This window comes from Streptomyces blastmyceticus, assembly GCF_039521185.1.
GTDB lineage: Bacteria > Actinomycetota > Actinomycetes > Streptomycetales > Streptomycetaceae > Streptomyces > Streptomyces blastmyceticus.
This window is the reverse complement of sequence record NZ_BAAABW010000024.1, coordinates 301,516-347,604: the sequence shown is the minus strand read 5'-3', so window position 1 is coordinate 347,604 and position 46,089 is coordinate 301,516. Positions and strand designations below refer to the sequence as shown.

Annotated in this window: 42 protein-coding genes, 1 pseudogene and 1 riboswitch; of the genes and pseudogenes, 9 read left to right on the top strand and 34 right to left on the bottom strand. The window is 71.3% G+C overall.

Annotation, left to right across the window (positions count from 1 at the left end):
- Nucleotides 1-37: 37 nt before the first annotated feature.
- Complete coding sequence (locus ABD269_RS22260) at nucleotides 38-1,489, bottom strand: gamma-aminobutyraldehyde dehydrogenase (protein ID WP_344120280.1); 1,452 nt, start codon at nucleotides 1,487-1,489, stop codon at nucleotides 38-40.
- 179 nt (nucleotides 1,490-1,668) lie between these two features.
- Here ABD269_RS22260 and ABD269_RS22255 point away from each other — a divergent pair, with 179 nt between their 5' ends.
- The 5 genes from ABD269_RS22255 to ABD269_RS22235 all read left to right on the top strand — a co-directional run bounded on the left by ABD269_RS22255 (nucleotide 1,669) and on the right by ABD269_RS22235 (nucleotide 7,011).
- Nucleotides 1,669-2,157 carry an Lrp/AsnC family transcriptional regulator gene (locus ABD269_RS22255; RefSeq protein ID WP_116215956.1) on the top strand — a complete coding sequence of 163 codons (489 nt, stop codon included), beginning with the start codon at nucleotides 1,669-1,671 and terminating at the stop codon, nucleotides 2,155-2,157.
- The gene (locus ABD269_RS22250) at nucleotides 2,142-3,521 is read left to right on the top strand and encodes an aspartate aminotransferase family protein (protein ID WP_344120277.1); all 1,380 of its coding nucleotides are present in this window, start codon (nucleotides 2,142-2,144) and stop codon (nucleotides 3,519-3,521) included. The genes ABD269_RS22255 and ABD269_RS22250 overlap by 16 nt, the downstream gene beginning before the upstream one ends.
- A gap of 330 nt (nucleotides 3,522-3,851) precedes the next feature.
- Complete coding sequence (locus ABD269_RS22245) at nucleotides 3,852-4,589, top strand: ABC transporter ATP-binding protein (protein ID WP_116214137.1); 738 nt, start codon at nucleotides 3,852-3,854, stop codon at nucleotides 4,587-4,589.
- On the top strand, nucleotides 4,571-5,797 hold the full coding sequence (locus ABD269_RS22240) for a hypothetical protein (protein ID WP_301892004.1): 1,227 nt from the start codon (nucleotides 4,571-4,573) through the stop codon (nucleotides 5,795-5,797). The genes ABD269_RS22245 and ABD269_RS22240 overlap by 19 nt, the downstream gene beginning before the upstream one ends.
- Nucleotides 5,798-6,087: 290 nt before the next feature.
- The gene (locus ABD269_RS22235) at nucleotides 6,088-7,011 is read left to right on the top strand and encodes a DMT family protein (RefSeq protein WP_301892005.1); all 924 of its coding nucleotides are present in this window, start codon (nucleotides 6,088-6,090) and stop codon (nucleotides 7,009-7,011) included.
- Nucleotides 7,012-7,085: 74 nt separating this feature from the next.
- Here ABD269_RS22235 and ABD269_RS22230 read toward each other — a convergent pair whose 3' ends face one another.
- The 9 genes from ABD269_RS22230 to rpsB all read right to left on the bottom strand — a co-directional run bounded on the left by ABD269_RS22230 (nucleotide 7,086) and on the right by rpsB (nucleotide 16,837).
- Entirely contained in the window at nucleotides 7,086-8,114 is a 1,029-nt protein-coding gene (locus ABD269_RS22230) for an ABC transporter ATP-binding protein (RefSeq protein WP_344120273.1), read from the bottom strand.
- Nucleotides 8,115-9,728 (bottom strand): ABC transporter permease, encoded by a 1,614-nt coding sequence (locus ABD269_RS22225; protein WP_344120310.1) that lies wholly within the window; start codon nucleotides 9,726-9,728, stop codon nucleotides 8,115-8,117.
- Between the two features lie 89 nt (nucleotides 9,729-9,817).
- Complete coding sequence (locus ABD269_RS22220; RefSeq protein WP_344120271.1) at nucleotides 9,818-10,903, bottom strand: thiamine ABC transporter substrate-binding protein; 1,086 nt, start codon at nucleotides 10,901-10,903, stop codon at nucleotides 9,818-9,820.
- Nucleotides 10,898-11,002: riboswitch (TPP riboswitch) on the bottom strand. It overlaps the preceding gene by 6 nt.
- 57 nt (nucleotides 11,003-11,059) lie before the next feature.
- Entirely contained in the window at nucleotides 11,060-12,166 is a 1,107-nt protein-coding gene (rlmN, locus tag ABD269_RS22215; protein ID WP_301892008.1) for a dual-specificity RNA methyltransferase RlmN, read from the bottom strand.
- 88 nt (nucleotides 12,167-12,254) lie between these two features.
- Nucleotides 12,255-13,376, bottom strand: a complete 1,122-nt coding sequence (locus ABD269_RS22210; protein WP_301892009.1) for a phosphatidate cytidylyltransferase — start codon at nucleotides 13,374-13,376, stop codon at nucleotides 12,255-12,257.
- Nucleotides 13,376-13,933 (bottom strand): ribosome recycling factor, encoded by a 558-nt coding sequence (gene frr / locus ABD269_RS22205; protein ID WP_116214130.1) that lies wholly within the window; start codon nucleotides 13,931-13,933, stop codon nucleotides 13,376-13,378. The genes ABD269_RS22210 and frr overlap by 1 nt, the downstream gene beginning before the upstream one ends.
- A 170-nt stretch (nucleotides 13,934-14,103) precedes the next feature.
- A complete protein-coding gene (gene pyrH / locus ABD269_RS22200; RefSeq protein ID WP_301892010.1) occupies nucleotides 14,104-14,883 on the bottom strand; it encodes a UMP kinase in 780 nt (259 codons plus the stop codon).
- A gap of 163 nt (nucleotides 14,884-15,046) precedes the next feature.
- The gene (tsf, locus tag ABD269_RS22195) at nucleotides 15,047-15,883 is read right to left on the bottom strand and encodes a translation elongation factor Ts (RefSeq protein ID WP_301892011.1); all 837 of its coding nucleotides are present in this window, start codon (nucleotides 15,881-15,883) and stop codon (nucleotides 15,047-15,049) included.
- Nucleotides 15,884-15,979: 96 nt separating this feature from the next.
- Nucleotides 15,980-16,837, bottom strand: coding sequence for a 30S ribosomal protein S2 (gene rpsB, locus ABD269_RS22190; protein WP_116214127.1), 858 nt, complete (start codon nucleotides 16,835-16,837; stop codon nucleotides 15,980-15,982).
- Nucleotides 16,838-17,151: 314 nt separating this feature from the next.
- Between rpsB and ABD269_RS22185 the strand changes: the two are divergent.
- A pseudogene (locus ABD269_RS22185) lies at nucleotides 17,152-17,688 on the top strand (peptidoglycan DD-metalloendopeptidase family protein); the annotation flags it as partial.
- A gap of 150 nt (nucleotides 17,689-17,838) precedes the next feature.
- Here the strand turns inward: ABD269_RS22185 and ABD269_RS22180 are convergent.
- The 18 genes from ABD269_RS22180 to proS all read right to left on the bottom strand — a co-directional run bounded on the left by ABD269_RS22180 (nucleotide 17,839) and on the right by proS (nucleotide 32,904).
- Nucleotides 17,839-18,396, bottom strand: coding sequence for a TetR/AcrR family transcriptional regulator (locus ABD269_RS22180; protein ID WP_301894295.1), 558 nt, complete (start codon nucleotides 18,394-18,396; stop codon nucleotides 17,839-17,841).
- A 156-nt stretch (nucleotides 18,397-18,552) separates the two neighbouring features.
- Entirely contained in the window at nucleotides 18,553-19,389 is an 837-nt protein-coding gene (gene whiG / locus ABD269_RS22175) for an RNA polymerase sigma factor WhiG (RefSeq protein ID WP_301892012.1), read from the bottom strand.
- A 270-nt stretch (nucleotides 19,390-19,659) separates the two neighbouring features.
- Entirely contained in the window at nucleotides 19,660-20,994 is a 1,335-nt protein-coding gene (gene dprA, locus ABD269_RS22170) for a DNA-processing protein DprA (RefSeq protein ID WP_344120265.1), read from the bottom strand.
- On the bottom strand, nucleotides 20,994-22,613 hold the full coding sequence (locus ABD269_RS22165; RefSeq protein ID WP_344120263.1) for a YifB family Mg chelatase-like AAA ATPase: 1,620 nt from the start codon (nucleotides 22,611-22,613) through the stop codon (nucleotides 20,994-20,996). The genes dprA and ABD269_RS22165 overlap by 1 nt, the downstream gene beginning before the upstream one ends.
- The gene (locus tag ABD269_RS22160) at nucleotides 22,613-23,095 is read right to left on the bottom strand and encodes a YraN family protein (protein WP_425572954.1); all 483 of its coding nucleotides are present in this window, start codon (nucleotides 23,093-23,095) and stop codon (nucleotides 22,613-22,615) included. The genes ABD269_RS22165 and ABD269_RS22160 overlap by 1 nt, the downstream gene beginning before the upstream one ends.
- A 121-nt stretch (nucleotides 23,096-23,216) precedes the next feature.
- Nucleotides 23,217-23,525, bottom strand: coding sequence for a DUF2469 domain-containing protein (locus tag ABD269_RS22155; protein WP_009714730.1), 309 nt, complete (start codon nucleotides 23,523-23,525; stop codon nucleotides 23,217-23,219).
- A gap of 39 nt (nucleotides 23,526-23,564) precedes the next feature.
- Nucleotides 23,565-24,077 carry an NUDIX hydrolase gene (locus ABD269_RS22150; RefSeq protein WP_301894297.1) on the bottom strand — a complete coding sequence of 171 codons (513 nt, stop codon included), beginning with the start codon at nucleotides 24,075-24,077 and terminating at the stop codon, nucleotides 23,565-23,567.
- Between the two features lie 34 nt (nucleotides 24,078-24,111).
- Nucleotides 24,112-24,897, bottom strand: coding sequence for a signal peptidase I (gene lepB / locus ABD269_RS22145; protein WP_344120261.1), 786 nt, complete (start codon nucleotides 24,895-24,897; stop codon nucleotides 24,112-24,114).
- A gap of 82 nt (nucleotides 24,898-24,979) precedes the next feature.
- Nucleotides 24,980-25,987, bottom strand: a complete 1,008-nt coding sequence (gene lepB / locus ABD269_RS22140; RefSeq protein ID WP_344120306.1) for a signal peptidase I — start codon at nucleotides 25,985-25,987, stop codon at nucleotides 24,980-24,982.
- Entirely contained in the window at nucleotides 25,926-26,981 is a 1,056-nt protein-coding gene (gene lepB / locus ABD269_RS22135; RefSeq protein WP_344120304.1) for a signal peptidase I, read from the bottom strand. The genes lepB (ABD269_RS22140) and lepB (ABD269_RS22135) overlap by 62 nt, the downstream gene beginning before the upstream one ends.
- A complete protein-coding gene (lepB, locus tag ABD269_RS22130; protein WP_344120259.1) occupies nucleotides 26,974-27,816 on the bottom strand; it encodes a signal peptidase I in 843 nt (280 codons plus the stop codon). Before lepB (ABD269_RS22130) ends, lepB (ABD269_RS22135) begins: the two co-directional genes overlap by 8 nt.
- A 45-nt stretch (nucleotides 27,817-27,861) precedes the next feature.
- Nucleotides 27,862-28,209: a 50S ribosomal protein L19 gene (gene rplS / locus ABD269_RS22125; RefSeq protein WP_116214119.1), complete on the bottom strand. Its 348-nt coding sequence runs from the start codon at nucleotides 28,207-28,209 to the stop codon at nucleotides 27,862-27,864.
- A gap of 130 nt (nucleotides 28,210-28,339) precedes the next feature.
- The gene (gene trmD / locus ABD269_RS22120; protein WP_344120302.1) at nucleotides 28,340-29,149 is read right to left on the bottom strand and encodes a tRNA (guanosine(37)-N1)-methyltransferase TrmD; all 810 of its coding nucleotides are present in this window, start codon (nucleotides 29,147-29,149) and stop codon (nucleotides 28,340-28,342) included.
- Entirely contained in the window at nucleotides 29,149-29,718 is a 570-nt protein-coding gene (gene rimM, locus ABD269_RS22115; RefSeq protein ID WP_344120256.1) for a ribosome maturation factor RimM, read from the bottom strand. The genes trmD and rimM overlap by 1 nt, the downstream gene beginning before the upstream one ends.
- 104 nt (nucleotides 29,719-29,822) lie before the next feature.
- Nucleotides 29,823-30,062, bottom strand: coding sequence for an RNA-binding protein (locus ABD269_RS22110; protein ID WP_020868149.1), 240 nt, complete (start codon nucleotides 30,060-30,062; stop codon nucleotides 29,823-29,825).
- A 2-nt stretch (nucleotides 30,063-30,064) separates the two neighbouring features.
- Nucleotides 30,065-30,505, bottom strand: a complete 441-nt coding sequence (gene rpsP / locus ABD269_RS22105) for a 30S ribosomal protein S16 (protein ID WP_301892024.1) — start codon at nucleotides 30,503-30,505, stop codon at nucleotides 30,065-30,067.
- 156 nt (nucleotides 30,506-30,661) lie between these two features.
- Entirely contained in the window at nucleotides 30,662-31,252 is a 591-nt protein-coding gene (locus tag ABD269_RS22100) for a hypothetical protein (protein WP_116214115.1), read from the bottom strand.
- A 236-nt stretch (nucleotides 31,253-31,488) separates the two neighbouring features.
- Complete coding sequence (proS, locus tag ABD269_RS22095) at nucleotides 31,489-32,904, bottom strand: proline--tRNA ligase (RefSeq protein ID WP_301892027.1); 1,416 nt, start codon at nucleotides 32,902-32,904, stop codon at nucleotides 31,489-31,491.
- A gap of 294 nt (nucleotides 32,905-33,198) precedes the next feature.
- Between proS and ABD269_RS22090 the strand changes: the two genes are divergently transcribed.
- Nucleotides 33,199-34,029 carry a class I SAM-dependent methyltransferase gene (locus ABD269_RS22090; RefSeq protein ID WP_301892029.1) on the top strand — a complete coding sequence of 277 codons (831 nt, stop codon included), beginning with the start codon at nucleotides 33,199-33,201 and terminating at the stop codon, nucleotides 34,027-34,029.
- A gap of 72 nt (nucleotides 34,030-34,101) precedes the next feature.
- On the opposite strand, the gene ffh is transcribed toward ABD269_RS22090, so the two are convergent.
- The 5 genes from ffh to nsdA all read right to left on the bottom strand — a co-directional run bounded on the left by ffh (nucleotide 34,102) and on the right by nsdA (nucleotide 41,746).
- Nucleotides 34,102-35,649, bottom strand: coding sequence for a signal recognition particle protein (gene ffh / locus ABD269_RS22085; RefSeq protein WP_344120252.1), 1,548 nt, complete (start codon nucleotides 35,647-35,649; stop codon nucleotides 34,102-34,104).
- A 171-nt stretch (nucleotides 35,650-35,820) separates the two neighbouring features.
- Nucleotides 35,821-38,235, bottom strand: a complete 2,415-nt coding sequence (locus ABD269_RS22080; RefSeq protein ID WP_344120250.1) for a [protein-PII] uridylyltransferase — start codon at nucleotides 38,233-38,235, stop codon at nucleotides 35,821-35,823.
- A 37-nt stretch (nucleotides 38,236-38,272) separates the two neighbouring features.
- Nucleotides 38,273-38,620 (bottom strand): P-II family nitrogen regulator, encoded by a 348-nt coding sequence (locus tag ABD269_RS22075; protein ID WP_116214110.1) that lies wholly within the window; start codon nucleotides 38,618-38,620, stop codon nucleotides 38,273-38,275.
- A complete protein-coding gene (locus tag ABD269_RS22070; RefSeq protein ID WP_301892032.1) occupies nucleotides 38,617-39,930 on the bottom strand; it encodes an ammonium transporter in 1,314 nt (437 codons plus the stop codon). Before ABD269_RS22070 ends, ABD269_RS22075 begins: the two co-directional genes overlap by 4 nt.
- 328 nt (nucleotides 39,931-40,258) lie before the next feature.
- Nucleotides 40,259-41,746: a transcriptional repressor NsdA gene (gene nsdA, locus ABD269_RS22065; protein ID WP_301892033.1), complete on the bottom strand. Its 1,488-nt coding sequence runs from the start codon at nucleotides 41,744-41,746 to the stop codon at nucleotides 40,259-40,261.
- A gap of 452 nt (nucleotides 41,747-42,198) precedes the next feature.
- On the opposite strand from nsdA, the gene ABD269_RS22060 reads away from it, so the two are divergent.
- Entirely contained in the window at nucleotides 42,199-42,870 is a 672-nt protein-coding gene (locus ABD269_RS22060; protein ID WP_116214108.1) for a bifunctional DNA primase/polymerase, read from the top strand.
- Nucleotides 42,871-42,965: 95 nt separating this feature from the next.
- Here the strand turns inward: ABD269_RS22060 and ftsY are convergent, their stop codons facing one another.
- Entirely contained in the window at nucleotides 42,966-44,201 is a 1,236-nt protein-coding gene (ftsY, locus tag ABD269_RS22055) for a signal recognition particle-docking protein FtsY (RefSeq protein WP_301892035.1), read from the bottom strand.
- A 218-nt stretch (nucleotides 44,202-44,419) separates the two neighbouring features.
- Between ftsY and ABD269_RS22050 the strand changes: the two genes are divergently transcribed.
- Complete coding sequence (locus tag ABD269_RS22050) at nucleotides 44,420-45,886, top strand: purine-cytosine permease family protein (protein WP_301892036.1); 1,467 nt, start codon at nucleotides 44,420-44,422, stop codon at nucleotides 45,884-45,886.
- Nucleotides 45,887-46,089 lie beyond the last annotated feature (203 nt).

The following is a 46,089-nucleotide window of genomic DNA, read 5'->3' as shown; positions in this document are numbered from 1 at the left end:
GAGATCCGGTGGGGCCGCGGCCGTCTTCCCGGGCGGGTCAGCCCAGCGACGTCATCACGTGCTTGATGCGCGTGTAGTCCTCGAAGCCGTAGGCCGAGAGGTCCTTGCCGTAGCCGGACTGCTTGAAGCCGCCGTGCGGCATCTCGGCGACGAGCGGGATGTGGGTGTTGATCCACACGCAGCCGAAGTCCAGCCGCTTGGACATCCGCATGGCCCGCGCGTGGTCCTTGGTCCACACCGACGAGGCCAGGGCGTACTCGACACCGTTGGCGTACGCGACGGCCTGCTCCTCGTCCGTGAAGGACTGGACGGTGATGACAGGGCCGAAGACCTCGCGCTGGATGATCTCGTCGTCCTGCTTCAGCCCGGAGACGACGGTCGGCGCGAAGAAGTAGCCCTGCTCGCCCACCCGGTGGCCACCGGCCTCCACCTTGGCGTGGGCGGGCAGCCGCTCGATGAAGCCGGACACCTGCTTGAGCTGGTTGGCGTTGTTGAGCGGCCCGTAGAGCACGTCCTCGTCGTCCGGCAGGCCCGTCTTGGTGTCGGCGGCCGCCTTGGCGAGCGCGGTCACGAACTCGTCGTGCACGGACTCGTGCACCAGCACGCGGGTGGCGGCCGTACAGTCCTGGCCGGCGTTGAAGTAGCCCGCCACCGCGATGTCCTCGACGGCCTTGGCGATGTCGGCGTCCTCGAAGACGACGACCGGCGCCTTGCCGCCCAGCTCCAGGTGGACGCGCTTGACGTCCTTGGCGGCGGACTCCGCGACCTGCATGCCGGCCCGCACGGAGCCGGTGATCGAGGCCATGGCCGGCACCGGGTGCTCGACCATGAGGCGGCCGGTCTCCCGGTCGCCGCAGATCACGTTGAACACGCCCTTGGGGTGGCCCAGTTCCTCCAGCACACCACCGATGATCTCGGCCATCAGGAGCGTGGAGGCCGGCGTGGTGTCGGAGGGCTTGAGGACGACGGTGTTGCCCGCGGCGAGCGCCGGGGCGAACTTCCACACCCCCATCATCATCGGGTAGTTCCACGGCGCGACCTGCGCGCAGACGCCGATCGGCTCCCGGCGGATGATGGAGGTCATCCCCTCCATGTACTCACCGGCGGAGCGGCCCTCCAGCATCCGGGCGGCACCGGCGAAGAAGCGGATCTGGTCCACCATGGGCGGGATCTCTTCGCTGCGGGTGAGCCCGAGCGGCTTGCCGGTGTTCTCGGACTCGGTGGCGATCAGCTCCTCGGCCCGCGCCTCGAAGGCGTCGGCGATCTTGAGCAGGACCTTCTGCCGGTCACCGGGCACCAGGTCGCGCCAGGCGGGGAAGGCCGCTTCGGCCGCCGCCATGGCGGCGTCGACGTCGGCGGCACCGGACAGGGCGGCGGTGGCGTACGCCTCGCCGGTGACGGGATTGACCACCTCGGTGGTCCGCCCGTCGGCGGCGTCCCGGAATTCTCCGGCGATGTAGTTGCGAAGACGACGCAGCTCGGTGGTCACGTGCGCCACCCTTTCTGTCAGCTGTCCGATGGGCGGAGGACCAGCCTAGTCAGTGAGGCGACGCTTTCGACATACCTACCACGCGGAAACAACGGAATCAGTTATTCCCGAGCCTCTGGACAACGAATTTCATCGCTCAAGGGTTGCCACACAGACGAGTCCCATGCACAGTGGTGTTCGTGGCCACTCGTAGTGCAGACCCGAAGAGCGTGCAGGGCACGCCCCCGATCGACGCCGTCTCCCTGGCGATCATCGAGCAACTCCAGGAGGACGGCCGCCGCCCCTACGCGGCGATCGGCAAGGCCGTCGGGCTGTCCGAGGCGGCCGTCCGGCAGCGCGTGCAGAAGCTGCTCGACCAGGGCGTGATGCAGATCGTCGCCGTCACCGACCCGCTCACCGTCGGATTCCGGCGGCAGGCGATGGTCGGCATCAACGTCGAGGGCGACCTCGACCCGGTGGCCGACGCCCTGACCGCGATGGACGAGGTGGAGTACGTGGTGATGACCGCCGGCTCCTTCGATCTCCTGATCGAGATCGTCTGCGAGGACGACGACCACCTCCTCGAAATGATCAACAAGCGCATCCGGACCCTCCCCGGCGTGCGCTCCACCGAGAGCTTCGTCTACCTCAAGCTCCGCAAGCAGACCTACACATGGGGAACCCGATAGCCGTGAGCAAGGACCTCTCCCAGACGGCGTACGACCACCTGTGGATGCACTTCACCCGCATGTCGTCGTACGAGAACGCCCCCGTGCCCACCATCGTGCGCGGCGAGGGCACCTACATCTTCGACGACAAGGGCAAGCGCTACCTCGACGGCCTCGCGGGCCTGTTCGTGGTCCAGGCCGGCCACGGCCGCGCCGAGCTGGCCGAGGCCGCCGCCAAGCAGGCACAGGAGCTGGCCTTCTTCCCGGTGTGGAGCTACGCCCACCCCAAGGCCGTCGAGCTGGCCGAGCGGCTGGCCCACTACGCCCCCGGCGACCTGAACAAGGTCTTCTTCACCACCGGCGGCGGCGAGGCCGTCGAGACCGCGTGGAAGCTCGCGAAGCAGTACCACAAGCTCACCGGCAACCACACCAAGTACAAGGTCATCTCACGGGCCGTCGCCTACCACGGCACCCCGCAGGGCGCCCTGTCCATCACCGGCCTGCCGGCCCTCAAGGCGCCCTTCGAGCCCCTGGTCCCCGGCGCCCACAAGGTGCCCAACACCAACATCTACCGCGCCCCGATCCACGGTGACGACCCCGAGGCCTTCGGCCGCTGGGCCGCCGACCAGATCGAGCAGGAGATCCTCTTCGAGGGCCCGGACACCGTCGCGGCCGTCTTCCTGGAGCCGGTGCAGAACGCCGGCGGCTGCTTCCCGCCGCCCCCCGGCTATTTCCAGCGGGTGCGCGAGATCTGCGACCGGTACGGCGTCCTGCTGGTCTCGGACGAGGTCATCTGCGCCTTCGGCCGCCTCGGCACGATGTTCGCGTGCGACAAGTTCGGCTACGTCCCGGACATCATCACCTGCGCCAAGGGCATGACCTCGGGCTACTCCCCGATCGGCGCGGCCGTCATCTCCGACCGGATCGCCGAGCCCTTCTTCAAGGGCGACGCGACCTTCCTGCACGGCTACACCTTCGGCGGCCACCCGGTCTCCTCCGCCGTCGCGCTCGCCAACCTCGACATCTTCGAGCGCGAGGGCCTCAACCAGCACGTGCTGGACAACGAAGCGGCGTTCCACGCCACCCTGTCGAAGCTGAACGACCTGCCGATCGTCGGCGACGTGCGGGGCAACGGCTTCTTCTACGGCATCGAGCTGGTGAAGGACAAGGCCACCAAGGAGTCCTTCACCCCCGAGGAGTGCGAGCGGCTGCTCTACGGCTTCGTGTCCAAGCAGCTGTTCGAGAACGGGCTGTACTGCCGGGCCGACGACCGCGGCGACCCGGTCATCCAGCTCTCGCCGCCGCTGATCTCCGACCAGTCGACGTTCGACGAGATCGAGCAGATAGTCCGCGGCGTCCTCACGGAGGCGTGGACCAAGATCTGACCGACCCGGACGGGCCGGCCCACCGGCCGGCCCGTCCCTCCCGCCGTGGCCCCGCGCGACCCCCCTCGCTCCACGCGCGCGTGGGCCACGGCTCACGGCAGGGGTGATCGCGCTCCGGCCGCACATCCGCTCACACGTCCTGCGCGCATGCGCTCCGACGCATGGGCGACCGCTGAGGATGAGGCCGACCGGAGGAAAGTGAGGCCCTCCAGCGCCGAGCCTGGGCGAGGGCTAGGATCCCGGTTCCGTACGGTGCCAGTGACCCAATGGCCTCCGGTTCGTTCACCCGGACAGGGGAACGGACCCTTCAGCGACCCGAGGTGCTCGATAATGGTGGCCCCGCCGGACAATGACGTGCTCTGGGCACGTGGCCTGCATTACGCATACAACGGCTCCCCCGCTCTCGCCGGGGTCTCCGTCGGCGTACGTGAGGGCGAGATCCTCGCCGTCACCGGGACACGCGGTTCCGGGAAGAGCACACTCCTGAAATGCCTGTCGGGCCAGCTGCTGCCCACGCCCGGCGAGGTGTGGTTCAACAGCGCACCCGTGCACACCCTCTCGCGCCCCGCACGGGAGAGGCTGCGCCGCGAGCGGTTCGGCTGGATCGACAGCGAGCCCCACCTCGTCCCGGAGCTCAGCGGCTGGGAGAACGCCGCCCTGCCGCTGCTGCTGCGCGGCATCGGCCACCGGGCCGCGAAACGGACCGCCGGTGAGTGGCTGGAGCGCCTCGACGTCGGCGACTGCGCCCGCAAGCGGCCGGACGCCATGCTGATGGCACAGCGTCAGCGGATCGCGATCGCGCGGGCGCTGGCCACCGAACCGACCGTCATCTTCGCGGACGAGCCGACCGCGCCGCTGCACAACGCCGACCGGGCTCAGGTGCTGCGCACCCTGACGACGGCCGCGCGCTCGCACCAGATCACGGTCGTCATCGCCACCCTGGACGACGAGATCGCCACCCTCGCCGACCGTACGGTCACCCTGGCCGACGGCCGCCGGGCCAGTGGGATCCCGGCGCCCGACGCGCCCGGTGGAGAGGGCAGGGCGGCGTGCTCAGTCTCCGCCTAGCGCGCGGCGCTCACCCGCTCGTCCTGCTGCGAAGACTCCTGGTCGCGGCCGCCGCGGCGGGCGTCGGATTCCTGCTGCTGTGCACCCTCGGGTACGCGGTGGCGCATCCCAGGGCGACCGGGCAGTCGATCGTACGGCTGGTGTGGTGCGCCGTACCGCTCGCCGCCGTCGTGCAGTTCGCCCTCGCCGTGGCCCGTACGGACCCCTCCACGCGCCCGCGTGCAGGGCTGGACGCGGCGGGGCTCGGACCGGTGCGGATGTCGCTCCTCGCGGCGGCCTCGACGGCGATCTCCTGCACGCTCGGCAGCGGCGTCGCCCTGCTGGTCTGTCTGGAGCTCCGCGGCGACCTCGGCGGCACCCCGCTGAGCGGCTCCGCCGAGCGGCTGCTGGACGGGCAGGCGCACCTGCCGTGGGGTGCGACGCTGACGCTCCTCGGCCTGCTGCCGGCCCTTGCGTCGGCCACCTGTGCCGTCGTGCTGCGCCCGCGGCGGGAGGCCACGGCCCCCCAGCCGCCCGTGGACCCCGAGGCCGAGACGGCGGCTCCCGCGCCGAAGCCGGCCGTCCCGCCCACCCCCAAGCCCGTGTACACCGGCCTCCCCTGGGGCATCGCGATCATCTCGGTAGGCCTCGCCATGGAGGCGTACGTGGGCCGCGGCCCGGCCCCCGACCCCGACACCCTGCTGTCGCTGCCCGGCCGCACCGACGGCGCCTCCCCCGGTGTCATCGGCGGCTGGCTGCTCGCCTCCCTCGGCCTCGTACTCGCCGGACCCGGTCTGACGCACTGGTGCGGGGTCCTGCTGTCGGCGGGGCGGCCCGGCGCCGTACGGCTGCTGGCCGGGCGCATACTGCAGGACGCGGCCACCCGCATCGGCCGGCCGCTCGGCGTGCTGTGCGCCGTGGCCTCGGGCGCCCTCGCGGCCGCGGAGCTGTACGGCGCGGCCTGGGAGGGCTCCGGCCCCCGCCCCTTCGGCCCGCTGACCGGACTCGGCGCGGCCCTGGTGATGGCCTGTGTCACCGCCACCGCCATCACCGCCGCCCTGGACAGCCGACAGAGCCGCACGGGCACCACGGCGGCCCTGCAGCGCCTGGGGCTCCCCGCCTCGATGCTCCGTGGCGCGGCCGTGCTGCGCACCTGTGTGCTGCTGGCCGTGCTCACCCCCCTGACATGGGCGATCGCCGAGCTGGCCGCGCTGCCCATGACCAGGTGAAGGGTCGGCTGCCATCGGCGCCACGCGGGAGGTCGAGTCGCTGGAGGAATTCGACCGGCTCGCCGCCACGGGCTCGCTGCGCGGATACCGGGTGCTGGTCGGCCGTGCGCACCGGACGCGTACGCTTCCCGCGTGGCCCCTGCTGGAGGCGCTGGCCGCGGGGCGGCCGACGTCGCACCGGTCCCCTGACGGACTGGTTCTTGACCTTTTCTTGACCCAAGGCAACTTCGGCGCCGAAAAGCACGTCTGGCTCAGAAGCACGACGGTTTATCAGGCGAACGGAGCAATTGGTGATCATCGGCCTAGTGACGGCTGTCGCGGCCTCGGCCTGTTATGGAACGGGCTCGGTCCTGCAAGCCGTGGGATCGCGCAAATCGGCCCGCCGAGAGGCCGCCACCGCCGCCTCCACGGGCACCACGCAGCATGGCGGGCCGAGCCTCTCCTCCACCGCGAAGGCCGCTGTGACCTGGGAGTTCATGGTCGGTACAGTCCTGGACTTCATAGGCTTCGGGCTGGGCGCCCTGGCCGCCCGGATGCTGCCGCTGTTCCTGTCCCAGACGGTCATCAGCGCCAACCTCGTCGTCACGGCCCTGCTGAGCGTCAAGCTCCTGGGCATCCGGCTGACGAAGCCGGAGTGGGCGTCCATCGGCGTGGTCTGCTCCGCTCTGGTGCTGCTGGCGACCGCCGCGGGCCACGAGGGCGGCGGTGACGCCGCGCGGTCCACCCACTGGTGGCTGCTGGTCATCTCGGTCGTGCTGATGGGCGGCGGCACCGTGGCCGTGCGCCTGATGGGGTCGCGCGCCGCGATCCTGGCCGGCCTGCTGTCCGGTCTCGGCTTCGGCGCGATCGGCGTGGGCGTACGCATCCTGGACGGGATCGACCCCTTCGACCTGCCCACCCTGATCGCGGACCCGGCCCTCTACGCCATCCTCATATCCGGCGCGGTCGGCATGTACCTGCACACCGTCGCCCTCCAGATCGGCTCGGTCAACGGCGCCACGGCGGCCCTCGTCGTCGGTGAGACCGTCCTGCCGGGCATCATCGGCGTCCTGCTGCTCGGCGACAGCTCCCGTCCCGGCTTCGCCTGGGTCGCGATCCTCGGCTTCCTGCTGGCGGTGACCGGCGCGGTGGCGGTCGCCTGGTTCGGCGAACCGGAAGGCGCGCCGGAGGCGGAACCTGAGCCGAAGGAACTCCAGCCGACAGTAAGCGGCTGACACACCGGCAAACCCACGAAAACGGGCCGGCCGCCCGTCCTCACGGACCAGGCGGCCGGCCCGTTCCCGTACGGTCAGGAACCGCCCAGCACCACCACGTCGTCGGCGCGGAACACCACGCCCACCCGGTCACCCACGTCCGGTGCGTCCGGCAGTCCGCACGCCGCCTCCAGCTCCGGGCCGTCGGCGGGCCGGAGCAGCACCACCACGTGGTCGCCCCGGAACGTCCGCCCGGTGACCGTGCAGGGCAGCCCGTCCACCACGGGTGCCAGGCGGACGCCCGCGGGCCGTACGAGCAGCCGGCGGCGGCCCTCCGGCGTCCCGGCCGGCACCGGCACCTTGCCCCACACCGTGTCCGCGCGCTCGCCGGACACCGTCGCCTCGACCACGTTGTCGAAGCCGAGGAAGCGGGCCACGAACTCCGACGCGGGCCGCTGCCAGACCTCAAGCGGCGTCCCGGCCTGGGCGATGCGGCCGTCCCGCATCACCACGACCCGGTCGGCGAGCGCGAAGGCCTCGCCCTGGTCGTGGGTGACGGCCAGCACGGTGGTGCCCAGCCGTCCGAAGAGCTCCCGCAGCTCCACCACGAGGCGCTCCCGCAGGCTCCGGTCGAGCTGGCCCAGCGGCTCGTCGAGCATCAGCAGCCGCGGCCGCGGGGCGAGCGCGCGAGCCAGCGCGACCCGCTGCTGCTCGCCGCCCGACAGCGCCGCGACGGACCGCCGCTGGGCGCCCGGCAGCCCCACCATGTCGAGCAGTTCGGCCACCCGGCGCTCCGCCTCCGCGCGTCCCGTCCTCCGCATGCGCAGCCCGAAGCCGACGTTGCCGCCCACGTCGCGCTGCGGGAAGAGCTGGTGGTCCTGGAACATCAGGCCCACCTCACGCCGGTGCGTCGGCACACCGGCCTGGTCGTTCCCGGAGAGGAACACCCGCCCGGCGTCCGCGCGCTGCAGTCCGGCGACCACCCGCAGCAGCGTGGACTTGCCGCTGCCGCTCGGCCCGAGCACGCACACCGTCTCGTGTTCGGCGATCTCCAGGTCGACCGCGTCCAGCGCCGCGCGCTCACCGAAGCGGACGGTCACGCCGTCCAGTCGCAGCAGGGACATCTAGAACTCTCCCGAACGGTCGGTGCGGACGCGCTCCAGAACCAGCAGCGCCGCCGCGCACACCAGCATCAGGATCGTGCTGAGGGCCATCGCCTGGCCGTAGTTGAGCTCCCCGGGCCGGCCGAGCAGCCGGGCCACCGCCACGGGCAGCGTCGGGCTGTCGGGCCGGGCGATGAAGACCGTCGCCCCGAACTCGCCCAGCGACACGGCGAACGCGAAACCGGCCGCGACCGCCAGGGCGCGGCCCACCAGCGGCAGGTCCACCTCGCGCCAGGCGCGCAGCGGCGACGCGCCGAGCACCGCGGCGGCCTCGCGCAGCCGGGCGTCCACCGCTCGCAGCACCGGCAGCATGGTCCGTACGACGAAGGGCACGCCCACCAGGGCCTGTGCGAGCGGCACCAGGATCCACGACGTGCGCAGGTCCAGCGGCGGCTCGTCCAGGGTGATCAGGAAGCCGAAGCCGACGGTCACGGCGGAGGTGCCGAGCGGCAGCATCAGCAGCGCGTCGAAGCCGCGGACGAGCCGCCCCGCGCGCCGGGTGAGCGCGGCGGCCGCCAGACCGCCCACGACCACTGCGATGCCGGTGGCGGCCAGCGCGTACGCCAGCGAGTTGCCGATGGCCTCCAGCGGGGCGACGACGAACGTGCCGCCGTTGTCGCCCGCCGAGGCGAGGGCGCGGTAGAAGGCGAGGCCATAGCCGTCGGGGCCGTCGAAGGAGCGCAGGGTGAGGACGACGAGCGGCACCAGGACCAGCAGCGCGATCACGACCAGCACGGAGCAGAGCAGCGCCCACTGCGCCGCGCCGCGCGGCCGGCGTGCGGTGCGCGCGGCGTCGACGAGCTTCAGGGCGGACTCCCTGCGGCGTACGGTCCGGCCGTGCACCACGAGCAGCACCGCCACCGCCACGAACTGTACGAGGGTGAGCACGGCCGCGGTCGGCAGGTCCAGCAGCTGCGCGGTCTGCTGATAGATCTCCACTTCCAGCGTGGAGTAGCGCGGGCCGCCCAGGATCTGCACGACGCCGAAGGAGGTGAAGGTGAAGAGGAAGACCATCAGGGCCGCGGCCGCCACGGCGGGCGTCAGGGCGGGCAGGGTCACCCGCCGCCAGGCGGCGAAGCGGCCCGCACCCAGCACCCGCGCCGCCTCTTCCTGGCGGGGGTCGAGCTGTGCCCAGAGGCCGCCGACGGTCCGTACGACCACGGCGTAGTTGAAGAAGACGTGGGCGAGCAGGATCGCCCACACCGTGGTGTCCAGGCGCACGCCCCACAGCTCGTCCAGCAGCCCGCCGCGCCCCAGCAGCGCCAGGAACGCCGAACCGACGACGACGGTCGGCAGGACGAAGGGGACGGTGACCACGGCCCGCAGCAGCTGCTTGCCGGGGAAGTCGAAACGCGCGAAGACGTACGCGCCGGGGAGCGCGAGAGCGAGGGTCAGCGCGGTGGAGGCGAACGCCTGCCAGGTGGTGAACCACAGGACGTGGCCGATCGCGGGGTCGGTGACGACCTCGCCAATGCGGCCGAACTGCCAGTGCCCGCCGTCCTTGAGCCCCCGGGAGACGATCGCGGTGACGGGGTAGGCGAAGAAGACCCCGAAGAAGGCGAGCGGCACGACCATCAGGCCGAGCCGCACCGCCGTCCGCCGGAGGGACTGCCGGGACCGCCTTGAGGCCGTCCGGGAGCCCTGTGGCGGCTTCCCCGTGACGTCTACTTCAGGACGATCGAGGACCATGCCTTGATCCACTGGTCGCGGTTCTTGGCGATCTTCTCCGGGGCGAGGGTCTCAGGATCGGTGACCTTCGCGCCGTACTTGGTGAACAGGCCGGGCAGCGCGGCGTCCTGGGCGGCGGGGTTGACGAACATGGTCAGCGGCATGTCCTCCTGGAACTTCTTGCTCAGCAGGAAGTCGATCAGCGCCTTGCCGCCCTCGGTGTTCTTCGCGCCGGACAGCAGTCCGGCGAATTCGATCTGCCGGAAGCACGTGCCGGTCGCGACCCCGGTCGGGGCCTCCTTCGGCTCGGGCTTCACGTCCATCACCTCGGCGGGCGGGCTGGAGGCGTAGGAGACGACCAGCGGCTTGTCGCCCTTGGCCTTCCGGCCGGCGGCGGAGCCGGAGAAGCGCTGGTTGTACGCCTGCTCCCAGCCGTCGACCACCTCGACGCCGTTGGCCTTGAGCTTCTTCCAGTAGTCCTGCCAGCCGTCGTCGCCGTACTTGGCGATGCTGCCGAGCTGGAAGGCGAGCCCGGGGGACGACGTGGCGGAGTTCTCCGTGACGAGGAGGTTCTTGTACTCCGGCTTGATCAGGTCGTCGAAGGACTGCGGCGGGGCCAGCTTGTGGTCGGCGAAGTACGCGCGGTCGTAGTTGACGCAGATGTCGCCGGTGTCGATCGGGGTGACCCGGTGCTGCGCGGCGTCGGCCTGGAGGGCCTTGGGAACCCGGTCCAGGCCCTTGGCCTCGTACGGCGTGAAGAGGTCCTTGTCGAGCGCGCGCGACAGGAGGGTGTTGTCGACGCCGAAGAAGACATCGCCCTGCGGGTGCTTCGCGGAGAGGATCGCCTGGTTGACGGCCGCTCCGGCGTCACCGCTCTTGAGCACCTTGACGGTGTAGCCGCTCTGCTTCTCGAACTCCTTGAGCACGCCGTCCGAGACGTTGAAGGAGTCGTGCGAGACGAGGGTGACGGTCTTGCCGCCGTCGGCCGCCCCGGAGCCGCCAGAGCCGCAGGCGGCGAGCGCGGGCAGGCCGACCGCGACGGCGGCGGCCGCGCCGAGGGCACGCCGGAGATTGGTGTTCATGATGAGCTGACTCCCTACGCCGGTATGACCCGGATCAGGTCCGAGGGTCTGCGGCCCGTGCCGCACTCTCAGCGCTTTCGCGCTCCCCTGTCGGATTGTTCATTTGTGCGTTCGTTTGTGCGAAGGCACCGTATCAGTGCCGTTCCGAGGGCGCGCTCAGCGCTCGGCCGCCGCCAGCTGTCCGCAGGCGCCGTCGATCTCCTGGCCACGGGTGTCGCGGACGGTCACCGGCACGCCGTGCGCGGCGATCGCCGCGACGAACGCCCGCTCGTCCTCCGGGCGGGAGGCCGTCCACTTCGACCCCGGGGTGGGGTTGAGCGGGATGAGGTTGACGTGCACGCGCTTGCCCTTGAGGAGCCGGCCGAGCAGGTCACCGCGCCACGCCTGGTCGTTGATGTCGCGGATCAGGGCGTACTCGATGGAGATGCGGCGGCCCGACTTCTCCGCGTACTCCCAGGCGGCGTCGAGGACCTCGCGGACCTTCCAGCGGGTGTTGACCGGCACCAGGGTGTCGCGCAGCTCGTCGTCGGGGGCGTGCAGCGAGACCGCGAGGCGGCACTTGAAGCCCTCGTCGGCGAAGCGGTGCATCGCGGGGACCAGGCCGACGGTGGAGACGGTGATGCCCCGCTGGGAGAGGCCGAGGCCGTCGGGCTCGGGGTCGGTGAGCCGGCGGATGGCGCCGACGACCCGCTTGTAGTTGGCGAGCGGCTCGCCCATGCCCATGAAGACGATGTTGGACAGGCGGGCGGGGCCGCCCGGCACCTCGCCGTCGCGCAGCGCGCGCATGCCGTCCACGATCTGGTGCACGATCTCGGCGGTCGACAGATTGCGGTCGAGACCGGCCTGGCCCGTGGCGCAGAACGGGCAGTTCATCCCGCAGCCGGCCTGGGAGCTGATGCACATGGTGACCCGGTCGGGGTAGCGCATCAGCACCGACTCGACGAGCTTGCCGTCGTGCAGTCGCCAGAGGGTCTTGCGGGTGGTGTCGTCGTCGCACGAGATGTGCCGGACGACCTTCATCAGCTCCGGCAGCAGCTCGGACGCGAGCTTCTCGCGGGCGGCGGCGGGGATGTCGGTCCATGCCGCGGGGTCGTGCGCATACCGGGCGAAGTAGTGCTGCGACAGCTGCTTCGCACGGAACGGCTTCTCGCCGATCGCGGCAACCGCCTCGCGGCGCTCGGCGGGCGAGAGGTCGGCAAGGTGCCGCGGGGGCAGCTTGGCCCCGCGCGGCGCGACGAAAGTGAGTTCTCCAGGTGCAGGCATGGTCCTACCAGTGTCGCAGACGCGCGGAGAGGGGCCCGCCGCCCTGTGGACAACGGACCCCTCACCGAAGAAAGCGCAGGCCGGGGCCCTATGCGCTGCCGACGAAGACCACCATCAGCAACCACACCACGGGTGCGGTCGGCAGCAGCGAGTCCAGCCGGTCCATGATCCCGCCATGGCCGGGCAGCAGCGCGCCCATGTCCTTGATGCCGAGGTCGCGCTTGATCATGGACTCGCCGAGGTCGCCCAGCGTGGCGCTGGCCGCGACGGCGAGGCCGAGCAGCAGTCCCTGCCACCACTTGCCGCCGTCGATCAGGAAGTGCATGCACAGCGCGCCCGCCACCATGGCGAAGAGCACGGCTCCCAGCAGGCCCTCGCGCGTCTTGCCGGGGCTGATGCGCGGCGCGAGCTTGCGCTTGCCGAACTTCCAGCCCACCGCGTACGCACCGGTGTCGCTGACGACCGTGAGGATCAGGAAGGTGAGCACCCGCCACGCGCCGTCGCCCGCGGCCAGCATCAGGGCCACGAACGTGGCCAGGAAGGGCACGTAGAACGCGGCGAAGATGCCCGCCGTGACATCCCTGAGGTAGTCGTCCGGAGGCTCCGACATCCGCCACACGAGCACGGCGAGCGCGGTGAAGGCCATGGCCACCCACGCGCCCTCTGCGCCCCTCGCGTAACCGGCGATGACCATGGCGGCACCGCCCAGCGCGAGCGGCACCAGGGGGGCCTTGACGGCCTTCCGCTCGGCGAGGCGGGACGTCAGCTCCCACAGCCCGACGACGACGGCGACGACGATCACGCCGAGGAAGACGGGCTTGTAGATGAACAGGGAGGCGAGGATGACCGCGCCGAGGCCCAGTCCCACCCCTATCGCGGCCCGAAGATCTCGGCCGGCGCTCTTCTTGCCGGCCTTGGGTGCCTGGGGGGATGCAGGCTCCGGGGCAGACTCCTGGGGCCGGATGTCGGGCTCCTGTTCATCACGGAACAGGGGGCCGCGCAGGTGGGCGGCCCCCTCGTCACGGTCGTCCTGGTCTCCGCCTGAGGGGGGCACGATGGGCATGGGCCGAGTCTGCGCCGCGACGCCCGCCTCGTGCACAGGACCCGCCGAACCCGGGCGCACGTCCCCACCGAGCGAGGGGGCGGGGCCGCGGTCGGTGGACCCCCAGTACCCGGCGCTCGACGGGGCTCCCCAGGATGTGTCGTTCATCAGACCTCGAGGAGCTCGGCTTCCTTGTGCTTGAGCAGCTCGTCCACCTGCGCGACGTACTTCGCGGTGGTGTCGTCGAGCTCCTTCTCCGCGCGGCGCACCTCGTCCTCGCCGGACTCCTTGTCCTTGACGAGCTTGTCGAGGGCGTCCTTGGCCTTGCGGCGGATGGCGCGGATCGAGATCTTCGCGTCCTCGCCCTTGGTGCGGGCCACCTTGATGTAGTCGCGGCGGCGCTCCTCGGTCAGCTCGGGGAACGTCACTCGGATGATGTTGCCGTCGTTGCTCGGGTTGACACCGAGGTCCGAGTCGCGGATGGCCTGCTCGATGTTGCGCAGTGCGCTCTTGTCGAAGGGCGTCACCACAGCCATGCGCGGCTCCGGCACCGAGAAGGACGCCAGCTGGTTGATCGGCGTCAGCGCACCGTAGTAGTCGGCCACGATCTTGTTGAACATCGCGGGGTGCGCACGCCCGGTGCGAATCGCCGCGAAGTCCTCCTTGGCGACCACAACGGCCTTCTCCATCTTCTCCTCGGCCTCGAGGAGGATCTCTTCGATCACCACTTGCTCCTGGTGTTATCAGTAAGCAGAGCCTCGCCCCTGCGCGCGTCTTCTCCTGCACGGTGTCCGACCGGCAGGCAGTTGTCCATCCCCGTGCCGGGGTCTTCCCACGGCACGGTGTTGCCGTCCCTGTGCGGCGTGATCGCCCAGGACGGCGGTTGTCCGGGCCGTCAGGCCCGCGTGCTCTGGTCGCTCACGAGCGTGCCGATCTTCTCACCCTTGACCGCACGCGCGATGTTGCCCTCGGCGAGCAGCTCGAAGACGAGGATCGGCACCTTGTTGTCCATGCACAGGGAGATGGCGGTGGCGTCGGCGACCTTGAGGCCGCGGGACAGCACCTCGCTGTACTCGAGAGCGTCGAACTTCACCGCGTCGGGGTTCTTCTTCGGGTCGGAGTCGTAGACCCCGTCGACGCCGTTCTTGCCCATCAGGATCGCCTCGGCGTGGATCTCCAGGGCGCGCTGGGCGGCGGTGGTGTCGGTGGAGAAGTAGGGCATGCCCATGCCGGCGCCGAAGATGACGACGCGGCCCTTCTCCAGGTGGCGCACCGCGCGCAGCGGGATGAACGGCTCGGCGACCTGGCCCATGGTGATGCCGGTCTGCACCCGCGTCTCGACGCCTTCCTTGACCAGGAAGTCCTGGAGGGCGAGAGAGTTCATGACGGTGCCGAGCATGCCCATGTAGTCCGAGCGGGCACGGTCCATGCCGCGCTGCTGGAGCTCGGCGCCGCGGAAGAAGTTGCCGCCGCCGATGACGACGGCGATCTCGTAGCCGTCGCGGACGACTGCCGCGATCTCGCGAGCGATGGCGTGCACGACATCGGGGTCGACACCGAGGCCCCCGCCGCCGGCGAATGCCTCGCCGGACAGTTTCAGCATAAACCGACGGCGTTTGCCGTGGTCAGCGCTTTTGTCGTCGGCTGCCGGCCGGGCGTCCGCACCCTGATTCATTGGAGATCTCCTCGTGCACATACGAAGAAGGCCATTGCCGGATGGGTCTTTATCAGATCCCTGTACGGCAATGGCCTCCTCGTCACATCAGCGGCCGACCGGTGAAGGGTCGGCTGCGTACGACCCTAGCGGGTCGCAGGTCATTCGCTGCCCTGCTGACGGCTCAGGCGCCGACGCGGATGCGCGAGAAGCGCTTCAGCTTGACACCGGCCTCGTCCAGAATCTTCTGGACGGTCTTCTTGTTGTCCTTGGCAAACGCCTGCTCGAGAACGGAGTTCTCCTTGACGAAGCCGGTGACGCGACCCTCGATGATCTTCGGCAGGGCGGCCTCGGGCTTGCCCTCCTCGCGGGCGGTGGCCTCGGCGACGCGGCGCTCGTTCTCGAGTACGTCGGCCGGGATGTCCTCGCGGGAGAGGAACTTCGGCGCGAACGCGGCGATGTGCTGCGCGATGTCCTTGGCGACCTCGGCGTTGTCCTTGTCGAGCTCGACAAGGACGCCGACCTGCGGCGGCAGGTCCGCGGCGGTGCGGTGCATGTACGCGGAGACGTAACCGTCGGCGAACTGCGCGAAGCGGTCGACGACGATCTTCTCGCCGAGGGTGGCGTTGGCCTCGTCCACGAACGCCTGGACGGTCTTGCCGGCCTCGATCTCGGACGCCATGAGCGCCTCGAGGTCCGCCGGAGCGGTCTTGGCGACGTGGGCGGCCAGCGTCTCGGCGACGGCGATGAACTTCTCGCCCTTGGCGACGAAGTCGGTCTCGCACTTCAGCTCGACGAGCACACCGGAGGTGTTGTCGTCGGCGATGACCGAGACGACGGCACCGTTCGAGGTGGTGCGGCTCTCGCGCTTGGCCACGCCCTTCAGGCCCTTGACGCGAACGATCTCGACGGCCTTGTCCAGGTCGCCGGCCGCCTCGTCCAGCGCCTTCTTGCAGTCCATCATGCCGGCGCCGGTGAGCTCACGGAGCTTCTTGACGTCAGCGGCGGTGAAGTTCGCCATGGTGAATCTCTCTCGGAAGTCGTTGTGACTACGGGTGCACGACGGGGGCGGCGCCGGTCGCGCCGTCCCCCGCCGTCATCTACCGCGACTGAGTTGTCAGGCCTGCTCGGCGTCCGCGGCCGGCTTCTCGGCCTCGGCGGCCGGGGCCTCGGCCGGAGCCTCGGTCTCGTCAGCCTTCTTCTCGCCCTCGAGCAGGTCGCGCTCCCACTCGGCGAGCGGCTCGCCGGCGGCCTTGTCGGCCTTGGCGTCACCGGTGGCGGCACCGGAACGGGCGATGAGGCCCTCGGCGACGGCGTCGGCGATCACGCGGGTGAGCAGCGTGACGGAGCGGATCGCGTCGTCGTTGCCCGGGATCTTGTAGTCGACCTCGTCGGGGTCGCAGTTGGTGTCGAGGATCGCGACGACCGGGATGCGCAGCTTGCGCGCCTCACCGACGGCGATGTGCTCCTTCTTGGTGTCCACGATCCAGACGGCGCTGGGCACCTTCTGCATCTCGCGGATACCGCCGAGGGTCTTCTCGAGCTTGGTCTTCTCGCGGGAGAGGACGAGCAGCTCCTTCTTGGTGAGGCCGGAGGCGGCCACATCCTCGAAGTCGATGAGCTCGAGCTCCTTCAGGCGCTGCAGGCGCTTGTAGACGGTCGAGAAGTTGGTGAGCATGCCGCCCAGCCAGCGCTGGTTGACGTACGGCATCCCGACGCGGGTCGCCTGCTCGGCGATGGCCTCCTGGGCCTGCTTCTTCGTACCGACGAACATGATGGAGCCACCGTGCGCGACGGTCTCCTTGACGAACTCGTAGGCGCGGTCGATGTACGACAGCGACTGGAGCAGGTCGATGATGTAGATGCCGTTGCGCTCCGTGAAGATGAAACGCTTCATCTTCGGGTTCCAACGACGGGTCTGGTGACCGAAGTGGACGCCGCTCTCCAGCAGCTCCCGCATCGTGACGACGGCCATGGCCGCGCTCCTTGAAATACTCGGTTCCACGGCGGCCGGGCGGCCGCCGCTCCTGACGCCCCGACGTGTCCGCCGTGGAAGGCACCCTTGCGAGGAACCGTTCCGCGGACCGAGAGACACGGCCACCGGGCTGCCCGAAAGGGACTGACGCGCCGGTAGCGGGGCGTGCGAAGTCGATCCGGTGACCCGGATCGCCATGAGAAGTGTACGGGACCCGGGAAGGCCCGGGTGACGGCGTTGTGCACAACCCGCGAGTAGTCCACAGATCCTGGTCAAGATCCCCACGAATCGGCGGGGTGGGTCACGGTTCTCGCATGCGATCTCTCACGTGGCACCTCCGGCGGCGTTCCCCAGACGTGGGCGCGGCGACGCCCGGCGTCTTACTGACCGTGACCATGCTCATCGCATGCGTCACACAGCCCACTTGGGTCACGCGCTCCACGCCCCACTCCACGCCCGCGGACCCGGCCACGGCGGCCGTCGTGGCCGCCACCGCCACAGGCCCTCCGGGGGCGGGCGGGGCCGGAGGCGACCGGGCGTGGCCGGTCACCGGGGCTCGTGGGGGCCGCCCCGTGGTCGTACGGGCGTGGGATCCACCGCCGAAGCCCTGGGCGGCGGGCCACCGCGGGGTGGATCTCGACACCCGGGCGGGGCAGCCGGTGCGCGCGGCCGCCCCCGGGACGGTGTCCTTCGCCGGCACGGTCGCCGGGCGGGGAGTCGTGGCCGTCGCCCTGGCCGGGACGGGCGACCCGCCGCTGCGGATCACCTATGAACCGGTGCGGTCGTCCGTCCACGAAGGCGATCAGGTGGCCGCCGGGCAGCCGGTGGGCACCGTGCAGGCGGGCCCCTTCCACTGTCCTGCGGGCTGTCTGCACTGGGGGCTGCTCCGCGGGGACGTCTATCTCGATCCCCTGATGCTGCTGCCGCCGTGGATGCTGCGCCGCCCGCCGTCCCGGCTGCTGCCGCTCACCGGCCCGCTCGGGCCGCCCGTCGCGGGAGCGTCAGCCCCGGACCCCGCGCAGGGCCATGGACACGGCCGCCTCGGTGATGCGGTGCGGCTCCTCGGCCGCGCCGAGCTCGATGCGGCGGACCGCGGCGTCCACCACTCCCTGGAGGAGCATGGCGGCGAGGCGGGGCTGCTCATGGCCGAGGGCGACGAGGGCCTCGCCCACCATGGCCACCAGCCCGCCGTGCGCGGCGCGGATCTTCTCGCGGGCGCCGGAGTCCAGCTCACCCGCGGAGATGGCGACCACGGCGCGGTGACGCCGGTCGCCGACGAGCGCCAGCTGCCGGCGCACATACGCCTCGATCTTCGCCTCGGGCGTCTCCGCGCGCTCCATGGCGGCCTCGACCTCGGCCGCCCAGACGGGGAAGTCGACGGCGCACAGCTCCTCGACGACCGCGGCCCGCGAACGGAAGTACTCATAGACCGAGGACCGTGCCAGCCCGGTGCGCTCGGCCAGCGCGGGGAAGGTCAACGCCTCCGTACCGCCTTCGGACAACAGGGAACGTGCGGCGTCCAGCAGGGCGTCGCGCTGCATCGTCCGGTGCTCGGCCACTGAGGCCGCTCGAATCCTGGGCACGGCTCCACTTTACGGATATCCGCTGACCGGGACGACGCCGACGGCACGTTTCCCCGCGGGGCGGCGTCCGGGCGGGCGCGCGGAGCGGTGATGGGGCGGCCCGTCGGGTCCGGTGGTGGCCGGTGGGTCCGGTCAGCGTCCTATGTCCGCCAGTTTCGCCCTCAGCTGGAGGACCGACTTGGTGTGGATCTGGCTGACCCGGCTCTCCGTGACGCCGAGCACATGGCCGATCTCGGCCAGGGTGAGGCCCTCGTAGTAATAGAGCGTGACCACCGTCTTCTCCCGCTCGGGAAGGGTGTTGATCGCGCGGGCGAGCAGCCTGCGCAGCTCGCGGTCCTCGGCCACCTCGACGGGGTCGTCCGCGGCGGTGTCCTCGAGCGTGTCCATCAGGCTCAGCCGCTCGCCGCCCTCGGCGCCGACGTGCAGCAGGTCCTCCAGGGCCACGACGTTGGCCAGCGACAACTGGCTGAAGACGCTGTGCAGTTCCTCGACGGCGATGCCCATCTCCGCCGCCACCTCGGCCTCCGAGGGTGTGCGGCGCAGCGCCGCCTCCAAGGTGGCGTACGCGCGCTCGACGGCACGCGCTTTCTGGCGGACCGAGCGCGGGATCCAGTCCAGGGCCCGCAATTCGTCGATCATCGCCCCGCGGATGCGGGTGATGGCATAGGTCTCGAACTTGATCTCGCGCGTGGGGTCGAACTTCTCGATGGCGTCGATGAGTCCGAAGACCCCGGAGGAAACAAAGTCCGCCTGCTCGACATTGGGCGGCAGACCGACGCTGACCCGCCCCGCCACATACTTCACCAGCGGCGAGTAGTGGAGGATCAATTGCTCCCGCAGCCGGTCGTCGCCCGTGGCCTTGTACGACCGCCACAGCTCATCGAGCGTCGAGGGTGCGGGAGGGCGCACGGGCCCGCGTGCTGCGGGCGGTGCCGCCGCGCGATCGGACCCGGAGGTGTGCTGGGGCATTCGTCGTCTTGAGCCGTTCTGCTGTGACGTGAATGGAGACGTGACGTGAATAGGGATGTGAATGGAGTGGTACGAATGGCTGGATTCCCGTGAGCGTAGCGTGACTGACGCGCTGCGGTGCGCGAGGAGAGCCCCTTCGGTCGATATGCGGATAGGTTCCACTGGCCGCGCTCCCGGAGTGCGACTGCCGGATCGCCCGGCGGCCGCGGCGGGTTGGCCGTATCGGCTCCCGCGGTCACCCCCTTAACCCTTTCACCCGATCGCCCCAGGTCAAGAACCGCCTCGCCGCACGGACGGGCGCCGTCCGGGGGGCTTGGTGGTGCCGGATGTTGACGTCGGGCCCGCCAACTTCCAGTGATCACCGGAGCGTTCGACGAAGCCGAGGGCCTGGAGTTCATGGAGCCCGCGGAGGGTCCGGTCCCGGTCCCGGCCCGCGTTGCGGGCGATGAGGTCGCGGTCGCCGCCGGGCCCTCCGGGCACCGCTTCGAGCACCGCGGTCAGCGCGGGGGTGAGCAGGTCCCGGGGCACGACGGGGCCGCGCCGCTCGGGGGCGAGCTCTCCCATGCCGCCGACCAGCTCGGCGATCTCGGCGGCGTCGGTCACCAGGCACACGTCCTCGCGCAGGAGTTCATGGACGCCTGCCGAGAGCCCCGAGGTGACCGGGCCGGGGATGCCCATCGTGTGCCGCCCCAGATCCCGGGCGCGCCGCGCCGTGACCAGGGATCCGCTGCGGTACTGCGCCTCCACGACCACCGTCCCGCGCGTCAACGCCGCGATGACGCGGTTGCGCAGGACGAAGCGGCTGCGCGTCGGATGGCCGCCGGGCGGCAACTCGGCGAGCACCAGACCCTGTTCCGCGATCCGGCCGATCAACTCGGCGTGCCCGCGTGGATAGGGCACGTCCACCCCGCACGCCAGCACCGCTATGGTCGCGCCACCGGCGGCGAGCGCTCCGCGGTGCGCCGCTCCGTCCACCCCGTAGGCAGCGCCCGAGACCACCACCCAGCCGAGCTCGGCCAGCCCGGCGCCGAGGGTGGCCGAGACGTGGGAGCCGTAGTCGGTGCAGGCCCGGGCGCCGACGACGGCGACGGACCGCAGGGCCCACAGCCGGAGGTTGGCCTCGCCCCGCACCCAGAGGCCGACGGGGCGGGCGTCGCCGAGGTCGTTCAGCTGCCCCGGCCACTCCCGGTCGCCCGGGCAGAGGAAGCGGCCGCCCAGCCCGGCGACGGTGCCGAGATCGCGACGGGGGTCGAGCGCCGCCGCCCGCGCCCGGCACCCCGCGAGCCGTTCCTTCCCCGCGCCCGGGGGCGGTGGTCCCGCTCCGGTCAGCCCCCGCACCAGGCCCTCGGCACCGAGCTCCCGCAGCCAGCGCCCCACTCGCTCGTCCCCCGGTTCGGTGAGCCGCGTCAGCGCCACGCGCGCGAGCCGCTCCGCGAGGCCGGGTGCGCGATCCCCGGGCGGCTCAGGTCCGGGAGTCCCGGTCCGGGAGCCCCCGGCGCCGGGGGCAGCCCTGCCCTGGGCACCGCTTCCCGGCCGTGGCCCGCCCGCGTCTTCGAGGCCGCCTCCGTCATCGGGCCCCTCCCCCGTTCTCCGGCGCCCGCGCATCACCTCGCCCCCACCTCGACCGGGACACCCCGGGTGAAGCCGGTGCGCAGATAGAGGGCCTGCGCCACGTCCTCCGCATCCGGGCGGTCGTGTCCGGCGAGGTCGGCGACGGTCCAGGCGACCCTGAGGACCCGGTCGAGCCCCCGGGCCGTCAGCAGGCCGCACTCCATGTCACGTTCGGCTTCCTTGAGGGCTCCGGGCAGGGGGTGCCATCGGGTGCGCAGCTCGTGTCCCGGCATCTCGCCGTTGGTGCTCCACGGGGTGGCCCGGTACCGGGCGGCGGCCCGCTCCCGTGCCTCGCGCACGCGCGCGGCCACCGTCTCGGTGTTCTCCACCGCCCCGTCCCTGCCGGTCAGTTCGGCCCGGGTGACCGCCTCCACCCTGACCCGCAGGTCGACCCGGTCCAGCAACGGGCCCGACAACCTGGCCTGATAGCGGCGGATCGCGGTCGGAGAGCACTCGCACTCCTCCCCCAGCTGCGAGTGCCGACCGCAAGGGCAGGGATTCGCAGCCATGGCCAGGAGAAACCGCGCGGGCATCTGCATCATCCCCGCCGAGCGGGCCACCACGACATGACCGGCCTCGAGCGGCTGTCTCAGGGCGTCCAGCGCCCGCCCGCTGAATTCCGGTGCCTCGTCAAGGAAAAGGACGCCCCTGTGGGCCAGGGAAACCGCGCCGGGGCGCGGCAGGCCGTTGCCGCCGCCCACGAGGGCCGCCATCGTCGCCGAGTGGTGGGGAGCGCAGTACGGCGGAGCGTTCACCAGTGGCTTGCCGGGCGGCAGGACACCGGCGACGGAGTGCACCGCCGTGACCTCCAGGGCCTCCTGGGACGTCAGCGGTGGCAACAGGCCGGGCAGCCGCTCCGCCAGCATCGTCTTGCCCGCTCCCGGCGGGCCCTTGAGGTAGATGTGGTGACCGCCCGCGGCCGCGACCTCCAGGGCCTTGCGGGCCAGGTGCTGGCCCGCGACCTCGGCCAGGTCGGGGACGTGGAGGGCGGCGCCGACCCCGCAGAGCACCCCTGTCCCGATTCCGGCCCCGGCCACCGACAGCCCCGCCAGCGTCGGATCGGGACGCCCGTCCTCGATCGGTTCCTCCTCTGGCACGGGTTCGTCCGAGAGGACCGCGATCAGCTGGCGCAGGCTGCGGACGCCGAGGACCGAGACCTCGGGCACCAGGGACGCCTCCGCGGCCGTCTGCTCGGCGACGACCACCTGGCGGTAGCCCGCGTCGGCGGCGGCAAGCACCGCGGGCAGGACGCCGCGGACCGGCCGGACCCGGCCGTCGAGGCCGAGCTCGCCGATCATCACCAGGTCGGCGATCTGGCGTGGGTCGATCCGCTCGGCGGCGCCCAGGACCGCGCACGCCACCGCGAGGTCGAAGCCGCTGCCGCCCTTGGGGACCGATGCCGGGCTGAGCCCCACCGTCAGTTTCTTCTGCGGCCACTCCGCACCGGAGTTCACCACGGCCGAGCGGACCCTGTCGCGGCTCTCCTGGAGGCTCTTGTCCGGCAGGCCGACCAGGGTGAAGGCGGCGATGCCCGGTTCCAGGCCGGCCTGGACCTCGACCAGGACGCCCTCGACCCCGACCAGGGCCACCGAGCACGTGCGGGCGAATCCCATCACGCCACCCCCTTGGCGTGCTCCACGAAGGGCGCTCCCCGGTCGGGGACGACCACGCCCACCAGGTCGATCCGCACCCCGCCCGGCGGCGGCCCTCCGTTTCGCTCCAGCCATCGCCCGGCGAGCCTGCGCAGCCGGTCGGCCTTCACGGTCCGGACCGCCGCCATCGGGTGTTCGTAGGCGCCCGCGCGCCGGGTCTTCACCTCGCAGACCACCAGGGCGTCACCGTCGGACGCGACGATGTCGATCTCACCGTCCCGGCAGCGCCAATTGCGGTCCAGGATCCTTATCCCGGCCTCCGTGAGCCGGCGCACCGCCAGCTCCTCGCCGTAGCGGCCGAGCGCCTGTCGCGCGAAGCCCTCGGACGATCCGGCGCCCTCGGACGGTCCGGCCTCCCCCGAGGGTCCCGCCGATCCTGCCGCTCTCGAAGATCCAGAAGATTCCGAAGATTCCGAGGAGCTCCCCGGCCCCGCCGATCCCACTGATCCCGCTGATTCCGCCGACCGCTCCGATCGAAGCATGGTCACCACCTCCGGCACCGACTGTGCCGCGACCACGCCCCACTGTTGGATCTTGGTGGATAACCCGCCGGTTGTGGATAACTCAGCCACCCGGGAGGTCGAGATCGCTCTTGTTGAGCTCCTCGATGTTCACGTCCTTGAAGGTGAGCACCCGCACCTGTTTGACGAAGCGCGCCGGCCGGTACATGTCCCACACCCAGGCGTCGGCCATCGAGACCTCGAAGAAGACCTCGCCCTGTACGGAGTGCACCTGCATCTCGTAGTCATTGGTGAGGTAGAAGCGCCGCTCGGTCTCGATCACGTATTTGAACAGACCGACGACATCGCGGTACTCCCGGTAGAGCTTCAGCTCCATCTCGGTCTCGTACTTCTCGAGGTCCTCGGCGCTCATGGCATGTTCCCCTTCAGCCGTGCGTCCCCCTATTGTGCGTCAGGCCCGCTCCGTCTCCAGGAGCACCGGCGTACTCGGGGGTCCCTCGTCGAGCAGCGTACGCAGCAGCTCGGCGAGCCTGGTCGGATACACCGTCTCACGGGTCGCGAGGAGTTCCCCGCACGTCCACCAGCGCAGCCCCGTGACACTGCGCCGCTCCAGCTCCGTCTCGCCCCCGGTCCACTCCGCGGCCTGCCGGGTGCGGGCCAGGTAGTAGCACTCGTCCTGGTCCCAGCGGCGCCCGTCGAAGGGGAAGGAGCAGCTGCGCCGCCACAGCGGCGGGCCCAGCTCGATGTCGGTGATCCCGGTCTCCTCGGCGAGCTCCCGGCGCGCCGCCTGCTCCCAGGTCTCATCGTCCTCCAGCCCGCCGCCCGGGGTGAACCACCAGGTGGTGGCGGGGTCGTCGGGCTCGAAGCCGTGGAGGAGCAGGATCCGGTCCTGTGGGTCGAGCAGGACGACCCGCGAGGCCCTGCGCGGCTCTCCACCGGCCTGCGGGCCGTCGTCGGCCGGCAGGCCGTCCGGCCCCGGCCCCTTCGTCCGCGGCACCTCACCGGACACCCGTCGTCACTCCCTTCCCACCGCCACGGCCTCCGGAGCCGCCGTCCCGCCCGGCCCCGCGCCGTGGCGTCAGGCGGCGCGCCATCGGTCCGTACGCCGCTCCGCCGAGGACGAGCACCGCTCCGGCGACCACCGATGCCAGCACCAGGGGCAGCGGGCCGGGGTGCGACGTGCCGCCCGGCAAACTCGCGAACGTCCGGGGTCTGTCCATCATCCCCCAGCTGCCCATGGGCCAGGCGATGGCGTCCACCCGCCCCTTCACCGCGCTGCGGGGCACCGCGCCGTGGGACGCGTCGGCCAGGTGGGAACGGGAGTCGAGCGAGGTGGTGCGGTGGTCGCCGATGAGGAAGAGCTGCCCGTCGGGCACGGTGGCCGAGAAGGCCGTGATCGACGCCGGGCTCCCGGCCGCCAGATACGGCTCGTCGACCGGCTTGCCGTTGATCGTCATCCGGCCCTGCCGGTCACAGCACTCGACCTTGTCGCCGCCGACCCCGACGACGCGCTTGAGCATGGGCACGTCGCCCCAGACCTTGTCCTTGAAGACCACGACATCCCCGCGCCGCACCTCGCTGCCGTCGATGCGCTCGGCGAGCACCCGGTCGCCGCGCATGACGGTCGGCTCCATCGAGTCCGTGGGAACGGTGTACGGCTGGTACAGCAGGGCGCCCCAGACGAATCCGCCGAGGAAGAGCACACAGCCGACGGCCACGGCCAGCCCGGACAGCACCCTGCCCGCGCGGCCGTGGCCGTCTTCCCCGCGTCCCGCTCCGCTCATGCCCGCTCCCGCCCCCGTAAAGATCGGATCCCCATGCCCTCGGGCATGGGGATCGCACCTTACCGGGCGGTACGGACGCCGGTCAGCCCTTCGGCGCGGTCTTCCCGACGATCCGGCGGCGGCGCCACAGCACCAGCGGCACCGCGCCCGCGAGGCCGAGCGCGGCGGGCGTCGCCGCGGCCGCGGCGTTCAGCCCCGGCTGGTCGAAGGTGCCGGGCACCGGGAGGAAGGACCAGCGGTCGATCGGCCAGGCGACGCTGAAGGCGCGGCCGACGACGTCCTTGACCGGCACCGTGCCGTTGTACAGGTCGGGGTGGTAACGGGAGTCCAGCGAGTCCTGGCGGTGGTCGCCCATCACCCAGATGTGGTCCTTGGGGACCTTGACCGGGGCGAACGGCTTGTCGTCGCAAGGCGAGTTGCCCTGGAAGATGTACGACTTCTCGTCGAGCGCCTTGCCGTTGACCTTCACCGGACCGCCCTGGCCCTGGCACTCCACGGTGTCGCCGCCGACGGCGATGACCCGCTTGATGAGGTCCTTCTCCTCGGCCGAGGGCATCAGGCCGACAAAGCTCAGGACCTGCTGCACACCGCGCCCGAAGGGGCCGGAATTCTGCTGCTGGGTATCGGGGCCGAGCCAGCTCTGGTCGCCCTTGCCCGGGTCGTGGAAGACGACCACTTCGCCCCGCTCGGGCTTGGAACCGAACCAGGGAGTCAGCTTGTCCACCAGCACCCGGTCGCCGCGCTGGAGGGTGTTCTGCATCGAATCGGAAGGAATCGAGAACGCCTGGACAAGGAAAGTCTTGATGAGCAGCGCGAGCACCAGGGCGATGCCGACGAGGATCGGCAGCTCTTTCCAGAAGGATCGTTGCTTCTTGGGCTGCTGCCCGCCCGGCTCCTCGGCGTCGTCAGCGGGTGTCACGCCGTCGCTCTCCGATTCCACCGGTCCGTCCGCAGTGTCCCCGGCCGTCCGGGCCGATCGAGCCGCCTGGAACGAGGCGGCATCCTCCGGCGCGTCGCCCCTGGGCGACTCATCGGTCCCCCCGGGTCGTTTTTCGGGCTCTCCGTGACCGGAACGTGCGCCGACCGCCAAGTCCCCCACATCCGCTCCTCTCTCCACTCTGCCGCCTGTCGTGCATACGACGCAGGCCCACCACTCCCATAACGAGCGGGAGTTCCGCAGGGGTCGGGAGCTGGATCAATCCGTCCTGATCCATGAGGGACACACTATTCGGCGAAGCGCCCGCTCGCGTCCCCGTACGCGGCGCGTCCCCGACCGATGCGAAGGTGTCCGGTTCGGACAATCCCCGCCAGTGGCCGAACGGCCAGGCGATGACCACCGCACGCCCCACCACGTGGTCCTCCGGGACGGTGCCCTGCCCGGGGTCCTCCAAGTGGTAGCGGGAATCGGCCGAATCGGAGCGGTGGTCGCCCATCACGAAAATGCGGCCGGCCGGCACCTTTACCGAGAACTGGAGCTGCGACGGCGGGTTGCCCGGATGGATATAGGGCTCGTCGAGCGGCGTTCCGTTGACTGTGATTTTGCCGTTCTTGTCGCAGCACTTGACCGTGTCACCGCCGACGGCGATCACGCGCTTGATCAGATCCTGTTCGTTCGCAGAAGGAAGCAGGCCGATGAAGGTCAGGAACTGCTTGCCCTGCTTGATGCCCACAGGGTCCCGCGCGGCCTTGGCCTCCTCCCCCGTGAGCCAGCCGCCGGGGTCCTTGAAGACCACCACGTCGCCGCGGGCCGGCCGGGACCCGAACCACGGCGTCAGCTTGTCGACCAGCACCCGGTCGCCGATCCGGATCGTCTCTTCCATCGAGCCGGACGGGATCACGAACGCCTGCACCAGGAACGTCTTCAGCACCAGGGCGATCAGCAGCGCCACCGCTATGAGGATCGGCACCTCCTTGACCGCGGACCGGCGCCGCCGCCGCTTGACCCGGCGCGCCGCCTTCCGCCGCGCGGCCCGCCCGCCCGGCTCCGCACCGACCGGCTCGCCGGCCGGCGCGGGCGCGGCGGCCTCCGGGGCCGCCGTTCGCGCGTGCGACCGCGGCGGCCCCGTACGCCCATGGCTACCCATGGGGGCTCCCGTGCGGCCCGGCGGCACCTGGTTCCGGTACGTCCGCGAAGGCGTCCGGCCGGCGCAGCGAGGTGATCCGGCCGAAGGGCCAGCCGATCCAGTCGGCGCGCCCGATGACCCGGTCGACCGGGACCGTGCCGCCGCCCGGCTCCCCCAGGTGGTCACGCGAGTCGCGGGAGTCGCTCCGGTGGTCGCCCATCACCCAGAGCTTCCCCGGCGGCACCACGATGTCGAAGGGAACGCGCGAGGGGGCGTCGCCCGGGAAGAGGTACGGCTCGTCTATCGGCCGGCCGTTGACCTGGAGCCGGCCGCGCGCGTCGCAGCAGGTGACCCGGTCGCCACCGACGCCCACGACGCGCTTGATGTAGTCGGTCCGCGCCGGGCTCATCAGCCCGACCGACGCCGCGCCCTTGCGGATCAGCGCGGTGATCACGTTCTCCGACGGGGCGTCCTGGACGAACGAACCGAGCCCGTCGAAAACCACCACGTCGCCGCGGCGGGGCTCGTCACCGAAGCCGTACGCGAGCTTGTTGACCAGCACCCGGTCGCCGACCCGGAGCGTGTTCTCCATCGAGCCGCTCGGGATCAGGAACGGCTGGACGACATAGCTGCTGAGCAGCAGCAGGAAGACCAGGCACGCGGTCAGCAGCAGGCCCGCCCTGCGCAGCGGCCCGCCGCCTGCCGGCCAGTCGCGGATCCGCGCCGGGCGGCTCCGCTCCCGTATCTCCGTCGAGCGCGTCTCCTCGGGGAAACGCGAGGAGCGCGACCCCTGCTCCTCCCCCTGTGCGGGTTCTGGAGAGCGGTCGCGCTCCGAAAGCTGTGCGTCGGTGTCCATCGAGCCGAAAGCCTATCCGGCCTGGCCCGGACTCCGGACAGAAGCTCAGCGGTCGCGCTTCTCCTTGATCTTCGCGGCCTTGCCGCGCAGCTCACGGAGGTAGTACAGCTTGGCGCGACGCACGTCACCGCGGGTGACGACCTCGATCTTCTCGAAGATCGGGCTGTTCACCGGGAAGGTGCGCTCGACGCCGACGGAGAAGGAGACCTTGCGGACCGTGAAGGTCTCGCGCACGCCGGCACCCTGGCGGCGGATGACAACGCCCTTGAACTGCTGCACACGGGAGCGGTTGCCCTCGATGACGCGAACGTGGACGTTCACGGTGTCGCCGGGGCGGAAGGCCGGGACGTCGGTGCGCAGCGATGCGGCGTCGACGTTGTCGAGAAGGTTCATAACCGTCTGCTCTCTTCGCCGATGCCACAGGTCATCAGCGGAATAGAAATGATGATGGGGGTCGTGCGCTGCACCGGGCGGACGTCGTTCCCCCTGTGGCAGGGGCGCGCGCCGGGCGCAAGGCAACGGCTTATTCTTCCACGTCCGGGGCCACTCGCCCAAATCGGCCGTCGGGGCCCGGACCCCAGCCCAGGATCGAGAGCATCTCGCGGTCCTTCTTGTCGAAGGCCGCCGGGTCGGTGCGCTCGATCAGGTCGGGCCGGTTCACGACCGTACGCCGGAACGCCTCGTCGCGGCGCCAGCGGGCGATCTTGCCGTGGTGGCCGCTGAGCAGGACGTCCGGGATGCCCCGGCCGCGCCACTCCGGGGGCTTGGTGTAGACGGGGCCTTCGAGGAGGTCGGCCATGGCGCCGGGGGCGAAGGAGTCGTCGCGGTGCGACTCGGCGTTGCCCAGCACGCCGGGGAGCAGCCGGGCGATGGCCTCGACCATCACCAGCACGGGCGCCTCGCCGCCGGCCAGCACATAGTCGCCGATGGAGACCTCGCGCACGTCGAGGCGGTCGCCGTACTCCTCGATGACGCGGCGGTCGATGCCCTCGTAGCGGGCCGGGGTGAAGACCAGCCACGGCTTCTCGGACAGTTCGACGGCGAGCTGCTGGGTGAACGGCTTGCCGCTGGGCGTGGGGACGACCAGGGTCGGCCGGCCCTCTCCGGAGGCGATGACCGAGTCGAGCGCCTCGCCCCAGGGCTCGGGCTTCATCACCATGCCGGGGCCGCCGCCGTACGGGGTGTCGTCGACGGTGTTGTGCTTGTCGTGCGCCCAGTCCCGCAGGTCGTGGATGCGCACGTCCAGCTGTCCGCGCGCGCGGGCCTTGCCGACGAGCGAGACGTTCAGCGGTTCCAGGTACTCGGGGAAGATCGTGACGACGTCGAGCCGCATCACGCGTCACCCTTCGCCGCGTCGCCCTCGGCGTCGCGGGAGCTCGCGACCTCGGCCTGGTCGGCGTCGATCAGGCCGCGCGGCGGGTCGACGACCGCGCGCTGCGCGTCGAGGTCGATCTCCGTCACGATCTCGGAGACGAAGGGGATCATCACCTCGCTGCCGTCGGGCCGCTCCACGATGAAGAGGTCCTGCGACGGCAGGTGCGCGATCTCCGTGATCCGCCCGATCTCGGTGCCGTCGGCGGTGACGACGTCGAGGTCCATCAGCTGGTGGTCGTAGAACTCCTCGGGGTCCTCGGGGGTGTCCTCGGGGTCCACGTCCGCGATCAGGAGCGTGTTGCGGAGCGCCTCGGCGCCCGTACGGTCCTTGACGCCGGCGAAGCGCAGCAGCAGCCGACCGCTGTGCACCCGACCGGTCTCGATGGTCAGCGGGCCCGCTCCGGCGGGGTCCGTGGCCAGCACGGCGCCCGGTCCGAGCCGCAGCTCCGGGTCGTCCGTACGCACCTCAACGGTGACCTCACCCTTGATCCCATGGGCGCGGCCGATCCTGCCGACTACCAGCTGCATGCCGTTCCTTCTCTGCTTCTGCGTACGAACACGACGAGCGAACGCGACAACGGGCCGGGAAGGGCCGCAGCCCCTCCCGGCCCGTGCCGGTGCTCAATCGCTTCTCAGCGGACCTGGTCCACGTCGACGAGGTCGACGCGAATGCCACGGCCGCCGATGGCGCCCACGACGGTGCGCAGTGCGCGGGCGGTACGGCCGTTACGGCCGATCACCTTGCCGAGGTCATCGGGGTGGACCCGGACCTCCAGCACGCGCCCGCGCCGCAGGTTGCGCGACGCGACCTGCACCTCGTCGGGGTTGTCGACGATGCCCTTCACGAGGTGCTCAAGGGCCTCCTCGAGCATCCTCAGGCCTCGGTCGACTCAGCGGACTCGGCCGCGGCGGCCTCGTCCTTCTTCTCCGACTTCTTGGCCTTCGGGGTGATGGCCTCACCCTTCGCGGCGCCGGCCTCGAGGCCCTTGGTGAACTCGTCGAACGCGCGACGCTTGTCCTCCTTGGTCTCGGGGAGGAGCATCGGGGCGGGGGCCGGCAGACCCTTGAACTTCTGCCAGTCACCGGTGACCTTGAGGATGGCCATGACCGGCTCGGTCGGCTGCGCGCCGACACCCAGCCAGTACTGGACACGCTCGGTGTCGACCTCGATGCGCGAGGGGTTCTGCACCGGGTGGTACAGGCCGATCTCCTCGATGGCCCGGCCGTCACGGCGGGTACGGGAGTCGGCGACGACGATGCGGTAGTGAGGCGAACGGATCTTGCCCAGACGCTTCAGCTTGATCTTGACTGCCACTGGAGTGGTGTCTCCTGGTCTTGACGTGGTTGGGCACAACGAGATGCCACGTGGGGTTGCGGTACTCGGGGTGCCCGATGGACGCGTCAGCCGGAGGAGAGAGGGGTCCTGTGCGACTGTCGAGTACAGCGTCCCATTGTGCCACACCGCTCCAGGTCAGCCGACCGATACGGCCTCGGGGATGCGGAAGGGCTGACCGCAGCCGCCGCACATGATCGGCGCCTGCGCCAGCACGGAGGGCACGACGCGGACATTACGGCCGCAGTCGCACACCGCCTTGACGCGCACCCCTCCGCCGGAGGAACCGTGTCGCGCGGCCGGACCCCGGAAGGTGCGCGAGGTGTCGGCGGTGGTGGCGACCGTGTGCGCCTTGAGGGCGCGCTGGAGTCTGTCGATGGTGGGGCGGTAGCGCTTGCGCGCCTCCGGATTGAGCACGACCAGCGAGAAGCCACTGCTGGGATGCGGCTCGTCCCCGTGGTCGAGACCCAGCTCCTCGGCGATCGCCAGGAACCGGCGATTGTGGTAGCGGCCCGCACGTGACGTGTCACGGACACCGCGGGCGGCCGCGATGCCGTGCACTGCCTCGTGCAGCAGCCGTTCGAAGGAGAGCTCGGCGCCGCAGGCGGACGACGACTCCCCGATCAACGATTCGGGCGCGGCTAGATCCGGCAGCTCGGGGTGGTACCGCTGAATGTCGGCCCACGCCTGCGCCAGCTCTGCGGCGAGAACAGGTGGTGTCGTGCTCACGTCGTGACAACGAGCAGGGATGGCCCGGTGTTCCGATACCGGGCCATCCCAAATAATTTGCACGTACCAGTCAGTTTCACGCTCATGCGTCCTGACGAGGGCGGGTGCGCAGATCTGTGGAGAACCCGCGCACCCGTTCGCAACATGGGACGTACTGACTCACGAGTAAGCGCGCATCAGGGGGCGTGCGCCCCGGCGCGCATCGTCGTCGCCGTCATGTGCCCGTACCGGTGTGATCAGTACGAGCGCGCGACGATCGCGATCGTGCCCGGCGCGTCGTCCGCGTCCGGCACCGAGCCGTCCTCGGCGACCAGGCAGCGCACGGACACGGCCTGCTCGGCGAGCTTGGCCTCGCCCTCGGGGCCGAGGTCCGCCCACGGGATCCGCGCCCAGCCACCGGCGACGGCGGCCTCCGCGGCCTCGCCGATGCTCGTCACGTCGGACGTCAGGGACTCGCGGCGCTCGCGCGACTCGGTCAGCAGCTGCTGCTGGTCCTCCTCCAGGACCTTCGGCAGCAGCGCGACCAGCTCGTCGAGGCGGACCGGCGCCTTGCCGCCGGGGATCCGGCGGGCCAGCATCGCGGTGCCGTTCTCCAGGTCGCGCGGGCCGACCTCGATCCGCACCGGAACGCCCTTGAGCTCCCAGTCCACGGCACGGCGGCCGAAGGGGGTGTCGGTGCGGTCGTCGACCTGCACCCGGATCCCGGCGGCCTTCAGCTGGTCGCCGATCTCACGGACCTTGGCGATCACGGCGTCGTCGCCCTTGATCGCCAGGACGACGGCCTGGACGGAGGCGAGGCGCGGCGGCACCCGCAGACCGCTGTCGTCGCCGTGCGACATGATCAGACCGCCGACCATGCGGGTCGAGACGCCCCACGAGGTCTGCCAGACCATCTCCTGCTGCCCTTCCTTGGACAGGTAGGAGGTGTTGAACGCCTTGGCGAAGTTCTGGCCGAGCTCGTGGCTCGTGCCCATCTGCAGGGCCTTGCCGTCGCGCATCATGCCCTCGAGCGTGAGGGTGTTGATGGCGCCCGCGAAGCGCTCCTTGGCCGTCTTGCGGCCCAGCACGACATCGATGCCGAGCACGTTGACCATGAAGTCGTAGTAGACGTCGCGGTGGATGCGGGCCGCGTAGTCGCGGGCGTCCTCGTAGGTGGCGTGGGCGGTGTGGCCCTCCTGCCAGAGGAACTCGCTCGTGCGCAGGAAGACGCGCGGGCGCATCTCCCAACGGACCACGTTGGCCCACTGGTTGATCAGCAGGGGCAGGTCGCGGTAGCTCTGCACCCACTTGGAGAAGTACTCGTTGATGATCGTCTCGGAGGTGGGCCGGACGACGACCGGCTCCTCCAGCTCCTTGCCGCCGCCGTGCGTGACGACCGCGAGCTCGGGCGCGAAGCCCTCGACGTGCTCGGCCTCCCGCGTCAGGTAGGACTGCGGGATGAAGAGCGGGAAGTACGCGTTGGAGGCGCCCGCGTCCTTGATGCGCGCGTCCATCTCCTGCTGCATGCGCTCCCAGAGCCCGTACCCGTACGGGCGGATGACCATGGTGCCGCGCACCGGGCCGTTGTCGGCCAGCTCGGCCTTGTTGATCAAGTCCTGGTACCAGCGCGGGAAGTCTTCCGCCTGGGGGGTGAGAATGGGAGCCTTTGCCATGCTGCGAATGGTACGGGGCCGATCCGCCGGAGCGTGAATCCCCTCCCCGCGGCCCCGCGCCCGCACCCCCGGCGCACCCCCGCGCGCCGGTCGGCCGCCGCCCCCGCTGCCCATGCGAGGGCGCCCGGCACATGCCATCGTGGGCGGACGGGAACCTTCTCGCGCCACCCCCTGGACTCGGGGACGGAAGCGGAGTTCTCTGGCATACGGGGGTGCTTCACAGCAGCGCGCACGGCAGCACATCGGGGGGCCGATTCGGCACACACAGTCTCTCGGCGGATTGGGGCGCTTTCGATGACACCAACGCTCGTGCGGCGGCACCTGCCGTCCGCTGCGTCGCCCGGCTCCCGGGCCCGCGACTGGGCGGAGATCCAGGAACGGATGCTGGTGCCGCTCTACGAAGCGGTGTACCAACGGCTGGAGGTCTCCTCGCGGACCCGGCTGCTCAGCCTGGGCTGCGGATCCGGGCTGGCCCTGCTCATGGCGTCGGCCCGGGGCGCCACGGTCTGCGGCATCGACTCCGACCGGCGGCGGCTCGACCTCGCCCACGAACGGCTGCTGTCCCTGGGCAGCCGCTCCGGCCGCGGCGCGCGCCTGGGGCACGGCGGGCCCGAATCCGTCACGGAGCCCGGCGCTCCGGCCTTCAACCTCGTCACGGCCTTCGACCCGCTGTACTGCGCGGGCGGCAGCGCGCACCACCTGGCGGGCGCCCTCGCCAAGGCGGCCGCCTGCGCCGAGTACGGCGCCCCCGTCGTCCTGGCCGGCTGGGGACCCCAGGAGCGCTGCGCGGCATCAGGGGCGCTCCGGGTCGCGGCCCGGCTCGCGGACCCCATGTGCGCGCCCTCCCGCTGGCGCCCGAGCGGCCGCGACGACCTGGAGAACCTCGCCCACCGCGCCGGGCTGCGCCCGGACGGCTCGGGGCGCGTGGCATGCCCGTACGGCTACGCGGACATGGGCAGCGCGGTGCGCGGGATGCTCTCGACGGGCGCCTTCGACGCGGCGATCGAGGCCACGGACGAGGAGCAGGTCACCAAGGAGCTGTCCGAGGCCCTCCACCCGCATCTGCGCCGCGACGGCACGGTGTGGATGCCCAACGTCTTCCGCTATCTCATAGCCCGCGTCTGACCCGGCCCTCAACCCACGCAGTGGCCCCCTACGGTCGACCGTAGGGGGCCACTGCGCTGTCGTGCGACGGGATCAGCCCATGAACTTCTTGAACTCGTCGGGGAGTTCGAAGTTCTGCGGCTCCTGGCCCGCGGCGGGCAGGCCGAGCGGGTTGGCCGCCTGCTGCTCGCGGCGCGCGGCCGCGGCCTGCTCCTCGGCCTTGCGCTTCATGGGATTGCCGCTCTGGCGCTTGCCCTTGGCCTGCTTGATCTGCTTCTTCTTGCGGGAGGCGCCGCCACCCATGCCCGGCATGCCCGGCATCCCCGGCATGCCGCCGCCCTGGGCCATGCGGGACATCATCTTGCGGGCGTCGAAGAAGCGCTCCACCAGGTTCTTGACCGCGCTGACGTCCACGCCCGAGCCCTTGGCGATGCGGGCGCGGCGCGAGCCGTTGATGATCGTGGGGTCCTGGCGCTCGGCCGGGGTCATCGACTTGATGATCGCGGCGGTGCGGTCGACGTCGCGCTCGTCGAGGTTGTTGATCTGCTCCTTGATCTGCCCCATGCCGGGCAGCATGCCGAGCAGCTTGGAGATGGAGCCCATCTTGCGGACCTGTTCCATCTGGGACAGGAAGTCGTCGAGCGTGAACTCCTTCGGCCCCTTCGCCAGCTTGGCCGCCATCTTCTCGGCCTCGTCCTGGCTGAAGGTCTGCTCGGCCTTCTCGATGAGGCTGAGCATGTCGCCCATGCCGAGGATGCGGGACGCCATGCGGTCCGGGTGGAACGCGTCGAAGTCGTCCAGCTTCTCGCCGTTGGAGGCGAACATGATCTGCTTGCCGGTCACGTGCGCGACCGACAGGGCGGCACCGCCGCGGGCGTCGCCGTCGAGCTTGGAGAGCACCACGCCGTCGAAGCCGACGCCGTCGCGGAAGGCCTCGGCGGTGTTGACCGCGTCCTGACCGATCATCGCGTCGACGACGAACAGCACCTCGTCGGGGCCGACGGCGTCGCGGATGTCGGCGGCCTGCTGCATCAGCTCGGCGTCGATGCCGAGGCGGCCGGCGGTATCGACGACCACGACGTCGTACTGCTTGGACTTCGCGAACTCGATCGAGTCCTTGGCGACCTGCACCGGGTCGCCGACGCCGTTGCCCGGCTCCGGCGCGTAGACCGCGACGCCCGCGCGCTCGGCGACGACGGACAGCTGGTTGACGGCGTTGGGGCGCTGGAGGTCACAGGCGACGAGCAGCGGGGCGTGGCCCTGGCCCTTGAGCCAGAAGCCGAGCTTTCCGGCGAGGGTGGTCTTACCGGCACCCTGGAGACCGGCGAGCATGATGACCGTCGGCCCGGTCTTCGCGAACCGCAGGCGGCGGGTCTCGCCACCGAGGATGCCGATGAGCTCCTCGTTGACGATCTTGATGACCTGCTGGGCGGGGTTCAGCGCAGCGGAGACCTCGGCGCCGTTGGCACGCTCCTTGACCTGCTTGATGAACGCGCGGACGACCGGCAGGGCCACGTCCGCCTCGAGCAGCGCGATACGGATCTCGCGGGCGGTGGCGTCGATGTCCGCCTCGGACAGTCGGCCCCGGCTCCGGAGGTTCTTGAATACGTCCGCCAAGCGGTCGGAAAGAGTATCGAACACAGCGCTCGTCGGTCCTCGGGGTCGGGGGCGGGGTCAATCGCCCTCCAGAGTATCTGGCCCCGCCGACCGGGTGTCCTCGCCCACCGGATCCGGCGAAACGGAACAGACGCCGACGGACGGGGACGGGCGGGGCCGGAACGCCCGCGCGTGCGGGGGCGGGTCGCTCTCCGCTCAGCGCAGGGCCGCCTCCACCGCCTCCGCCACCGCCGTCGCCTCGCCGTCCGGCAAGGGCCCGCCGTCCGCCCGGGTCACATAGAACGCGTCCACCACATTCGCCCCGAGCGTGCTCACGTGCGCGCTGCGCACCCACACCCCCGCCTCCTCCAGGGCCCGCCCGATGCGGTGCAGCAGACCGGGGGCGTCCTGTGCCCGTACCTCCAGGACCGCCGCGTCGCGCGAGCCCCCGGCGACCACGGTCACCCGGGGCGGCGCGTGCACGCCGCGGCGCCGCCTGGCGTACGCCGCCTCCCGCTCCGCGAGCCGCCCGACGATGTCCAAGGTGCCCTCCAGGGCCCGGACCAGGTCGTTCCGCAGCCGTACGGGCTCGGGCAGGGAGCCGAACTCCGCGGCCACCCGCCACCGCAGCAGCAGCACCCCGTCGGCAGACCGCAGGTCCGCGGCGCGGACGGTCAGCCGGTGCAGCGCGAGCACGCCGGCGGTGGCGGGCAGCACTCCCGGGCGCTCGGGGACGGCGATCGTCAGCTCGGCGCCGACCGGGGCCGCGCCGCCGCGGGGCTCCTCGCCCTCCGGCCGCTCGCGCAGCTCCAGCACAGGGCCCGCGGTGCGCAGCGCCTCGGCCGCCAGGCGTTCGTGGCCGGAGTCCGGCGGCTCCGGTTCCGTACGGGATTCGGCGACGCCCTCGAGCGCGGCCGCGGCGCGGCGGACGAGGCCGGCCACCAGCGAGGCCCGCCAGGCGCTCCAGGCCGCGGGCCCGGTGGCGAGGGCGTCGGCCTCGGTGAGGGCGTGGAGCAGTTCCAGGGTGTCGGTGCGCGCGACGGCGTCGGTGACCGCGCGGACGGTCGCCGGGTCGTCGAGGTCGCGCCGGGTGGCGGTCTCGACGAGCAGCAGGTGGTGGCGTACGAGCGTGGCGAGGATCCCGGTGTCCGCCGGGCCGAAGCCGAGCCGGGCGGCGATGTCCCGGGTGAGGGTCTCCCCCACCGCCGAGTGGTCGCCCGGGTCGCCCTTGCCGATGTCGTGCAGCAGGGCGGCGACGAGGAGCAGGTCGGGCCGGCCGACGTCGCGCGCGCGGGCGGCGGCCCCGACGGCCGTCTCGATCAGGTGCCGGTCAACTGTCCAGCGGTGCACGGCGTTGCGCTGCGGGCGGCAGCGCACGTGCTGCCACTCGGGCAGCAGCCGCGAGACGATCCCTTCCGCTTCGAGGGCCTCCCAGACCTCGACCGTGGGAGCGCCCGCCCCGAGGAGGGTGATCAGCGCCTCGCGCGCCTCGTCGGGCCAGGGCACGGGCAGGGGGGCCGCGGTGGCGGCCAGCCGCCGCACGGCGTGCGGGGACAGCGGCAGCCCCGCCTGTGCCGCGGCGGCCGCGGCGCGCAGCGGCAGGACGGGGTCGCGCTCGGGCCGTGCCGTACGGGCGAGCACCGCCTCGCCCTCCTGCTCGACGACGCCCTCGGCCAGCGGCAGGCGCTCCGGTTCCACGAACCCGCCGCGGCCGCCACGCCCGCCGAGGATGCGCCGCAGGCGGGGCCGCGCGGAGCGGGCGCGCAGCACGCGCCCGACCTCGCGCCAGGTGACGTCGGCGGCGTAGGAGACGGTGCGGGCGGCCTCGTAGACCTCGCGCAGCAGGGTGTCGGCGTCGGGGAGGCCGACGGCGGTGGCGACCTGGTCCTGCTCCTGGAGGGCCAGCCGGTCGGTGGCCCGGCCGGTGACCAGGTGCAGGGCGTCGCGGGTGTCGAGCAGCAGGGCGCGGGCGCTCTCCAGGCCCTCGCGGGGCGCGTCGGCCAGCCAGGAGGCGGCCACCGCGCGCAGGGCGGTGGCGTCCCGGAGGCCGCCGCGCGCCTCCTTGAGGTCGGGTTCCAGCAGGAACCGCAACTCGCCCTGGTGCCTGGCCCGTTCCTCGCCGAGCTCGCGCAGCTCCGGCAGCCGGGCCGGGGCCTGGGCCCGCCAGTCGGCGTAGGCGGTGGCGCGGAGCCCGGCCGTGAGCCGCTCGTCGCCGCCGAGGTGGCGGGCGTCGAGGAGCCCGAGGTGGACCTTGAGGTCGGCGGCGGCGGTCCGGCGGGCCTCGGCCGGGGTGCGCACGGAGTGGTCGAGCGCGAGGCCCATGTCCCATACGGGGTACCAGACGCGGTCGGCGATCGCCGCGATCTTCGAGAGGTCGGCCGAACCGTCGTGCAGCAGCAGGACGTCGAGGTCGCTGCGGGGGGACAGCTCGCCGCGGCCGTAGCCGCCGACGGCCACGAGCGCCACGCCCTGCGTCTCGCCCAGCAGGGCCCCCAGCCACTGGTCGGTGAGCCGGGCGAGGGCGGCGCGGCGCGGCGGCCCGGCCGCCCTCCCCTGGTGCAGGAGGCGCAGCCGGGCCGCCGCGTAACCGCCGGGTTCCGGGCCGGTCGCCGGGGAACCGGTGTCCGTCACGTCAGGACTCCTTGAGGGTGCTCTGGGAGGGTCGCCACTACAGGGCGTCGGGTCCGCGCTCGCCGGTCCGTACGCGGACGACGTCCTCGACCGGGACGACCCACACCTTGCCGTCGCCGATCTTGCCGGTGTCGCCCGAGCGGGCCGTCTTCACGATGATGTCGACCACGTTGTCGGTGTCGGCGTCCTCGGCGAGGATCTCTATCCGGATCTTGGGGACGAGGTCGACGGTGTACTCGGCGCCGCGGTAGACCTCGGTGTGGCCCCGCTGCCGGCCGGAACCGCTGGCCTCGCTGACGGTCATGCCGCGCACGCCGAAGCTCCGCAGCGCCGCCTTGATCTCGTCGACCATGTGCGGCTTGACGACCGCGGTGATGAGCTTCATGCGTCCACCTTCTTGTGCTGTGCCGTGCCGTTGTCCGGCGTGTTGTCGGACGCGGCGGGTCCGTCCTCCGAGGGAGTGTGCGCGACGGCGCGGGTGACCGTCGAGACTCCGCCGACCGCGCTGAAGTCATAGGCGGTCTCGGCGTGGAACGCCTGGTCGATGCCGCCCAGTTCGTCGTCCTCGGCGGCCCGGAAGCCGATGAGCCTGTCGACGAGCTTGGCGAGGACCCAGGAGACGGTGAAGGAGTAGCCCAGCACCGCGAAGGCGCCGACGGCCTGCCGGCCGAGCTGGGTGGCGCCGCCGATGCCACCGGTGGCGAGGAGCCCGACGAGCAGGGTGCCGATGACACCGCCGACGAGGTGGACGCCGACCACGTCGAGCGAGTCGTCGAAGCCGAGCCTGAACTTCAGCGCCACCGCCCAGGAGCAGACGGCTCCGGCGACCACGCCGATGAGGAGCGCGCCGAAGGCGTTGACGGCGGCGCCGGAGGGGGTGATGGCGACGAGTCCGGCGACGGCGCCGGAGGCCGCGCCGAGGGTGGTGAAAGCGCCGTGCCGGATGCGCTCGTAGGCGAGCCAGCCGAGCATCGCGGCGCCCGTCGCCACCTGGGTGTTGAGCGCCATGTTGGCCGCGGTGCCGTTGGCGGCGAGCGCCGAGCCCGCGTTGAAGCCGAACCAGCCGAACCACAGCAGTCCCGCGCCGAGCATCACCAGCGGCAGGCTGTGCGGGCGCATGGGGTCCTTCTTGAAGCCGATGCGCTTGCCGACGACGAGCACCGCGGCGAGGGCGCCGATGCCCGCGTTGATGTGGACGGCGGTGCCGCCGGCGAAGTCGATCACCTTCAGCTTGAAGAGCCAGCCCTCGGGCTGCCAGACCCAGTGGGCGACGGGGAAGTAGACGATCGTCACCCAGAGGGTGATGAACAGGGCCCAGGCGCTGAATTTCACGCGGTCGGCGAGCGCCCCGCTCATCAGGGCGGGGGTGATCACGGCGAACATCATCTGGAAGAGGGCGAACGCGAAGACCGGAATGCCGTCCTTGGCGGTCAGCGTCTCCGGGCTGATGCCCTTGAGGCCGATGTGGTCGAAGTTGCCGAGCAGTCCGGCACCGAGATCGTCACCGAAGGCGAGCGAGTAGCCATAGAGCACCCACAGCACGGTGACGATGCCGAGCGAGATGAACGACATCATCAGCATGTTGAGCGCGCTCTTGACCCGCACCATGCCGCCGTAGAAGAAGGCCAGGCCCGGTGTCATCAGCATCACGAGCGCGGCACTGATCAATACGAATGCGGTATCTGCGCCATTCACGCGACGTCTCCTCGAAAGCGGCGGCCCGTACGGGCGGGTTTTCAGCGGGCCGGGTTTCGCCAAGAGGTTGACGCAGCGCGGTTTCAGCCGGTGGGGCTGGTTGTTTCACCGGGATGACGATGGCGTCGTAGGTGTTACACCCCGATGAACTGCGGTGACCGGCCCCTCGACGTTTGCGTTGCTCTGCCGCGGCGGTCCATGGGGTGCTCGGACCGGCCGCGGCGACCGTCCGGTCGGACCTGGCGTGGGGGAGCCGAGTCGGGCTGTACGGGAGGGTCGCCGCGGCCGGGGTCGGGGGGATCGGAGGGACGTAATGGGGCCGACCGGATCAGACCGCTTGCGCGGCTTCCGCGGATTCCGGCAGGTGGATGCCCAGTTGCTCGGTGAGGGCGACGACCTCGTGCACCTGGCCGAAGTCACGGGCGGCGGTGCCCACGGTCTTGCGCAGGCGGTTGTTGACCCGCTCCGAGCGCACCTGCTTGGCGATCTTCAGGGCCTTGCCCGCCAGGACCGTGGCCTGCTCCGGCTCACGCTGCATCAGGTGCACGGTGGCCATGCCGATGAGGTTGAGTGCATACGACCTGTGGTGGTCGCCGTCCTGCTCGAAGAGCTCGACCGCCCGCTCCATCTTGGGCCGGGCGAGCGAGGCGTAGGTGGGGCTGCGGCCCGCCACATAGGCGAGGTCCCGATAGGAGTGGGCGTTCTCGGCGTTGAGCTCCGCCTCGGAGAAGAAGCGGATCCAGTCGGGGTCGTCGTCACCGGCGCCGCAGTCGGCGAAGCAGTCCTCCGCCATATTGACCGCGCGCTTGCACTTGGCGGGCTGGCCCATGTTGGCGTACGCCCGGGCCTCCACCGCGTAGAGCATCGCCTGGGTGCGCGCGGTGGCGGTCTCCCGCGAGCCGTACTGCCCGAGGTGGATGAGCTCCAGGGCGTCGTCGGGCCGGTCGAGGTGGATCATCTGGCGGCCCATGCTGGAGAGGATGTACGACCCGAGGGGACGGTCGCCGGCCTCCTTGGCGGCGTGCAGGGCCAGCACGAAATACTTCTGCGCCGTGGGGTGGAGGCCGATGTCATAGCTCATCCAGCCCGCCAGCTGGGCCAGTTCGGCGGCGGCCTTGAAGAGCCGCTTGGAGGTGGCCTCCGGCTGGGGCTCCTGGAGCAGGTCGGTGACCTCGTGGAGCTGGCCCACCACGGCCTTGCGGCGGAGCCCGCCGCCGCACTGGGCGTCCCACTGCCGGAACATCACGGTCGTGGACTCCAGCAGATCCAGCTCGGGCGCGGAGAGCCTGGACGCGCGCGGGGAGCGGTCGGCCGCGCCGTGGAGATCCCGGCCGACGGGGCCGGGCGTGAGCCAGCGCTGCATCGGCTCGATCAGCGACGGGCCCGCCGAGAGGGCGAGCGAGGCGCCGAGGAAGCCGCGCCGGGCCAGCATCAGGTCGCTGCGGGAGAACTCGCTGATCAACTCGACGGTCTGCGGTCCTGCCCAGGGCAGGTCGACGCCGGAGACGGACGGCGACTGGTGCGCGGCCCGCAGCCCGATGTCCTCGATGCCGACGACGCAGCCGAAGCGCTCGGAGAACAGCTCGGAGAGGATCTTGGGGATCGGCTCGCGCGGCTGCTCGCCGTCGAGCCAGCGGCGCACCCGCGAGGTGTCCGTGCTGATGTGGTGGGCGCCCAACTGCCGCGCCCTGCGGTTGACCTGTCGCGCCAGCTCGCCCTTGGACCAGCCGCTGCGCAGGAACCAGGAACCCAACTGCTCGTTGGGACGCTTCTCAGCCTTCTCGGCACCATCGGTCCCGCTGCCGTTGCCGCCCACCTGGAAGCCCCCATCCCGAACTCTGCATCTGTGCGTGAACCGCAAACAGCTTGCCGCCCACTGCGGCCGCCTGTCCGGCGATGCTCCACCCCGGCCGGGGGTGATTCGGCCGGGCGGCGATACGGGCCGTGCCTCCGACATATCCGAGTCGGCGGGTGCATCTCCGAGGTCCGTGCACCGAAAGTAATCCTACGATCACTGATCACGCGAGGGCAGTCCAGGAAACGCCACCATTCGCCACCCCAAGGAATGAACTCAACCGCACCTCTACGCGATTGACTTGACACATACCGATCAGGGGCGGGTCGGACCGATGCGCGCCACGGCGCACGCACGGCGGCGCACCCCGGGCCGCACACCGCCACGCCGTCGCACGGAGGGATTCGGCGACCGTCCGTGTCCGAGACACTCCGAGTCGTAACCATCGTCGAGCACGACCCGTTGGAGGGGGCATGGGCTTCACTATCGGCGGCATCCGGGACCTGCGCTCGAGCTCTCGGCGCCGCGGACGCGCGTCCGAGACCGTGACGACGGTGGCGGAGTACACCGGTCTGTGGGGATGGGACGTCGTCCCGGGCGCCCGCGCCTCCCGCAGCGGGCGCGTGGCCTGCTCCTGCGGTGCCGCCGACTGCCCCGACCCCGGCGCCCATCCGCTCTCCTTCGCCCCGCCCGTCCCGGCGGGCGCCACGCTGGCCGCCGCCGCGGCCGCGTGGGCCGAGGTGCCGGGGGCCGCCGTGCTGCTGCCCGTGGGCCGCTCGTTCGACGTGCTGGAGATCGACGGGACGGCCGGGCGGCACGCCCTCGCCCGGCTGGAGCGCATGGGGCTGCCGCTCGGCCCGGTGGCCCTCACGCCGCACGGGCGGGCCCTGTTCTTCGTCGCCCCCGGCGCCGCCGCCGAACTCCCCCAGCTGCTCTACCGCATGGGCTGGGACGACGCCCGCCTCGACCTCCGCTGCCTCGGTCCGGGCGACCACATCACCGCGCCGCCCTCCGACCTTTCGGGCCTCGGCCCGATGCGCTGGCTGCGCCCGCCGACCCTCGACACGGCGGGCCGGCCGCCGCAGGCGCGGCTGCTGCTGGGCACGCTGGCCTACGTCTGCCACCGCGCGCCGCTGTGCCGTTGAGCGTTGCCGTCTTGCCCCCGTGAATGCGTCAGGGCCCCGCAGTCATGTGACTGCGGGGCCCTGACGTCTGTGCGCGAACGCGTCCTGCCGACTGCTCAGTCGCCGATCAGGGCGTCCACGAACGCCTCCGGTTCGAACGGCGCGAGGTCGTCCGCGCCCTCGCCCAGGCCCACCAGCTTCACCGGCACGCCCAGCTCGCGCTGGACGGCGATGACGATGCCGCCCTTGGCGGTGCCGTCCAGCTTGGTGAGGACGATGCCCGTGATGTCCACGACCTCCGCGAACACCCGCGCCTGCACCAGGCCGTTCTGCCCGGTGGTGGCGTCCAGGACGAGCAGCACCTCGTCGACCGAGCCGTGCTTCTCCACGACGCGCTTGACCTTGCCGAGTTCGTCCATGAGCCCGGTCTTGGTGTGCAGCCGGCCGGCGGTGTCGACGAGGACGACGTCCGCGTTCTCGGCGATGCCCTCCTTGACCGCGTCGAAGGCGATCGACGCCGGGTCGCCGCCCTCGGGGCCGCGGACCGTACGGGCGCCGACGCGCTCGCCCCAGGTCTGGAGCTGGTCGGCGGCGGCGGCGCGGAAGGTGTCGGCCGCGCCCAGGACCACGGACTTGCCGTCCGCGACGAGGACGCGCGCGAGCTTGCCCGTGGTGGTGGTCTTGCCGACGCCGTTGACGCCGACGACCAGCACGACGCCGGGCTTCTCCTCGCCGTTCACGCCCACACCGGGCTCGGTATGGACGACGCGGTCGGTGTCGGCGCCGATGAGGGCGACGAGCTCCTCCCGGAGCAGGGCGCGCAGCTCCTCGGGGGTGCGGGTGCCGAGCACCTTCACCCGCTCACGGAGGCGCTCCACGAGCTCCTGCGTGGGCGCGACGCCGACGTCGGCGGTGAGCAGGGTGTCCTCGATCTCCTCCCAGGTGTCCTCGTCGAGGTGCTCGCGGGAGAGCAGGGTCAGCAGACCCTTGCCGAGGGAGTTCTGCGACCGGGAGAGCCGGGAGCGCAGCCGGACGAGCCGGCCGGCGGTGGGCTCCGGGACCTCGACCTCGGGCGCCGCCGGGGCCTCGGGGACCTCCGGCTCGGCGGCCTCCGGCTCGGCCACCGGGGCCTCGGCCGCGGGGAGCTCGACCTCTTCGACGGTGCGGCGCGGCTCGGGGCGCGGGGTCTCGGCCTCCTCGCCGACGTGCGGCTCGGCGGGCGGCGCGGTGACGGACGGGCTGCTCGGCGGGGCCGGCGGCAGCTGCTTCTTCTTACGGCTGCTGACCACGAGCCCGCTGATCGCGCCGAGCGCGACCACAGCGATGACTACAGCAAGGATGACGATTTCCATAACGCCCCCAGTATCGGACACAGGACCGCCCTCGCGCCGCCGCGCCCGCAGCCTGTGGATTCGTACGAAGTAACGAGGACCAAAGCCACTATCTGGCCAAAGTTGGAGCAAAGTACGATGGCGTGTGGCTGTGTGACGCGCGTAGAGTCCGCAGCGTCTCTTTCTGCCCCGGCCCTTCCGCTGTGGCCGCCCCGCTTCACCCGCACGGAGCCCCCCACATGGACAACGTCGTCCCCGCCGAGTCCGACGGCGCGATAGAAACCCGCGGCATCGAGCCCGTACCGGACAACGAGCGGCACGGTCGCGTCCGGGAGCTGTTCCCCACCTGGGTCGCCGCCAACATCAGTGTGCTGCTGCTCACCATGGGCGCGGCCCTGGTCGTCTTCAACCAGCTCAACTTCTGGCAGGTCCTGATCGTCGCCGGGTGCGCCGCGCTCGCGTCGTTCGGCATGGTCGGTGTGCTGTCGGTCTCCGGCAAGTGGGGCGGCGCCCCCGGCGCGATGCTCTCGCGCGCGACCTTCGGCGTCCGCGGCAACCTCTTCCCGGGCGCGATCCTTTGGGTCGCCCGCTTCGGCTGGGAGACGATCAACGCGGTCACCGGCGCCTACGCCGTGCTGACCGTCCTCGATCTGCTCTTCGGCATCAAGAGCAACACCCCGCTGATCGTCATCACGCTCTTCCTCTTCGTCGCCAGCACCTTCCTGGTGAGCGGCATGGGGCGCAAGGCGCTCAACGTCTGCAACAAGTGGTCGACGTACCTCTTCGGCGTCTTCAGCGTGCTGGTGCTCGGCTATCTGATCGCCCACATGAACTGGGGCGAGGTCTTCTCCAAGCCCGCGGGCACCACCGCGATGATGATCACCGGTATCGGCACGATCGCCGCTGGCGGCATCAGCTGGGTGCCCACCGGCCCCGACTTCGCGCGCTACCTGCCGCACTCCGCGTCCGGCAAGAAGATCGTCGGCGCGACGATCTCCGGTGCCGGCCTGGTGATGGTCCCCATGGTGCTCATGGGCGCGGTCATGGCCGTCGCCACCCCGGATCTGGCAAAGGCGCCGGACCCGGTCTCCTTCCTCGGTGACATCCTGCCGACGTGGCTGGCCGTGCCCTACCTGGTCACCGCGATCGTGGGCATGCTGCTGATCAACAGCCTGTCGATGTACTCGGCCGGCTTCACCGCCCAGACCATGGGCGTCAAGCTGCCGCGTGCGATGGCCGTCAGCATCAACGCCGTGATCTCCCTGGTCGGCGGTCTGATGCTGATGCTGGTCGCCAAGAGCTTCCTCAGCTCCTTCATCACCTTCCTGATCCTGCTCGCGGTCTCCTTCTCCGCGTGGATCGGCGTCTACGCCGTCGACATGGCCCGCCGCCGGGTCCGCGCCGTGCGCTACGACGCGGAGGCCCTGATGGACACCGGGCGCACCAGCCGCTACTGGTACGCGGGCGGCTTCTGCTGGCAGGCGATGACCGCGTGGGCGGTCGCCCTGATCGCGGGCATCTGCTTCACCAAGTGCGACTGGTTCGCCGGTCCGCTGTCCGGCACGTTCGTCGGTGAGTACGGGCTGGGCTGGGCGGCCACGATCGCGATCGCGGCGCTGATGATGCTGGTTCTGCCGGTGCCGCGTGAGTCGGTCGCGGCGGATGCGACGTCGGCGGCGCCGGCCCGCGAGAAGGTCACCGCGTAGTCCGACGCTTCGCTCACCTCTGACGTCCCCTCCTGCCGACGATGGCGGGAGGGGACGTCTGCTTGTGCGCCTGCGGCGGGCTTTGTTCCCCACCCCGCCCCTTCCCGAAACTGGGGGCAAGCCCCCAGACCCCCGAAGCACGCTTCGCGCGCTGTCCTCAAACGCCGGACGGGCTGGATTCGCTGGCTACGGTCCGCGAAATC

What these genes read in the sequence shown, in the direction of transcription:
- rimM (WP_344120256.1), bottom strand. Translation starts at nt 29,718, where the DNA reads ATGCAGCTGGTAGTCGGCAGGATCGGCCGCGCCCATGGGATCAAGGGT.
- lepB (WP_344120261.1), bottom strand. Translation starts at nt 24,897, where the DNA reads ATGAGCGGAGCGGGACGCGGGGAAGACGGCCACGGCCGCGCGGGCAGG.
- ABD269_RS22230 (WP_344120273.1), bottom strand. Translation starts at nt 8,114, where the DNA reads ATGTCCCTGCTGCGACTGGACGGCGTGACCGTCCGCTTCGGTGAGCGC.
- lepB (WP_344120304.1), bottom strand. Translation starts at nt 26,981, where the DNA reads ATGGGTAGCCATGGGCGTACGGGGCCGCCGCGGTCGCACGCGCGAACG.
- ABD269_RS22220 (WP_344120271.1), bottom strand. Translation starts at nt 10,903, where the DNA reads ATGAACACCAATCTCCGGCGTGCCCTCGGCGCGGCCGCCGCCGTCGCG.
- ftsY (WP_301892035.1), bottom strand. Translation starts at nt 44,201, where the DNA reads ATGGAAATCGTCATCCTTGCTGTAGTCATCGCTGTGGTCGCGCTCGGC.
- ABD269_RS22250 (WP_344120277.1), top strand. Translation starts at nt 2,142, where the DNA reads ATGGGGAACCCGATAGCCGTGAGCAAGGACCTCTCCCAGACGGCGTAC.
- rplS (WP_116214119.1), bottom strand. Translation starts at nt 28,209, where the DNA reads ATGAACCTTCTCGACAACGTCGACGCCGCATCGCTGCGCACCGACGTC.
- rpsB (WP_116214127.1), bottom strand. Translation starts at nt 16,837, where the DNA reads ATGGCCGTCGTCACGATGCGGGAGCTGCTGGAGAGCGGCGTCCACTTC.
- ABD269_RS22165 (WP_344120263.1), bottom strand. Translation starts at nt 22,613, where the DNA reads ATGGGATTCGCCCGCACGTGCTCGGTGGCCCTGGTCGGGGTCGAGGGC.
- dprA (WP_344120265.1), bottom strand. Translation starts at nt 20,994, where the DNA reads ATGCGCGGGCGCCGGAGAACGGGGGAGGGGCCCGATGACGGAGGCGGC.
- trmD (WP_344120302.1), bottom strand. Translation starts at nt 29,149, where the DNA reads ATGCGGCTCGACGTCGTCACGATCTTCCCCGAGTACCTGGAACCGCTG.
- ABD269_RS22155 (WP_009714730.1), bottom strand. Translation starts at nt 23,525, where the DNA reads ATGAGCGCCGAGGACCTCGAGAAGTACGAGACCGAGATGGAGCTGAAG.
- ABD269_RS22075 (WP_116214110.1), bottom strand. Translation starts at nt 38,620, where the DNA reads ATGAAGCTCATCACCGCGGTCGTCAAGCCGCACATGGTCGACGAGATC.
- whiG (WP_301892012.1), bottom strand. Translation starts at nt 19,389, where the DNA reads ATGCCCCAGCACACCTCCGGGTCCGATCGCGCGGCGGCACCGCCCGCA.
- ABD269_RS22050 (WP_301892036.1), top strand. Translation starts at nt 44,420, where the DNA reads ATGGACAACGTCGTCCCCGCCGAGTCCGACGGCGCGATAGAAACCCGC.
- lepB (WP_344120259.1), bottom strand. Translation starts at nt 27,816, where the DNA reads ATGGACACCGACGCACAGCTTTCGGAGCGCGACCGCTCTCCAGAACCC.
- ABD269_RS22090 (WP_301892029.1), top strand. Translation starts at nt 33,199, where the DNA reads ATGACACCAACGCTCGTGCGGCGGCACCTGCCGTCCGCTGCGTCGCCC.
- pyrH (WP_301892010.1), bottom strand. Translation starts at nt 14,883, where the DNA reads ATGAATCAGGGTGCGGACGCCCGGCCGGCAGCCGACGACAAAAGCGCT.
- ABD269_RS22245 (WP_116214137.1), top strand. Translation starts at nt 3,852, where the DNA reads ATGGTGGCCCCGCCGGACAATGACGTGCTCTGGGCACGTGGCCTGCAT.
- ABD269_RS22060 (WP_116214108.1), top strand. Translation starts at nt 42,199, where the DNA reads ATGGGCTTCACTATCGGCGGCATCCGGGACCTGCGCTCGAGCTCTCGG.
- ABD269_RS22210 (WP_301892009.1), bottom strand. Translation starts at nt 13,376, where the DNA reads ATGAACGACACATCCTGGGGAGCCCCGTCGAGCGCCGGGTACTGGGGG.
- rlmN (WP_301892008.1), bottom strand. Translation starts at nt 12,166, where the DNA reads ATGCCTGCACCTGGAGAACTCACTTTCGTCGCGCCGCGCGGGGCCAAG.
- proS (WP_301892027.1), bottom strand. Translation starts at nt 32,904, where the DNA reads ATGGCAAAGGCTCCCATTCTCACCCCCCAGGCGGAAGACTTCCCGCGC.
- tsf (WP_301892011.1), bottom strand. Translation starts at nt 15,883, where the DNA reads ATGGCGAACTTCACCGCCGCTGACGTCAAGAAGCTCCGTGAGCTCACC.
- ABD269_RS22225 (WP_344120310.1), bottom strand. Translation starts at nt 9,728, where the DNA reads ATGGTCGTGCCGCTCGCCTTCTTCGGGGTCTTCTTCGCCTACCCCGTC.
- ABD269_RS22110 (WP_020868149.1), bottom strand. Translation starts at nt 30,062, where the DNA reads ATGCTCGAGGAGGCCCTTGAGCACCTCGTGAAGGGCATCGTCGACAAC.